The 57,514-nt window shown below is 61.5% G+C and carries 50 protein-coding genes (1 of these 50 only partly in view); 14 read left to right on the top strand and 36 right to left on the bottom strand.

Annotated features, from left to right (window positions below; genetic code table 11):
- Nucleotides 1-246 carry the 5' portion of a TfoX/Sxy family protein gene (locus ACFOFO_RS07080; protein WP_390331237.1) on the bottom strand. 216 nt of this gene lie to the left of the window's left edge, so the window shows 246 of its 462 coding nt (coding positions 1-246); it begins with the start codon at nucleotides 244-246; the stop codon falls past the left edge of the window.
- A gap of 319 nt (nucleotides 247-565) precedes the next feature.
- Between ACFOFO_RS07080 and ACFOFO_RS07075 the strand changes: the two genes are divergently transcribed.
- The gene (locus tag ACFOFO_RS07075; RefSeq protein ID WP_390321479.1) at nucleotides 566-1,321 is read left to right on the top strand and encodes a nuclease-related domain-containing protein; all 756 of its coding nucleotides are present in this window, start codon (nucleotides 566-568) and stop codon (nucleotides 1,319-1,321) included.
- A gap of 144 nt (nucleotides 1,322-1,465) precedes the next feature.
- On the opposite strand, the gene ACFOFO_RS07070 is transcribed toward ACFOFO_RS07075, so the two are convergent.
- The 7 genes from ACFOFO_RS07070 to ACFOFO_RS07040 all read right to left on the bottom strand — a co-directional run bounded on the left by ACFOFO_RS07070 (nucleotide 1,466) and on the right by ACFOFO_RS07040 (nucleotide 9,881).
- On the bottom strand, nucleotides 1,466-2,509 hold the full coding sequence (locus ACFOFO_RS07070) for an NAD(P)H-dependent flavin oxidoreductase (protein WP_390321481.1): 1,044 nt from the start codon (nucleotides 2,507-2,509) through the stop codon (nucleotides 1,466-1,468).
- 52 nt (nucleotides 2,510-2,561) lie between these two features.
- Complete coding sequence (gene gabD, locus ACFOFO_RS07065; RefSeq protein ID WP_390321484.1) at nucleotides 2,562-4,016, bottom strand: NADP-dependent succinate-semialdehyde dehydrogenase; 1,455 nt, start codon at nucleotides 4,014-4,016, stop codon at nucleotides 2,562-2,564.
- Between the two features lie 21 nt (nucleotides 4,017-4,037).
- Nucleotides 4,038-4,871, bottom strand: coding sequence for an ABC transporter permease (locus tag ACFOFO_RS07060; protein ID WP_390321486.1), 834 nt, complete (start codon nucleotides 4,869-4,871; stop codon nucleotides 4,038-4,040).
- 5 nt (nucleotides 4,872-4,876) lie between these two features.
- Nucleotides 4,877-6,169, bottom strand: coding sequence for an ABC transporter permease (locus tag ACFOFO_RS07055; protein ID WP_390321489.1), 1,293 nt, complete (start codon nucleotides 6,167-6,169; stop codon nucleotides 4,877-4,879).
- Between the two features lie 118 nt (nucleotides 6,170-6,287).
- Complete coding sequence (locus ACFOFO_RS07050) at nucleotides 6,288-7,301, bottom strand: ABC transporter substrate-binding protein (RefSeq protein WP_390327803.1); 1,014 nt, start codon at nucleotides 7,299-7,301, stop codon at nucleotides 6,288-6,290.
- Nucleotides 7,302-7,409: 108 nt separating this feature from the next.
- The gene (locus tag ACFOFO_RS07045; protein ID WP_390327805.1) at nucleotides 7,410-8,480 is read right to left on the bottom strand and encodes an ABC transporter ATP-binding protein; all 1,071 of its coding nucleotides are present in this window, start codon (nucleotides 8,478-8,480) and stop codon (nucleotides 7,410-7,412) included.
- A gap of 132 nt (nucleotides 8,481-8,612) precedes the next feature.
- Complete coding sequence (locus ACFOFO_RS07040; protein ID WP_390321491.1) at nucleotides 8,613-9,881, bottom strand: 4-aminobutyrate--2-oxoglutarate transaminase; 1,269 nt, start codon at nucleotides 9,879-9,881, stop codon at nucleotides 8,613-8,615.
- Nucleotides 9,882-9,977: 96 nt separating this feature from the next.
- Between ACFOFO_RS07040 and pdxR the strand changes: the two genes are divergently transcribed.
- Nucleotides 9,978-11,489 (top strand): MocR-like pyridoxine biosynthesis transcription factor PdxR, encoded by a 1,512-nt coding sequence (gene pdxR, locus ACFOFO_RS07035; protein ID WP_390321493.1) that lies wholly within the window; start codon nucleotides 9,978-9,980, stop codon nucleotides 11,487-11,489.
- 90 nt (nucleotides 11,490-11,579) lie between these two features.
- Here pdxR and ACFOFO_RS07030 read toward each other — a convergent pair whose 3' ends face one another.
- From ACFOFO_RS07030 to ACFOFO_RS06945, 18 genes are all read right to left on the bottom strand, one after another.
- On the bottom strand, nucleotides 11,580-12,410 hold the full coding sequence (locus ACFOFO_RS07030) for a PPK2 family polyphosphate kinase (RefSeq protein WP_390321495.1): 831 nt from the start codon (nucleotides 12,408-12,410) through the stop codon (nucleotides 11,580-11,582).
- Nucleotides 12,411-12,481: 71 nt separating this feature from the next.
- Nucleotides 12,482-12,913, bottom strand: a complete 432-nt coding sequence (locus ACFOFO_RS07025) for a CoA-binding protein (RefSeq protein WP_390321497.1) — start codon at nucleotides 12,911-12,913, stop codon at nucleotides 12,482-12,484.
- 102 nt (nucleotides 12,914-13,015) lie between these two features.
- Nucleotides 13,016-13,438 (bottom strand): F0F1 ATP synthase subunit epsilon, encoded by a 423-nt coding sequence (locus ACFOFO_RS07020; RefSeq protein WP_390321500.1) that lies wholly within the window; start codon nucleotides 13,436-13,438, stop codon nucleotides 13,016-13,018.
- 147 nt (nucleotides 13,439-13,585) lie between these two features.
- Entirely contained in the window at nucleotides 13,586-14,986 is a 1,401-nt protein-coding gene (gene atpD / locus ACFOFO_RS07015; protein WP_390321502.1) for a F0F1 ATP synthase subunit beta, read from the bottom strand.
- 154 nt (nucleotides 14,987-15,140) lie between these two features.
- A complete protein-coding gene (atpG, locus tag ACFOFO_RS07010) occupies nucleotides 15,141-16,010 on the bottom strand; it encodes a F0F1 ATP synthase subunit gamma (protein WP_390321505.1) in 870 nt (289 codons plus the stop codon).
- 43 nt (nucleotides 16,011-16,053) lie between these two features.
- The gene (gene atpA, locus ACFOFO_RS07005; RefSeq protein WP_390321507.1) at nucleotides 16,054-17,595 is read right to left on the bottom strand and encodes a F0F1 ATP synthase subunit alpha; all 1,542 of its coding nucleotides are present in this window, start codon (nucleotides 17,593-17,595) and stop codon (nucleotides 16,054-16,056) included.
- A 64-nt stretch (nucleotides 17,596-17,659) separates the two neighbouring features.
- Nucleotides 17,660-18,205: a F0F1 ATP synthase subunit delta gene (locus ACFOFO_RS07000; protein WP_390321509.1), complete on the bottom strand. Its 546-nt coding sequence runs from the start codon at nucleotides 18,203-18,205 to the stop codon at nucleotides 17,660-17,662.
- A gap of 2 nt (nucleotides 18,206-18,207) precedes the next feature.
- Entirely contained in the window at nucleotides 18,208-18,678 is a 471-nt protein-coding gene (locus ACFOFO_RS06995) for a F0F1 ATP synthase subunit B (protein WP_390321512.1), read from the bottom strand.
- Between the two features lie 80 nt (nucleotides 18,679-18,758).
- Nucleotides 18,759-19,004, bottom strand: coding sequence for a F0F1 ATP synthase subunit C (gene atpE, locus ACFOFO_RS06990; protein ID WP_390321515.1), 246 nt, complete (start codon nucleotides 19,002-19,004; stop codon nucleotides 18,759-18,761).
- 100 nt (nucleotides 19,005-19,104) lie between these two features.
- The gene (gene atpB / locus ACFOFO_RS06985) at nucleotides 19,105-19,929 is read right to left on the bottom strand and encodes a F0F1 ATP synthase subunit A (RefSeq protein WP_390321517.1); all 825 of its coding nucleotides are present in this window, start codon (nucleotides 19,927-19,929) and stop codon (nucleotides 19,105-19,107) included.
- Nucleotides 19,926-20,270 carry an ATP synthase subunit I gene (locus ACFOFO_RS06980; RefSeq protein ID WP_390331235.1) on the bottom strand — a complete coding sequence of 115 codons (345 nt, stop codon included), beginning with the start codon at nucleotides 20,268-20,270 and terminating at the stop codon, nucleotides 19,926-19,928. Before ACFOFO_RS06980 ends, atpB begins: the two co-directional genes overlap by 4 nt.
- Nucleotides 20,271-20,432: 162 nt before the next feature.
- Entirely contained in the window at nucleotides 20,433-21,005 is a 573-nt protein-coding gene (locus tag ACFOFO_RS06975; RefSeq protein ID WP_390321521.1) for an RBBP9/YdeN family alpha/beta hydrolase, read from the bottom strand.
- 24 nt (nucleotides 21,006-21,029) lie between these two features.
- Entirely contained in the window at nucleotides 21,030-21,803 is a 774-nt protein-coding gene (locus ACFOFO_RS06970; protein ID WP_390331233.1) for a GNAT family N-acetyltransferase, read from the bottom strand.
- Nucleotides 21,804-21,890: 87 nt separating this feature from the next.
- The gene (locus ACFOFO_RS06965; RefSeq protein ID WP_390321525.1) at nucleotides 21,891-22,784 is read right to left on the bottom strand and encodes a ParB/RepB/Spo0J family partition protein; all 894 of its coding nucleotides are present in this window, start codon (nucleotides 22,782-22,784) and stop codon (nucleotides 21,891-21,893) included.
- Nucleotides 22,785-22,821: 37 nt separating this feature from the next.
- A complete protein-coding gene (locus ACFOFO_RS06960; RefSeq protein ID WP_390331231.1) occupies nucleotides 22,822-23,592 on the bottom strand; it encodes a ParA family protein in 771 nt (256 codons plus the stop codon).
- A 118-nt stretch (nucleotides 23,593-23,710) separates the two neighbouring features.
- Nucleotides 23,711-24,376, bottom strand: coding sequence for a 16S rRNA (guanine(527)-N(7))-methyltransferase RsmG (gene rsmG, locus ACFOFO_RS06955; protein ID WP_390321527.1), 666 nt, complete (start codon nucleotides 24,374-24,376; stop codon nucleotides 23,711-23,713).
- Nucleotides 24,373-26,358, bottom strand: a complete 1,986-nt coding sequence (gene mnmG / locus ACFOFO_RS06950; RefSeq protein WP_390321529.1) for a tRNA uridine-5-carboxymethylaminomethyl(34) synthesis enzyme MnmG — start codon at nucleotides 26,356-26,358, stop codon at nucleotides 24,373-24,375. The genes rsmG and mnmG overlap by 4 nt, the downstream gene beginning before the upstream one ends.
- Before the next feature lie 269 nt (nucleotides 26,359-26,627).
- Nucleotides 26,628-27,389 carry a TSUP family transporter gene (locus tag ACFOFO_RS06945; protein ID WP_390321533.1) on the bottom strand — a complete coding sequence of 254 codons (762 nt, stop codon included), beginning with the start codon at nucleotides 27,387-27,389 and terminating at the stop codon, nucleotides 26,628-26,630.
- A 265-nt stretch (nucleotides 27,390-27,654) separates the two neighbouring features.
- Between ACFOFO_RS06945 and ACFOFO_RS06940 the strand changes: the two genes are divergently transcribed.
- Complete coding sequence (locus tag ACFOFO_RS06940) at nucleotides 27,655-28,824, top strand: iron-containing alcohol dehydrogenase (RefSeq protein WP_390321535.1); 1,170 nt, start codon at nucleotides 27,655-27,657, stop codon at nucleotides 28,822-28,824.
- A 266-nt stretch (nucleotides 28,825-29,090) separates the two neighbouring features.
- Here the strand turns inward: ACFOFO_RS06940 and ACFOFO_RS06935 are convergent, their stop codons facing one another.
- The 6 genes from ACFOFO_RS06935 to ACFOFO_RS06910 form a co-directional block, all read right to left on the bottom strand.
- Entirely contained in the window at nucleotides 29,091-30,062 is a 972-nt protein-coding gene (locus ACFOFO_RS06935; protein ID WP_390321538.1) for a branched-chain amino acid ABC transporter permease, read from the bottom strand.
- 167 nt (nucleotides 30,063-30,229) lie between these two features.
- Entirely contained in the window at nucleotides 30,230-31,114 is an 885-nt protein-coding gene (locus ACFOFO_RS06930) for a branched-chain amino acid ABC transporter permease (protein WP_390331229.1), read from the bottom strand.
- 111 nt (nucleotides 31,115-31,225) lie between these two features.
- Nucleotides 31,226-32,434, bottom strand: coding sequence for an ABC transporter substrate-binding protein (locus ACFOFO_RS06925; protein ID WP_390321540.1), 1,209 nt, complete (start codon nucleotides 32,432-32,434; stop codon nucleotides 31,226-31,228).
- Between the two features lie 71 nt (nucleotides 32,435-32,505).
- A complete protein-coding gene (locus ACFOFO_RS06920) occupies nucleotides 32,506-33,216 on the bottom strand; it encodes an ABC transporter ATP-binding protein (protein WP_390321542.1) in 711 nt (236 codons plus the stop codon).
- Nucleotides 33,216-33,986: an ABC transporter ATP-binding protein gene (locus tag ACFOFO_RS06915; RefSeq protein WP_390331228.1), complete on the bottom strand. Its 771-nt coding sequence runs from the start codon at nucleotides 33,984-33,986 to the stop codon at nucleotides 33,216-33,218. The genes ACFOFO_RS06920 and ACFOFO_RS06915 overlap by 1 nt, the downstream gene beginning before the upstream one ends.
- 216 nt (nucleotides 33,987-34,202) lie before the next feature.
- Complete coding sequence (locus ACFOFO_RS06910; protein WP_390331226.1) at nucleotides 34,203-35,828, bottom strand: GMC family oxidoreductase; 1,626 nt, start codon at nucleotides 35,826-35,828, stop codon at nucleotides 34,203-34,205.
- Nucleotides 35,829-36,772: 944 nt separating this feature from the next.
- Here ACFOFO_RS06910 and glpD point away from each other — a divergent pair.
- Nucleotides 36,773-38,395: a glycerol-3-phosphate dehydrogenase gene (gene glpD / locus ACFOFO_RS06905; protein WP_390321544.1), complete on the top strand. Its 1,623-nt coding sequence runs from the start codon at nucleotides 36,773-36,775 to the stop codon at nucleotides 38,393-38,395.
- Nucleotides 38,392-39,891: a glycerol kinase GlpK gene (gene glpK, locus ACFOFO_RS06900; protein WP_390321546.1), complete on the top strand. Its 1,500-nt coding sequence runs from the start codon at nucleotides 38,392-38,394 to the stop codon at nucleotides 39,889-39,891. Before glpD ends, glpK begins: the two co-directional genes overlap by 4 nt.
- A gap of 24 nt (nucleotides 39,892-39,915) precedes the next feature.
- Here glpK and ACFOFO_RS06895 read toward each other — a convergent pair whose 3' ends face one another.
- Nucleotides 39,916-41,982 (bottom strand): AsmA family protein, encoded by a 2,067-nt coding sequence (locus ACFOFO_RS06895; protein ID WP_390331223.1) that lies wholly within the window; start codon nucleotides 41,980-41,982, stop codon nucleotides 39,916-39,918.
- A 293-nt stretch (nucleotides 41,983-42,275) separates the two neighbouring features.
- Here ACFOFO_RS06895 and ACFOFO_RS06890 point away from each other — a divergent pair, with 293 nt between their 5' ends.
- From ACFOFO_RS06890 to ACFOFO_RS06880, 3 genes are all read left to right on the top strand, one after another.
- A complete protein-coding gene (locus ACFOFO_RS06890) occupies nucleotides 42,276-43,094 on the top strand; it encodes a hypothetical protein (protein ID WP_390321548.1) in 819 nt (272 codons plus the stop codon).
- Nucleotides 43,095-43,597: 503 nt separating this feature from the next.
- Nucleotides 43,598-43,867 (top strand): MoaD/ThiS family protein, encoded by a 270-nt coding sequence (locus ACFOFO_RS06885; RefSeq protein WP_390321550.1) that lies wholly within the window; start codon nucleotides 43,598-43,600, stop codon nucleotides 43,865-43,867.
- Between the two features lies 1 nt (nucleotide 43,868).
- Entirely contained in the window at nucleotides 43,869-44,990 is a 1,122-nt protein-coding gene (locus tag ACFOFO_RS06880; RefSeq protein ID WP_390321552.1) for a WD40/YVTN/BNR-like repeat-containing protein, read from the top strand.
- A gap of 279 nt (nucleotides 44,991-45,269) precedes the next feature.
- Here the strand turns inward: ACFOFO_RS06880 and putA are convergent, their stop codons facing one another.
- Nucleotides 45,270-49,013, bottom strand: a complete 3,744-nt coding sequence (putA, locus tag ACFOFO_RS06875; RefSeq protein WP_390321555.1) for a trifunctional transcriptional regulator/proline dehydrogenase/L-glutamate gamma-semialdehyde dehydrogenase — start codon at nucleotides 49,011-49,013, stop codon at nucleotides 45,270-45,272.
- Between the two features lie 365 nt (nucleotides 49,014-49,378).
- Here putA and ACFOFO_RS06870 point away from each other — a divergent pair, with 365 nt between their 5' ends.
- A complete protein-coding gene (locus ACFOFO_RS06870) occupies nucleotides 49,379-49,837 on the top strand; it encodes an Lrp/AsnC ligand binding domain-containing protein (RefSeq protein ID WP_390321557.1) in 459 nt (152 codons plus the stop codon).
- A 325-nt stretch (nucleotides 49,838-50,162) separates the two neighbouring features.
- Nucleotides 50,163-50,861: a phosphonate utilization associated transcriptional regulator gene (locus ACFOFO_RS06865; RefSeq protein ID WP_390321559.1), complete on the top strand. Its 699-nt coding sequence runs from the start codon at nucleotides 50,163-50,165 to the stop codon at nucleotides 50,859-50,861.
- A gap of 168 nt (nucleotides 50,862-51,029) precedes the next feature.
- Here ACFOFO_RS06865 and ACFOFO_RS06860 read toward each other — a convergent pair whose 3' ends face one another.
- Both ACFOFO_RS06860 and ACFOFO_RS06855 read right to left on the bottom strand, forming a co-directional pair.
- Nucleotides 51,030-52,505 carry a cytochrome P450 gene (locus ACFOFO_RS06860; RefSeq protein ID WP_390321561.1) on the bottom strand — a complete coding sequence of 492 codons (1,476 nt, stop codon included), beginning with the start codon at nucleotides 52,503-52,505 and terminating at the stop codon, nucleotides 51,030-51,032.
- A 421-nt stretch (nucleotides 52,506-52,926) separates the two neighbouring features.
- Entirely contained in the window at nucleotides 52,927-53,880 is a 954-nt protein-coding gene (locus tag ACFOFO_RS06855) for a LysR family transcriptional regulator (RefSeq protein WP_390321563.1), read from the bottom strand.
- Between the two features lie 176 nt (nucleotides 53,881-54,056).
- Between ACFOFO_RS06855 and ACFOFO_RS06850 the strand changes: the two genes are divergently transcribed.
- From ACFOFO_RS06850 to ACFOFO_RS06835, 4 genes are all read left to right on the top strand, one after another.
- Nucleotides 54,057-54,332: a hypothetical protein gene (locus ACFOFO_RS06850; RefSeq protein ID WP_390321566.1), complete on the top strand. Its 276-nt coding sequence runs from the start codon at nucleotides 54,057-54,059 to the stop codon at nucleotides 54,330-54,332.
- A 66-nt stretch (nucleotides 54,333-54,398) separates the two neighbouring features.
- Nucleotides 54,399-54,590, top strand: coding sequence for a hypothetical protein (locus tag ACFOFO_RS06845; RefSeq protein ID WP_390321568.1), 192 nt, complete (start codon nucleotides 54,399-54,401; stop codon nucleotides 54,588-54,590).
- A gap of 364 nt (nucleotides 54,591-54,954) precedes the next feature.
- Nucleotides 54,955-55,398, top strand: coding sequence for a nuclear transport factor 2 family protein (locus ACFOFO_RS06840; RefSeq protein WP_390321571.1), 444 nt, complete (start codon nucleotides 54,955-54,957; stop codon nucleotides 55,396-55,398).
- Between the two features lie 492 nt (nucleotides 55,399-55,890).
- Nucleotides 55,891-57,514, top strand: a 1,624-nt coding sequence (locus tag ACFOFO_RS06835) for a PKD domain-containing protein (RefSeq protein WP_390331221.1), incomplete at its 3' end; no start/stop codon positions are given.

Genomic DNA, 57,514 nt, shown 5'->3' with positions numbered 1-57,514 from the left:
TTTTTGATACTTGGGGCGCGTCACGTCATTGACCGCAAAATACAGCGAATTACCCATCACCATCGCAAATTGCAGGCCGCCGGCAGTCAGCGCGACGCCGCCGAAAAATCGGCTGCGCGCCAGTTCGCGGATCGGCGCCAGTTGCTCCATCACGAACGTGACGTAGTCGGACGTCCTGGCCATCATGCTGGTTGCACCGCACCGGGCCCGCGCCGGGTCAAGGCGGCCGACGCTGGCATCCTGCATTTATTTTTCAACATCCCGTGTTCCATTCATGCTGGTCGATTGGCGCGTCACGATACAACAAGAAAACTGGCAAACCCGATTGAAATCCGGTTCGGCGAATATAGCCTGTCGTCGGAGCAGCGACAACCAAAAATCGATCGCGCGGTGCCGCATCAAGCCCTGTGCGCAGCGTTGCCATGCGGCAATAAAATCCGGCAAGTGTTGTCGACCATGCTATATTTCGCAGCGCATCGATGCCGGCTATTCCGCCGCCAGATCCCGCACCCAATGCACGATTGCACGACACCCGATTCTGATCGTTCCTCGAGGAATGCCACGCATGCTGATCAAACGACTGACACCGACGCACACCTATCTGCAATACGGCGACGACCACGCGCACGACGCGGCGGGCAAGGCGCTCCGGATGGCGAACAACGACCGGACCCGGATCGCGATGCAGGCCACCTGCAATGTGGCGGCCGAGCTCGACAGCGTGTTCGCCAGCCGGCCCGACGTCGCGGTGCTGCACGATGTGCGGATCAGGACCGAGGACGGCAAGCTGCATATCGATCATTTATTCATCACGCACAACTTCCACGTCTTCATCGTCGAGTCGCGCACCGCAGGCCAGACGCTGGGGATCAGCGATCAGAAACAATTCACGCTGACCGATCCACTCGGTAGCGCCTATGCGATCCCATCGCCGCTGCGGCAACTGATGCGCAACCGGGCGCTGCTCAAGCGCCTGCTGCGCCAACTTGATTTGCCGAAGCGCTTCGGCCGCACGCTGCAGCCGAGCTTTCATCACTATCTGCTGATCGATCCGCAGGCCGAGGTGCAGAACCAGTCGGATATCGACTTCCGGTTGTTCGTCAGTCCGTCGCAGCTGATCGCGTTGATCGACCAGCAGGCCGGCAGCCGCTCGCTGTTCGGCTTTTTGCAACGGATGCCGAGCCAGCAATTGCGCCAGACCTCGCGCCGGATCGCGCAGATCCATGCGCCGAAAGGCGTACGTTTTTCCAGCAAGTTCCGGCATGTGGCGGCGGCGGAACAACCTGTGCCGCGCAGCGTGCTCGGCAATACTCCCCGCTAAATTCAAGAAATACAGCTTATCCCGCTTGGTTTTATTGGGCTGCAAATAATACGGGTGGCAGTATATTTTATATCCACGAAGGCCCGGTCGAGCTGAAGCTGGATCTGCGCCGGCAGCGCGCTGGCGCTCAGGACGATGACATCGCTAGCGCAACAGCGCAACCAGTTCGCGCGTCAATGCGGCGGCCGGTATTTCATTGCAGCCGCTGGCGTTCTGGCCCGACCATAGCGGCGAGAAATCGCCGCTGCCGGTGCTCTCGGCATGCGCGCGCAGCGGCGCGATCGCCGCGCTCGCGAGCGGAAAGGCCGGCGCGGCGGCGCTGATCGGCCCGAGTTCGCGCATGACCCGGTTGACGATGCCGCGCGCCGGGCGGCCGCTGAACAGATTGGTCAGCGCGGTATGGTGTGCCGCCGCGCTCTTCAGTGCGGCGCGATGCACGGCACTGGTGCCCGCTTCCGGACAGAGCAGATAGGCGGTGCCGATCTGCGCGCCGGCCGCGCCGAGCGCCAACGCAGCTGCGACCCCCTTGGCATCGGCGATGCCGCCGGCCGCGATCACCGGCAACCGCACCGCTTGCACTACTTGCGGCAGCAGCGCGAAGGTGCCGAGCTGGGTGCTCAGATCGGTGCTGAGGAAGATGCCGCGGTGGCCGCCGGCCTCCAGCCCTTGCGCGATGATGGCGTCGGCGCCGTGCGCCTCGAGCCAGACCGCTTCCTCGACCGTGGTGGCACTGGCCAGCACCTTTGCGCCCCAGCTTTTGACCCGCGCCAGCAATTCAGGGGCCGGCAGGCCGAAATGGAAACTGACCACCGGCGGCCGGAATTCGGCCAGCAGCTCGGCCGCCTCGGCGCTGAACGGCAGCCGCGCCGGAGCGTTGGGAGCCGCCGCCGCATCGATACCGAATTCGCGGTAGTACGGCACCAGCGCCGCGCGCCATGCGGCATCGCGCACGGCGTCGGGCAGCGGTGAGCGGTGGCAAAAGAAATTGACGTTGTACGGCTTGCTGGTCTGCGCTGCGAGCGTGCTCAACTCGGCGAGCAGCGCATCCGACCCCAACATCGCACAGGGCAGCGAGCCGAGGCCGCCGGCGTTCGACACCGCGATCGCCAGCGCGCTGCCCTGCACGCCCGCCATCGGCGCCTGGATGATCGGCAACTCTATCCCCAGCAACTGTTGCAGCGTCGTCATGCTTGCCCCCGTGGTTGGTGTGCGCGTCACTCCGCGCGGCACTGCAGCCGGATCAGATGCCGCCGATGCACATATATTTGATCACCAGGTAGTCGTCCATCCCGTACTTCGATCCTTCGCGCCCCAGCCCGGATTGCTTGACGCCGCCGAACGGCGCGATCTCGTTCGAGATCAGGCCGCTGTTGATGCCGACCATGCCCGACTCCAGCCCTTCGGCGACGCGCCAGATGCGGCCGATGTCACGCGAGTAGAAATAGCTGGCGAGGCCGAATTCGGTATCGTTGGCCAGTGCCAGCACGTCGTCTTCGGTCTTGAAGCGGAACAGCGGCGCCATCGGGCCGAAGGTTTCTTCTTTCGCGACCCGCATCTCGGCGGTGACGTCGACAATCACGGTCGGCTCGAAAAAGCTGTGGCCGAGCGCGTGGCGCTTGCCGCCGGTCAGCACGCGGCCGCCCTTGGACAGTGCATCGGCGATGTGCTGCTCGACCTTTTCGACCGCTTTCTGGTCGATCAGCGGTCCCTGCGTGACGCCGGCGTCCTGGCCATTGCCGACTTTCAGCTGGCTGACCGCCGCCACCAGTTTTTGCGCGAACGCGTCATACACGCCGTCCTGCACATAGATGCGATTGGCGCAGACGCAGGTCTGGCCGGCATTGCGGTATTTCGACGCGATCGCGCCCTCGACCGCAGCATCGAGGTCGGCGTCGTCGAACACGATGAACGGTGCATTGCCGCCCAGTTCCAGCGACAGTTTCTTGACGGTCGGCGCGGATTGCTGCATCAGCAGACGACCGACCTGGGTCGACCCGGTGAAGCTGAGTTTGCGCACGGTCGGGTTGGACGTCATCTCGCCGCCGATCGCACGGGCGTCGCCGGTGACGACGGAAAACACGCCGGGCGGCACGCCGGCGCGCTCGGCCAGCACCGCCAGCGCCAGCGCCGAATACGGCGTCGCCTCGGCCGGTTTCAGCACGATCGGGCAGCCGGCGGCGAGTGCCGGGCCAACCTTGCGCGTGATCATCGCAGCCGGGAAGTTCCACGGCGTGATCGCGGCGCAGACCCCGATCGGCTGCTTGATGACGACGATGCGGCGGTCGGCCCACGGCGACTCCATGGTGTCGCCATTGATGCGCTTGGCTTCTTCACCGAACCACTCGAGAAACGAGGCGGCGTACGCAATTTCGCCCTTGGCTTCGGCCAGCGGCTTGCCCTGCTCGGCGGTCATCAGGAGCGCGAGATCGTCGACGTTGGCCAGCAGCAGGTCGTTCCATTTACGCAGGATCGCGCTGCGTTCCTTCGCGGTCTTCTTGCGCCACGCAGGCCAGGCGTCGTTGGCGGCGGCGATCGCGCGGCTGGTCTCGGCCGCACCCATGTGCGGGATGGTGCCGAGCTGGTCGCCGGTGGCCGGGTTGGTGACCGGGAAGGTGGCGCCGTTGTCGGCGTCGCACCATTGTCCGTTGATATAGGCTTGCTGACGCAGCAGCGTGGGATCTTTCAGTGGCAACATGGGATCGCTCCGGAGGTGAATTTAGATTTTGGCGGCGGCCTTGTTACGCCCGCGCAACCATTCGAGAACCAGTAACAGGCAGGTAGAGAATACGATCAGTATAGTAGCCAGCGCGGCGATGGTCGGGCTGATGTTTTCCTTGATGCCGGTAAACATCTGGCGCGGCAAGGTGGTTTGCTGCGGGCCGGCGACGAACAGCGTGATCACCACTTCGTCGAACGAGGTGGCGAATGCAAACAGCGCGCCGGAAATCAGACCCGGCGCGATCACCGGCAGCGTGATGCGCCAGAACGTGCGCAACGGACCGGCGCCGAGACTCATGCTGGCGCGCACCAAGTTGTGGTTGAAGCCCTGCAGCGTGGCCGACACCGTGGTGACGACGAACGGCGCGCCCAATGCGGCGTGCGCCAGGATCAGGCCGGTATAGCTGTCGGCCAGGCCGATCTGCGCGAAGAACAGGTAGACGCCGACGCCGACAACCACCACCGGCACCACCATCGGCGAGATCAGGATCGCCATCAGCAGCCCCTTGCCGGTGAAATCGGCCTTGTTCAGGCCGACCGCCGCCAAGGTGCCGAGCACGGTCGCGATCACGGTCGCCAGCGGCGCGACGATGAAGCTGTTCTTGGCGGCGCGGATCCACTCTTCCGAATGGATCAGGTTGTCGTACCAGCGCAGCGACAAGCCGGGCATCGGATACGACAGGAAGCTGCTATCGGAAAACGACAGCGGAATGATCACCAGGATCGGCAACACCAGAAACACCAGCACCAGCAGGTTGAAGCCGCGCAGCAGGAAAAACCAGATGCGCTCTGGTAACGACACATACGGCGGAAATAAGGGCAAGCTCTTCATCGTGGTTATCCCATGCTCACGTCGATTTTGGCGAAGCGCCGATAGATCGCATACAGCACCAGGGTCGCCGCAAACAGCAGGGCGCCGAGCGCGCAGGCCATGCCCCAGTTGATGGTGAGGTTGGTGAAATAGGCGACGTAATAGCTGACCATCTGCTCGTTCGGGCCGCCCAGCAGCGCCGGCGTGATGTAGTAGCCGAGCGCGAGGATGAATACCAACAGGCCGCCGGCGCCGACGCCCGGGTAAGTCTGCGGCACGTACACGCGCCAGAATGCGGCGAACGGATGGCTGCCGAGCGAGATCGCGGCCCGCATGTAGGTCGGCGGAATCGATTTCATCACGCTGTACAGCGGCAGGATCATGAACGGCAGCAGGATGTGGGTCATCGAGATGTACACGCCGATGCGGTTGAACAGCAGCTCCAGCGGCGCCTGTGTTACGCCGAGCGCCATCAACGCCTTGTTGACCAGGCCTTCCGATTGCAGCAACACGATCCAGGCCGCGACCCGTACCAGGATCGAGGTCCAGAACGGGATCAGCACCAGGATCATGAACAGGTTGGCGCGCCGCTCCGACATGGTCGACAGCCAGTACGCGAGCGGATAGCCGATCACCAGGGTGCACAGCGTCACGACCAGGCTGATCAGGAAGGTGCGCCCGAAAATCTTGCGAAACGCCGACTCGCTCTCGTCGGCATTGTGCACCTGGCCGAACGCATCTTGTTTCAGGTCGAGCGCGGCCAGCACATAATACGGCGAGTAACGCGCACCGTTCTTGGCGATCACCTGCCAGGTGGCCAGCTGGCCCCACTGCTCGTCGAGTGCGATCAGCGCTGGCTGGATGGCGGCCGCCGGCAGCGGCTTGCCCTCGGCATCCTTCAATGGCAAGGCGCGCGCGGTCTTCAGGATGACCGAACGGGCGCCGGGCAGTTCGGCATTGATGCGCCGTGCCAGCGTGCCGGTGGTGTTGTCGGCCGCGGCCTTGGCCAGATCGTCGGCCAGCGCGGCGTAGGCGCGCTCCGGCGGCGCCGATTTGCGGTCCCAGCCGGCCAGTGCGGCGACCGTGTGCGGCAGGGTCGAGGCGATTTCGGGATTGGCGACCGCGCGCGTCAGCAGCACCGCGATCGGCACCACGAAGGTCACCAGCAAGAAGATCGCCAGCGGTGCGATCAGCGTGAGCGCGGTGATCCGCTTGCGGAGTAGCGCCTTGTGCAGGTCGCGCTTCAGGTGCGACAGCGGCGGCTCAGCGAGCGAGGCGCTGGTGGGGGCACTGGGAGCGCTGGGGGCCAAAACAGTCATAGTGGTTCAGGTCTGAAATGCCGCAAAAGTAAAAGAATGCTGCCCGTGGTCGGGCAGCATCAAAGCCTGTCAGGCGCCCAAGGAGGCAACCGCGCCCGACAGGCGGAGGAGACGTATGTTACTTGGCTGCCCAGGCAGTGAAACGCTGCTCCAGATCTTCGCCATGATCGGTCCAGAACTGCAGATTTTGCTGTACCGCGTCCTTGGCATTATTGGTCGAGGTCGGCAGGTCGGCCAGCGTCTTGGCGTCGAGCAGCTTCAAGGCGTTGTGGTTGACCGGACCGTAGGCGATATTGCCGGCGTAATTCTTTTGCGATTCCGGCGTGCTGGCAAACGCGATGTATTTTTCCGCCAGCGCCTTGTTCGGCGTGCCTTTTGGAATCACCCAGTAATCGAGGTCGTAGATGCTGCCGGCCCAGGTGACCTTCAGGTTCTTGCCTTCACGCTGCGCCGAATCGATGCGGCCGTTGTAGGCGGTCGACATCACGACGTCGCCTGCCACCAGGAACTGCGGCGGCTGCGCGCCGGCTTCCCACCACTGGATGTTGGCCTTCAGCTCATCGAGCTTCTTGAACGCGCGCTCGACGCCGGCCTTGGTGGCCAGTACTTTGTAGACTTCCTTGGTCGGCACGCCATCGGCCATCAGCGCAAATTCCAGGTTGTAGCGGGCGCCTTTGCGCATGCCGCGTTTGCCCGGAAATTGTTTGACGTTCCAGAAATCGGCCCAGTTCTTCGGTGCCACCTTCATCTTGTCGGCGTTGTAGGCCAGTACCGTCGACCAGACAAACGCCCCCATGCCGCATTCCTGCACCGCTTCCGGCATGAAATCGCTCTTCTTGCCGATCTTGCTGTAGTCGAGCTTTTCCAGCAGCCCTTCTTCACAGGCGCGGCCGAGCAGGCCGGACTCGAGTTCAACCACGTCCCAGCTGACTTTGCCGGTTTCGACCATGGCCTTGACCTTCGCCAGTTCGCCGTTGTATTCGACCACCACCACCTTGGTGCCGGTCGTTTTCTGGAACGGTTCGATATACGCGGCTTTCTGCGCGTTGCCGTTGGCGCCGCCGAAATTGATCACGGTCAGCTCTGCCGCTTGGGCCAAGCCAAGTGACAGTGCCGCCATGGCTGCGGACATCAGGATCGGTTTGATTGTCTGTCTCATTGCAACTCCTCTTTGTTTTATGGTGGGGCTACTGGTAAAACGGGTGGGGAAGCGGGTGGGGAAACGAGTTTTAAGCACTAATCAAATGAAGACCCGCAAGCGATCTGGGTCGATGTCGAGTGCGACCTGGGTGCCCTCGGCCAGACCGGCCAGCGCCGGGTCGCCCAGCGTCAGCTTGACGAAACAATCGTCCTGCTTGGCGGTCGTGCAGCGTACGCGCACGTGATCGCCGAAATAAATCAGGCCCGCGACACTGGCGCGCAGGCCATTCTGCAGCGGCGCGTCGAGCGGCTTGAGCCGGATGCGTTCAGGGCGAATGCAAGCGACACCAGTCTGGCCGCTGTGGGCGCCATTCGGGTTGACGCCGGTCAATAACGATCCGTCCGGCAGACGCAGCGCGCAATGAGCGCCAGTGACCGACTCCACCGTACCGTTGAAGCGGTTGTTGTCGCCGATGAAGCCGGCCACGAAGTGATTGTCGGGATACTCGTACAGGCGGTCGACCGCGGCCAGTTGCTGGATGATGCCCTGGTCGAATACGGCGACGCGGTCCGACATGGTCAGCGCTTCGCTCTGGTCGTGGGTGACGTAGACGAAGGTCACGCCGAGCCGCTTGTGCAGCGCTTTCAGCTCAAGCTGCATGTGCTCGCGCAACTGTTTATCCAGCGCACCGAGCGGCTCGTCCATCAATACCAGCTTCGGATCGAATACCAGCGCGCGCGCCAGTGCGATGCGCTGCTGCTGGCCGCCGGACAGCTGGGCCGGATAGCGTTCCGAAAATTTGCCCATCTGCACCATGTCGAGCGCCTTCTTCACCTTCGCCGCGCGCTCGCCGCCATTCAGGCCGCGCACCTGCAGCGGGTAGGCGATGTTCTGGCCGACCGTCATGTGCGGGAACAGCGCGTAGTTTTGAAACACCATGCCGATGTTGCGCTTGTGCGGCGGCACCTTGTTCAGCAATTGCCCATCGAGGCGGATCTCGCCACCGGTCGGGAATTCGAACCCGGCCAGCATCATCAGGCAGGTGGTCTTGCCGGAGCCGGACGGCCCCAGCAGGGTCAGGAATTCACCGCGGTGGATGTCGAGATCGAGGTGCTTGACCACCAGGATTTCACCATCATAAGTTTTCTTGACGCCGCGAAATTCGACCAGGGTGTCATGTCCCTGCTGATCCTGATGCTCGTGGTCAAATGCCTGTGCTGCTGTACTTGCCTGCTTCACTGGTGGGTCTCCTGCTGGTTATCGATGCGTAGGGTGACGGGGCAGCGACTTTTTTAATCCATCTTACTCCGCGCGCAGTGCCGCCTCAAGGATCGTCAGCGCCTCGCTCATCACCGCGTCCGGGATGGTGAGCGGGAACAGGAAGCGGATCACGTTGCCGTACACGCCGCAGCTCAGCAGCAGCAGGCCTTTTTCGAGCGCGCGCGCCTGCACCGTCCTGGTGAAATCCGGATCCGGCGTGTGCGTGCCCGGCTGCATGAATTCGACCGCGACCATCGCGCCCAGACCGCGCACCTCGGCGATCTGCGGCACGAATTCACGCAGCGTCGTCAATCTGTCCTTCAACTGTTGGCCCAGCACGGCGGCGCGCGCGACCAGCTGTTCCTCTTCGATCACGTCCAGCACCGCATGCGCGGCAGCCACCGCCAGCGCGTTGCCGGCATAGGTGCCGCCGAGGCCGCCGGGGGCCGGCGCATCCATGATCTCGGCGCGGCCGCAGACCGCCGACAGCGGCATGCCGCCGGCCAGGCTCTTGGCCATCGTCATCAGATCGGGGATCACGCCATAGTGCTCCATGGCAAACAATTTGCCGGTGCGGGCAAAACCGGTCTGCACTTCATCGACAATCAGCAGCATGCCGTGTTCGTCGCACAGGTTGCGCAGCGCCTGCATGAATTCGACCGGCGCCGCATAGAACCCGCCCTCGCCCTGCACCGGTTCGAGGATGATGGCGGCGACCCGCTTCGGGTCAACGTCGGACTTGAACAGCGCCTGCAAGGCCGCCAGCGAGTCCTGCGTGCTCACCCCATGCAATGCGATCGGGAATGGGGCGTGATACACCTCGCCCGGGAACGGGCCGAAACCGACCTTGTACGGCACCACCTTGCCGGTCAGCGCCATGCCCATCATGGTGCGGCCATGGAACGCGCCCGAGAACGCGATCACGGCGGAACGGCCAGTCGCGGCGCGGGCGATCTTGACCGCATTTTCGACCGCCTCAGCGCCGGTCGAGAACAGTGCGGTTTTCTTGGCGTGAGCGCCGGGCGTGATCGCATTGATGCGCTCGGCCAGCGCGATATAACTCTCGTAGGGGACGATCTGGTAGGCGGTGTGGGTGAACTTGCCGAGCTGCTGCTGCATTGCGGCCACCAGCTTCGGGTGACGATGGCCGGTATTGAGCACCGCAATGCCGGCCGCGAAATCGATGTAGCGCCGGTTTTCCACGTCCCACAGTTCGGCATTCAGCGCGCGCTCGGCATAGAAATTGCACATCACGCCGACACCGCGGGGTGTCGCCGCATCTTTGCGCTGCTGCAGGTCTGCATTTTTCATGGTCGCTCCGGTTTGCCGTGATTGATTCGTGGCTCATACTAAAACGACCATGGCACTATAATACAGGGCCACTTTTGTTTTTCTAATGGAGCCACTTTGCGGATCGCGTCGTTGCCGGAATTTCTGTTGTTGCGGATCGAGCGCGCCGCGCCGGACGCGCGCACGCGCAAGCCGCTGAATCGCCAGCTGTATCAGATCATTCGCGATGCGATCCTGGCCCAGCAACTGCCGGCCGGCCTGCAGCTGCCGTCGTCGCGCGACCTGGCGCGCGAACTGGCGCTATCGCGCAACACCGTCACTTACGCCTACGAGCAACTGATCGCGGAGGGCTATCTGGAGACGCGCGCCGGCGCCGGCACCTTCATCGCCGACACCACGCCCGACCAGATCCCGGCGGCGACCGGCGGCAAGGCGGCGTTGACCGACCCGTCCGGCGCCTCGGAGCTGTCGGCGCGCGGCGCGCAACTGCTGCGCCACGCCGGCGTCAGCAATCTGCAATGGGGCGCCTTCATGCCCGGCGTGCCGGACGTGACACTGTTTCCGAACAAGATCTGGAGCCGGCTGCAAAACAAGCACTGGCGCCGTTCGCGCGCCGAGCTGCTGACCTACGGCGAGGGCGGCGGTTACCCGCCGCTGCGCGCGGCGGTGGCCGAATATTTGCGCATGGCGCGCTCGGTCAATTGCGATGCCAGCCAGGTGCTGATCACGACCGGCATCCACCAGTCGATCGACCTCGCCGCCAAGCTGCTGGGCGAAGCGGGTGACCGCGCCTGGGTCGAGGACCCGTGCTACTGGGGCACCCGCAGCGTGCTGAACTCGCTGGGCATCAAACCGGTGCCGATCGCGGTCGATGCCGAGGGCTTGCAGCTGCGCCCGAAGGACTTGCGCCATCCGCCGCGCTTCATCCACGTCACGCCCTCGCACCAGTATCCGCTCGGCATGGTGATGAGCCTGTCGCGGCGCCGCCTGCTGCTCGAATACGCGGCCGCGCACAAGGTGTGGATCATGGAGGACGATTACGACAGCGAATTTCGCTATGGCAGCCGGCCGCTGGCATCGCTGCAGGGCATGGATAGCCAGGATCGGGTGCTGTACATGGGCACCTTCAGCAAGACGCTGTTTCCGGGCTTGCGCATCGGCTTCATGGTGGTGCCGCAGTCGCTGGCCGAGTCGTTTGCGACCGGCCTGTCCGAGCTGTACCGTGGCGGCCAGGGTTTCGCGCAGGCCGTGGTAGCCGATTTCATGACGGAAGGTCATTTTGCCTCGCACATCCGGCGCATGCGGCTGCTGTACGCGGAGCGGCTGCGCCTGTTGCAGGAAGCGATCAACCGCCATTTCGGCGACAGCGTGCGGATCACCGGCGGCGAGGCCGGTCTGCATCTGGCGCTGGGTTTGCCGGACGGTTGCGACGACCTGGCCATCAGCCGCGAAGCGGCGGCGCAGGGCATCATCGCGCGTCCGTTATTCCGCTACTACATGAATCCGGCCACCGCGCAGCGCGGCCTGTTGCTGGGCTATGCCTGCGTACCGGAGCAACAGATCGGGCCGATTTTCGAGCGGCTGGCAGGCATCATCAAACGCCATTGGCCGGCCCGCAAAGTCGGTTAAATGCCGGGAGTATTCGCCAAAATCGGCCTGGCTCCCAAGATTTCGGAGCGGAAAATATATTACTCCATCCAGTATATTTTGAACCGAACATCAGGTAATTCTGAGTTTGGCGTATTCCGGATGCGGCGCCGGATACGCCAGCTTCATGCGCTCCAGGGTTTCGACCATCACCGATCCGATCGCCAGATTGCGCTGGGTCTTGGAGTCGGCCGGGATCACGTACCACGGTGCGTGGTCGGCATCGGTGGCGCGGATCGCCTGCTCGTAGGCGCGCTGGTAATCGTCCCAGGATTTGCGCTCGACCAGATCCTGCGGGTCGAATTTCCAGTGCTTGTCGGGATCGTCGAGCCGGTCCTGCAGGCGCTCCTTTTGCTCGTCCCTCGAGATGTGCAGGAAGAACTTGAGGATCACGCTGCCGGTCTCGGCCTGCATCCGTTCGAAGTCGGCGATCTGCGCGTAGCGGCGCTTGCATTCCGCTTCATCGATCAGCTGGTGCACCCGCGTGATCAGCACGTCTTCGTAATGGCTGCGATTGAACAGCACGATCTCGCCCTTGACCGGCAGTTGCTGATGGATCCGCCACAGGTAATCGTGGTCGCGCTCGACCAGGCTGGGCGCCTTGAACGACACCGTACGCAGTCCCAGCGGGTTGATGCGGCCGAATACATCGCTGACGGTGCCGTCCTTGCCGGCGGTATCCATGCCCTGCAATACCACCAGCAACTTGCGGCTGCGCTCGGCGTAGAACACGGTCTGGTAGGCCGCGATCTGGGCGGCCAGCTCGACCACGCGCTGCTTGTCGTGCTCCTTGTCCTGTCCTTTGCTCTGGTCCTTGTCATCGCTGGCGAGCGGCGCCTGCGCCGCATCCTGATCCTGCAACTTCAGTTTGTTGCTGGCGCGGAATTGCTTGCGAAAATTCATGGTCCGGTCTCCTTGCTGTCGTGCTCGGTGTTCGGTGTTCGGTGTTCGGTGACGCTGCCAGTCTGGCGCGACTAGCGCCGACGTGCATGCTCGATTTTCAAACAGCGGTCCATCACTACCGTCAGGCCGGCCGCTTCGGCTTTGGCCGCCGCAGCCTGATTGCTGATGCCGAGCTGCATCCATAGCACGGCGGCCCCGATCTGGATCGCGGCGTCGGCAATCGGCAAAATCGCTTCGGCCCGGCGGAAGCAGTCGACCAGGTCGATCCGGATATTTTCTTGCGCCAGACTGGCCGCGGCCTCAGCGAGCGTGGAAAAACATGGCTCACCGAGGATGTGAGTGCCCGCATACGTCGGATTGACCGGGATGATGCGGTAACCGTGGCTCTGCAGGTAGTACGCCACCTGATGGCTGGCCCGGTCGGTCTTGGCGGACAGCCCGACCACCGCGATGGTGTGGGTATCGGCCAGGATTTGCGCAATGCTGCGGGCGTCGGTCGTCATCGGTGCGTTCGGTGCGTGCGGTCTGTTGAAAACGCGGCGGCCAACAAAAAAGGCAGCCGAAGCTGCCTTTCATTGTACTGCTTGCCTCAGAGTCGGCTTGAATTACTGCTTCCGACGCAATCTCTGGATCGCAGCCAACTGCGCGATGGCGACCGCAAATTCCGCTTGCGCCTTGGCGTAGTCGATCTTCGATTCCTTGTTGACCAGCGATTCTTCCGCCAGTCGCTTTGCTTCGGTGGCCTTGGCTTCGTCCAGATCCTTGCCGCGGATCGCGGTGTCGGCCAGAACGGTGACCAAATTCGGCTGCACTTCGAGGATACCGCCGGCGACGAAGACGAATTCCTCTTCGGCCTGACCGGCCACCTTGATGCGCACCGCACCCGGCCTGATACGGGTGATCAGCGGCGTGTGCTGCGGATAGATCCCGAGCTCGCCCACTTCACCCGGCAACGCGACGAATTCGGCCTCACCGGAAAAGATCTGCTCTTCGGCGGAGACCACGTCAACGTGAATAGTGTGTGCCATGTTTGAACCTTCTTTGTTCGTCAGATCCAGAACCGCTTGCCGCCCTCCCTTTCAAGCGGAGGGTTGGGATGGGGAGGGGTCACTCGCTTGCTGCTGCAACCCGTCCGCCACCTGACCTCCCCCTTGAAGGGAGAGGAACCGCGACGATCAGTTCAGCTTCTTCGCTTTTTCGATCGCTTCTTCGATCGTGCCCACCATGTAGAACGCCTGTTCCGGCAGGTGATCGAGTTCGCCCGATGCGATCATCTTGAAGCCCTTGATCGTATCTTTCAGCGACACGTATTTACCTGGCGCGCCGGTAAACACTTCAGCGACGTGGAACGGCTGCGACAGGAAACGCTGCATCTTACGGGCGCGTGCCACCAGCAGCTTGTCTTCCGGTGCCAGTTCGTCCATCCCCAGAATCGCGATAATGTCGCGCAATTCCTTGTAGCGCTGCAGCGTACCCTGCACCGCACGGGCGGTCTCGTAGTGTTCCTGGCCCACCACCAGCGGATCGAGCTGACGCGAGGTCGAATCGAGCGGATCAACCGCAGGATAGATACCGAGCGAGGCGATGTCACGCGACAGCACGACGGTCGAATCCAAGTGCGCAAAGGTGGTTGCCGGCGACGGATCGGTCAAGTCATCGGCTGGCACATACACTGCCTGGATCGAGGTGATCGAACCGGTCTTGGTCGAGGTGATGCGCTCTTGCAGACGGCCCATCTCTTCGGCCAGCGTCGGCTGGTAACCCACCGCCGATGGCATACGACCCAGCAGCGCCGACACTTCGGTACCGGCCAGCGTGAAGCGGTAGATGTTGTCGACGAAGAACAGCACGTCCTTGCCTTCGTCACGGAAGCTTTCCGCGATCGTCAGGCCGGTCAGCGCGACGCGCAGACGGTTGCCTGGCGGCTCGTTCATCTGACCGTAGACCATCGCCACCTTGGAGTTCTCCGGGTGTTCCAGATCGACCACCTTGGCATCGGCCATCTCGTGGTAGAAGTCGTTACCCTCACGAGTACGCTCACCCACGCCGGCGAACACGGACAGGCCGCTGTGGGCCTTGGCGATGTTGTTGATCAGTTCCATCATGTTGACGGTCTTGCCGACCCCGGCGCCGCCGAACAGGCCGACCTTACCGCCCTTGGCGAACGGGCAAACCAGGTCGATCACCTTGATGCCGGTTTCCAGCAGGTCCTGCGATGGCGACAGATCGTCATACACAGGCGCCTTGCGGTGGATCGAAGCGGTCTGCTCGTGACTGACCGGACCGCATTCGTCGATCGGATTACCCAGCACGTCCATGATGCGACCCAGGGTCGCCTTGCCGACCGGCACCCGGATCGGGTTGCCGGTGTTCTGGATCACCATGCCGCGACGCAGACCGTCGGAGGTGCCCAGCGCAATGGTACGGACAATCCCGTCGCCCAGCTGCTGCTGTACTTCCAGCGTCAGTTCGGAGCCTGCCATCTTCAACGCATCGTATATCTTTGGCATCGCATTGCGTGGGAACTCTACGTCCACCACGGCGCCGATACACTGAACGATTTTGCCATCAGCCATTTTCGTTCCTTCAATAGTTAATTTAGATTCTCTATTCAGCTCCCTCCCTTTCAAGGGGAGGGTTGGGGTGGGGATGGATCGGAAGCTAACGCTGGCAACCCATCCCCACCTAACCTCCCCCTTTGAAGGGGGAGGAACCGACTATTTGGTTCAATTAAACCGCAGCCGCACCGGCGACGATCTCGGACAGTTCTTTGGTAATCGCGGCCTGGCGGGTCTTGTTATAGATCAGCTTCAGTTCACCAATCACGTTCCCGGCATTGTCGGAAGCTGACTTCATCGCCACCATCCGCGCCGATTGCTCGGATGCCAGATTTTCGGCCACGGACTGGTAGATCAGCGCCTCGACATAACGCACCAGCAACTCGTCGATCACCACCTGCGCTTCCGGCTCGTAGATGTAGTCCCACGCATGGGTGCCGGCATCAGCCTGCATGCGCTCGGACGACAGCGGCAGCAGTTGCTCGATGGTCGGTTCCTGTTTCATCGTGTTGATGAACTTGGTGTACACCAGGTAGACCGCGTCGAGCTTGGCTTCCTGGTAAGCGTCGAGCAGGACCTTGACCGGTCCGATCAACTTTTCCAGGTGCGGCGCGTCGCCCAGATGGGTCGCATGCGACACCACCTTGGCGCCGATCCGGTTCAGGAAACCGAAGCCCTTGTTGCCAAAAGCGACTGCTTCGACCTTGATGCCCTGGCCTTCCAGTTCCTTCAGCTTGCCGGTCATCAGGCGCAACGCGTTGGTGTTGAGACCACCGCACAGGCCCTTGTCAGTCGTGACCACGATAATGCCGACCGTCTTGGCCAGATCCTGCTTCACCAGGAACGGATGCGAGTATTCCGAGTTGGCTTGCGCCAGGTGCGAGGTGATGTTGCGAATCTTGTCACTGTAGGGACGGGCGGCCCGCATCCGCTCCTGCGCCTTGCGCATTTTGGATGCGGCGACCATTTCCATCGCCTTGGTGATCTTCTTCGTATTTTCTACGCTCTTGATCTTGCCACGTATCTCTTTGCCTACTGCCATGAGTCCTTACTCCTTCTGCTCTGTTCAAGCTTGATAGCCAAGCTTAAAATGCGCCGGATTTCTTGAATTCAGCAACTGCGGCAGCCAGCGCAACTTCGCCGTCCTTGTCGAGTTGTTTGCTTTCTTCGATCTTTTGCAACAGGGCAGCCTGCTTGGTCTTCATGAAACTGTGCAGAGCGGCTTCGAACGGCAATACCTTCTTGACTTCGATATCGTCCAGATAGCCCTTGTTGACGGCGAACAGCGAGACCGCCATCAGCGAAATCGGCAACGGCGCGTATTGCGCCTGCTTCAGCAATTCGGTCACGCGAGCACCGCGGTCGAGCTGCTTGCGGGTCGATTCATCGAGGTCGGAAGCGAACTGTGCGAACGCAGCCAATTCACGATACTGCGCCAGATCGGTACGGATACCGCCGGACAGGTTCTTGATGACCTTGGTCTGGGCCGCACCACCGACGCGCGAGACCGAGATACCGGCGTTGATCGCAGGACGGATACCGGCGTTGAACAGCGAAGTTTCCAGGAAGATCTGACCGTCGGTAATCGAAATCACGTTGGTCGGAACGAAGGCGGAGACGTCACCGGCTTGGGTTTCGATGATCGGCAATGCGGTCAGCGAACCGGTCTTGCCCTTGACTTCACCCTTGGTGAAGGCTTCGACGTAATCCGGGTTGACGCGTGCGGCGCGCTCCAGCAGACGCGAGTGCAGGTAGAACACGTCGCCGGGATAAGCTTCACGGCCTGGTGGACGGCGCAACAGCAGCGACACCTGACGGTAGGCCACCGCTTGCTTGGACAGATCGTCGTACACGATCAGCGCGTCTTCGCCGCGATCGCGGAAGTATTCGCCCATCGCGCAGCCGGAGTAAGGCGACACGTATTGCATCGCGGCCGATTCGGACGCCGACGCTGCCACCACGATGGTGTATTCCATCGCGCCGTGGGCTTCCAGCGAACGCACGATATTCTTGATCGACGACGCCTTCTGACCGATAGCGACGTAGATACAGACCACGTCCTGGCCTTTTTGATTGATGATCGCATCGATCGCGACCGCGGTCTTGCCGGTCTGGCGGTCGCCGATGATCAGTTCGCGTTGACCGCGGCCGATTGGCACCATGGCATCGATCGACTTGATACCGGTCTGCATCGGCTGCGATACCGATTGACGCGCGATCACGCCTGGCGCGATCTTTTCGATCGGGGCCGACAGCTTGGCGTTGACCGGGCCCTTGCCGTCGATCGGCTGACCGAGCGCATTGACCACGCGCCCTTTCAGTTCGGGACCGATTGGCACTTCCAGGATGCGGCCGGTGCATTTGACCGTGTCGCCTTCCGAGATGTGCTCGTAGTCACCCAGAATCACGGAACCGACCGAGTCACGCTCGAGGTTCAGCGCGAGGCCGAAGGTGTTGCCTGGAAATTCCAGCATCTCGCCCTGCATGACGTCGGACAGACCGTGAATGCGGCAGATACCGTCGGACACGGAGATGACCGTGCCTTGATTGCGGACCTCAGCGGTGTCGCCAAGGCCTTGGATCCGGCTCTTGATCAGTTCGCTGATTTCAGATGCGTTGAGTTGCATAGTAACTCCTAAAAATATTCTCTCTACTTGCGCCGGCGGCTCGGGCCACCGGCGCAGGACCAGGTTACGCCGCTAACGCAACATGCATCTGTTGCAGCCTGGCGCGCACCGAAGTGTCGAGCACTTCGTCACCGACGACCACGCGCACGCCACCGATCAGCGAACCGTCGACGGTCACCGTTGGATGCAGCTTGCGGCCAAATTTCTTTTCCAGCGTCGCGACCAATTCCTGCAGCTGCGCGTCGGTCAGCGGGAATGCGCTGACGATCGCGACGTCGGCTGCGCCTTCCAGGGCATTTTTCAATACCTCGAATTGCGCGGCGATTTCCGGCAACAGGGCCAGGCGGCCGTTTTCGACCAGCATGCGGACGAAGTTTTTGGCTTCGTCGTTGACTGGCGATTTCAGCGCGGACAGGACGGTATCGACCACCAATTGATCCGGCACTTTCGGATTGTCGGCCAGCGCCTTGAGGTCAGGGTTGACCGCAACTTGCGCCATTTCCGACACCAGGTCGGACCAGGCCGCGAGGTGCGCCGGTGCGTTACCGGACTGCGCCACACGGAACAAAGCTTCTGCGTAAGGGCGAGCAATCGTTGCGAGTTCAGCCATGATTACAGCTCTGTTTTCAGTTGGTTCAGCAAACCGGCGTGAGCCGCAGCGTCGACTTCGCGCTTCAGGATCTGCTCGGCACCCTTGACTGCGAGCGTCGCAACCTGGCCGCGCAGTTCTTCACGCGCTTTGTTAACTTGCTGCTCGGCATCCGCCTTGGCAGCGGCGATGATGCGCGCTGCTTCGTCGGAAGCGGTTTTCTTGGCATCGTCGATGATGCCGGCGGCGCGCTTGTCGGCTTCGCCGATACGGCGCTGGCCTTCATCGCGGGCACCGGCCAGTTCAGCCTGCACGCGCTTTTCAGCGGCAGCCATCTCTGCCCTGCCACGATCGGCTGCGGCCAATCCGTCCGCGATCTTCTTGGCGCGCTCGTCGAGCGCGTTCATCAGTGGTGGCCAGATGAATTTCATCGTAAAGAGCGCCAGCACGAAGAAGACCACAAACTGCGCACCTAATGTTGCGTTTAAGTTCACGGTAATTCCTTTTCAGAATGAGCTGCCTGGTATCGCTGACTCAAGCGTCAGCGATCGTTGCAGCAGAGACACAAGGCTAATTACTTGGCAATGAACGGATTCGCGAATGCAAACAACATGGCAATACCAACACCGATCAGGAACGCAGCGTCAATCAGACCCGCCAGCAGGAACATTTTGGTTTGCAGCGTGTTCATCAGTTCCGGTTGACGTGCAGAGGCTTCCAGATATTTGCCGCCCATCAGTGCGATTCCGATACATGCGCCGATCGCGCCCAGACCAATAATCAAACCACACGCCAAAGCTACAAATGAGAGGTCAGTCATGACAATTCCTTAAGGTTAAATATCAAAAAAATAAATAAAAAAACACGCTACTACCATTACTGCAATTTCAAAACTTGTACTGTTGGTGCGCCTAGTGCAATTAGTGAGATTCGTGCGCCTGACCGATGTAGACCAGGGTCAGCATCATGAAAATGAAGGCTTGCAACAACACGATCAGGATGTGGAAGATTGCCCACATCGAACCGGCCACCACGTGACCGACGAAACCGAAAGCGGTGGCGGCCGAACCGAGCAGCGCGATCAGCAGGAACAGCAATTCACCTGCGTACATGTTGCCCCACAGTCGCATACCCAGCGATACGGTACGAGCGATGTATTCAATGACGTTCAACAAAACATTAAATGGCAGCAGATAGATGCCGAAAGGCGCTGCGCATAACTCATGTAACCAGCCGCCCAAACCCTTGATTTTGACGTTGTAGTAGAGCACCAGAGCCAACATGCCTAACGCAATACCCATGGTGCCGTTCAGGTCGGCCGTCGGCACCACGCGATGGTGCGAAATCACGCCGTCCAGACCTACCGCGCGGAACAGCGCCGCGAACATGTCGACCGGCAGGAAGTCGAGCGAGTTCATCAGGGCGACCCAGATGAACACGGTCAGTGCCAGCGGCGCGATGAAGCTGCGGTCGCCGTGCGCGATGATCGCCTTGGACTGGTCTTCGACCATTTCCACGATCATTTCGACAAACGACTGGAAGCGGCCCGGCACGCCGGCGGTGGCCTTGCGCGCCGCGATATACATCAGCAGGCAGCCGAGCACGCCGGCAAACACGGACCAGAAAATGGTATCCATGTTCCAGACCGAGAAATCGACGATCTTGTCCTGGTGATGGGTCGAGAAATGGCCCAGATGATGGACGATATATTCTGACGGGGTCGGGGCTAACGTTTCTGCGCTCATGGTCGATGTCTAAACAATAAGATGATGTAACTTTTGAGTACCACGATGAACGCGACGATAAACGCCGGCCAGTTCAACTCGCGATACAACCACACGACCGCTCCCATCAGCGCAATCGTTAGTGCAATCTTGAAAAACTCACCGAAGAAAAAGGTCATCGGTGTGGCGCCGCCCGGTTTGCGTGTTCCAGCAAACAGGCGCAGCGCGAAAAAGGCATTCGGAACCGCACAACACGCACCACCGAGTAGCGCGGAACAAAATCCTGGGATACCGGCGATCAGGCCGGCGATGCATGCAACGACGACGGTAGTCGCGAGTTGCAAGAGGACGATGCGCAGCATACCACCCCAATGTCGTGCAAACCGCGCGATCTGACGACGAACGCGGCGCAATTTCGGAAACCACGGGATTATAAGGGTTAGCCGCAGTCGGCGTCAAACGCTTGCTGGACTGCAAACAACAGTGCCCCGGTCTGGTGCGACCGGTTGGGCGGGGGAACGGGCTTAGTCGGCAGCCAGGCTCGCCAGCCAGGCCTTGCCCTGCGGCCAGTCGCCGAGGCCGCTTGCGGCGTTGATATGGCCGTGCGGTCCGATGTCGTGGAATTCTGCGCCCCAGCCGGCGGCCCGGGCTTGCGCCGTTGATAATTCGCACCATGGATCGTCGCTGGACGCGACCACGATGGTTCGAAACGGCAGCCGGCCGCGCGGCATCGGTGCAAAACCATGCACAAAGTCGGGGAAGTCGGCGCGCTCGACGTCGGCCGGCGCCACCAGCAGCGCGCCCTTGAGCCTGGCTGCGGCCGCGGGGTGCTGGCTGGCCCAGTGCACCACCAGCGCGCAACCGAGGCTGTGCGCGGCCAGCACCACCGCTCCTTCGGCGCTGGCGTCATTGATTGCGGCGTCGAGTGTCGCCAGCCAATCGGCGCGGCGCGGCTCCATCCAGTCCCGCTGCACCACCCGGCGCGCATGCGGCAAACTGGTATCCCACAGCGATTGCCAATGGTCGTCGTCGGAGTCGAACAAGCCGGGCAGGATCAGGATAGCGGGCGCGGTGGCCGTGGGATTGGCGGGCGGCATAATGAATGAGGCAGGATGATGAGTTCAGGTTGGCTTGCGCATCGGATAAGTATTACATACATGGACGAAACCGCGCCGCTCCAGAATCGGCCGGCTCATCGGCGACGCATCGACGGCAAAGAACGGAATCCCGCGCTGCGCTGCGTGCGCCAATCGGGCGTCGAACAGTCGGGCGTAAATGCCCTGCTGCCGCATCTCCGGCAGCACCGCGCCGCCGTGCAGTTCGGCATAGCGCGAACCGGGCGGCAGGTCGAGCCAGCCGCTGCCGACCGGGCGCGCGCCGTGATAGGCGCAGTACAGTGCGAACTGGTCCGACTGCTGCGCGAGCGTGTCGGTCAATTGATCCAGCAACCACGGAAACGGCTGCTGCCAGACTTGTTCCTGGATTGCCACGATGTCGCGCAGGCCGGCGATATCGACGACCCGGCGCACGCTCACGGCGGCGGCACTGATGGTTGGCGCGACGAATTGCGGATCGATCGGAAACACCATGAACCCTTCGTCTGGCCCGGCGCAAAAGCCTTCGGCCTCCAGCAAGCCGCGCAATCCGGCCGGTTGATCCAGCGCGTAAACCTTCCATTCGAAGCGCTGCGCCAGTGCAGCGAAATGGCTGGGCTGCGCGCGGATCTGCGCCAACTCTTCACCGCCCGGCAGGCTGGCAAACGTGACGAAGCCTTCCATGTCAGGCCGCAGCGCGGTGTAGCGGGTCAGGTGCGGCCCGCTCTCGAGCGTGAATCCGTCGAGCGGACGGCGGCATCGATCGGCCGCGAAATCGGCGTAAATCTCGAACGGCGTCATTTGCCGCGCTTGCAACAGACCGATCTGTTCGTCGCCTTCATCGACTGCTTCGCAATGATGTCAATAGGTTTATTAATATACTGAACATTAATCGCGCAGACGCGCGATCAGACCGTCCAGCGCGTCGAGATCGGCGAAATCGATCAGCATCTGACCGCGACCCTTGCTGCCGATCTTGAACTGCACCTGGGTCGCCAGCAGGTCCGACAGTTCTTCTTCGAGCCGCGCGATGTCGCGCGATTTTTCCTTGGCGCGCGGCTGGCTGGCCGCGCCCTGCTCGCTGCCGGCGCGGATCACCAGCTTCTCGGCCTCGCGCACCGACATCCGTTTCGCGACCACCTGGTTGGCCAGCACGATCTGTTGCGCGGCGTCGACGCCGAGCAAGGCGCGCGCGTGGCCCATGTCGATGTCGCCGGCCATCAGCATGGTCTGCACCGGTTTCGTCAGATTCAGCAGGCGCAGCAGGTTCGACACCGCGCTGCGCGAGCGCCCGACCGCGCCCGCCGCCTGCTCGTGCGTGAAGCTGAAATCGGTGATCAGGCGATGGATGCCCTGCGCCTCTTCCAGCGGATTGAGGTCTTCGCGCTGCATGTTTTCGATCAGCGCCATCGCGGCGGCGGACTGGTCGTCGACGTCCTTGACCAGCACCGGCACCTGGTCCAGCCCGGCGATCTGGGCCGCGCGGAAACGACGTTCGCCGGCGATGATTTCGTACTGGATGCCGGAGCCATTGTGGTGGCCGACCGGGCGCACCAGGATCGGCTGCATCACGCCCTGGGCCTTGATCGACGCCGCCAGCTCGTTTAGCGCGCCCTCGTCCATCCGGGTGCGCGGCTGGTATTTGCCGGCCTGCAGCTGCAGCACCGACAGGCTCGACGGCGCGCCCGCCAACGCCGGTGCGTTGTCGAGAAAGTCGGTCGAGGAGCCGCCCAGCAAGGCGTCGAGGCCGCGGCCGAGGCCCTTGGATTTTTTGGTCACCATGTCTTTTCCTTGTTCGAAGAAGCCGTTCCGGCCTCCCTTAAATTGTCTTGATCCGCTCGACCATTTCAGCGCCGAAATTGATATACGCCTGCGCGCCTTTCGACGCAGCGTCGAAGCAGACGCCCGGCACACCGTAGGACGGCGCTTCGGCCAGACGCACATTGCGCGGGATGATGGTCTTGAATACCTTGTCGCCGAAATGCTGCTCCAGCTGCGCCGAGACTTGCTGCGACAGCGTCATGCGCGGGTCGAACATGACCCGCAGCAGGCCGATGATCTTCAGGTCCGGGTTCAGGTTGGCGTGCACCTTCTTGATCGTGTTGACCAGGTCGGACAGGCCTTCCAGCGCATAGTATTCGCACTGCATCGGGATGATCACGCCGTTCGCCGCGCACAGTCCGTTCAGGGTCAGCATCGACAGCGCCGGCGGACAATCGATCAGCACGAAATCGTAGTCGTCGGCGACTGTCGCCAGCGCGTCCTTGAGGCGCGTCTCGCGCCGTTCCAGCTCGACCATCTCGACCTCGGCGCCGGCCAGTTCGCGATTGGCCGGCAGCACGTCAAACTTGCCGGTGTCCGAGGTCAGGCGCGCCGTCTTCACGTCCGACATGCCGAGCAGTACCTCGTAAATCGATGCCGTCAGCGTCGCCTTGTTGATGCCGGCGCCCATCGTCGCATTGCCCTGCGGGTCGAGATCGACCAGCAGCACGCGCTGCTTGAGCATGGCCAGTCCGGCCGCGAGATTGACGGTGGTGGTGGTCTTGCCGACACCGCCCTTTTGATTCGCAACGCAGAAAATTTTGGCCATGTTTTTATTGTTCAGTTGGTGATGATCATGATGACACTGATGCTCCGAAACGAAGCGCGCGACTACAATACTCCCTAACTAACTGCCAGATTCCGCATGAATACCGTTGCTATTGCCTTTATACTGCCTGGTCCATCGTTCTGGCGACGAACACCAGGTGGCGTTCAGCCTGCAAGCCCGGCACCTGCAAGGCCTGCAGTTCACGCACCGCCCAGCCGGCCGGCAGCCGCGCGATCTCGTCCGCTGGCGCGACCCCCTTGAGCGCGACGAAATGACCGCCGTCGGCCAACAGATGGCCCGACCAGTTGACGAAATCGGCCAGCTCGGCAAACGCGCGCGAGGTGATCACGTCGAACTTTTCGGCGACCTGCAACTGCTCGACGCGCGCCGTGTAGACGGTGACGTTGGACAAGCCGAGCTCGGCCTTGACCTGGGTCAGGAACGCGGTTTTCTTGTGCACGGTGTCGATCAGCGCGACCCGCATATCAGGGCAAGCGATCGCCAGCACGATGCCGGGCAGGCCGCCGCCGGCGCCGACATCGAGCACGTTGCGGGCGCCGGCGAAGGCCGGCACCACGGCCAAGGTGTCGAGCAGATGCTGCACCACCATCTGCGCCGGGTCGCGCACCGCGGTCAGGTTGTAGACCGCGTTCCACTTGACCAGTAGCGCCAGGTAGTCCAGCAACCGGGCCAACTGCGCATCGTTCAGGTCAAGGCCGAGCACATCGGCGCCCTGCCTCAGGGTCGCGGCCAGCGCCTGACGGTCAAGCTCGAATGGCCTCATTGCGGCGCTGCCATGTCTCTCAGGTCCGCGGTCACGTCCACGCCCATGTCCGCATTCACGTCCGCACTCTGGAGTGCAGCAAAACTGGTGATACCGCGCTTTTTCAGATGCACCAGCAATAGCGAGATCGCGGCCGGCGTGACGCCCGAGATGCGCGAGGCCTGGCCCAGCGTTTCGGGACGTTGCTTGTGCAACTTCTGCCGCACTTCCATCGACAGCGCGCCGACCTCGAGGTAATCGAAATCGGCCGGCAGCTTCAGGTTTTCATAATGCTCGTGACGCTCGACTTCCTTGGCCTGACGCTCGATGTAGCCGGCGTACTTGAGCTGGATCTCGACCTGCTCCCTGACCTCGGGCGCTGCCACACCGGGGCCGCCCAGGTTCGCGCCATCGCTGCCGGTCAGGCCGATCAGGTTGTCGTACCGGATATTCGGCCGACGCAGCAGATCGGCCAGCGAATATTCGCGCTCGATCGCCTGGCCCAGCACGCGCTCCGATTCGGCGGCGGACAGCATGCGCGGATTGACCCAGGTCGATTTCAAGCGCTCCAGCTCGCGCGCGACCGCCTCGCGTTTTTGTTCGAAGGCCGCCCATTGTGCATCGCCGACACAGCCGAGGCGGCGTCCGATTTCGGTCAGTCGCATGTCGGCATTGTCTTCGCGCAGGCTCAGCCGGTATTCGGCGCGACTGGTAAACATCCGGTACGGCTCCTGCACCCCCTGCGTGACCAGATCGTCGACCAGCACCCCGAGATAAGCCTCGTCGCGGCGCGGGGTCCAGGCATCCCTGCCCTGGGTCTGCAGCGCCGCGCTCAGGCCGGCCAACATGCCCTGTGCCGCGGCTTCTTCGTAGCCGGTGGTGCCGTTGATCTGGCCGGCGAAGAACAGGCCCTGCACCGCCTTGGTTTCCAGCGATGCTTTTAATTCGCGCGGATCGAAGTAATCGTATTCGATCGCATAGCCGGGGCGCAGGATGTGCGCATTTTCCATGCCGCGCATCGAGCGCACCAGCGCCAGCTGCACGTCGAACGGCAGACTGGTCGAGATCCCGTTCGGATAGAACTCGTTGGTGGTCAGGCCTTCCGGCTCCATGAAGATCTGGTGCGAATTCTTGCTGGCGAAGCGGTGGATCTTGTCTTCGATCGACGGGCAGTAGCGCGGGCCGACGCCTTCGATCACGCCGGTATACATCGGACTGCGATCGAGTCCGGCGCGGATGATGTCGTGGGTACGCTCGTTGGTGTGGGTGACCCAGCACGGCAACTGCCGTGGATGCAGCGCGCTTGACCCCATCACCGAAAACACCGGGATCGGATCGAGATCGCCGGGCTGCTCTTCCATCACCGAAAAATCGACGCTGCGACCATCGATGCGCGGCGGGGTGCCGGTCTTCAGCCGGCCTTGCGGCAACTTCAGCTCCTTCAGCCGGGCCGACAGCGATATCGCGGGGGGATCGCCGGCGCGTCCTGCCGAATAGTTATTCAGGCCAACATGGATCTTGCCATCAAGAAAAGTACCCGCAGTCAACACCACCGCGCGCGCGCGGAAGCGGATGCCGACCTGGGTCACCGCGCCGACCACCCGCTCGCCCTCCAGCATCAGGTCATCGACCGCCTGCTGGAACAGCCACAGATTGGGCTGGCTTTCGAGGCGCGAACGGATCGCCTGTTTATACAGGATGCGGTCGGCCTGGACGCGGGTGGCACGGACTGCCGGCCCCTTGGAAGAATTCAGTATGCGGAACTGGATGCCGGCTTCGTCGGTCGCGATCGCCATCGCGCCGCCCATCGCGTCGACCTCTTTCACCAGGTGGCCCTTGCCGATGCCGCCGATCGAGGGATTGCAAGACATCTGGCCCAGGGTCTCGATATTATGCGTCAGCAACAGTGTCTTCTGGCCCATGCGGGCGGCCGCGAGCGCGGCCTCGGTGCCGGCATGGCCGCCACCAATCACAATGACATCAAATTCGGTAGGAAATAACATGATTCGCCCTGGCGATTACTCAACAACAACGCAGCAATGATCCTGCAAGAACGCAGCAATAACGCTCAGCAAGGCGAGATTATAAAGTCTTTTCGACCCGATCCGGACCTGATCTGGACCCGCATCCGAAATTCCGGTCGAAATTGCCGCAGATGTGTTTCACGTGAAACACATTGCGCGCGGCCAAACAAGATCGCCCAGCATTGTTTCACGTGGAACATATTAAGCGCCGCCAACTGAGTCCGTACTGCATTGTTTCACATGGAACATTATTTAACGAAACCGTCATAGCCGGTCTTCAGGATCAACGCCGACACCACTACCAGGAACAGCACCCGCACAAAACCGGTGCCATGCTTGATCGCCAATCGGCTGCCGATCAGCGAGCCAGCCACATTACTGACTGCCATCATCAGTCCGATCTGCCAGATCACGTGGCCGCTATAGCCGAACCACAGCAAGGCCGCGACATTGGTCGCGATATTGACGACTTTCGATGCCGCCGATGCGCTCATGAAGTCGAAGCCGGATACCCGCACGAACAGGAATACCAGGAAGCTGCCGGTGCCCGGGCCGAAGAAGCCGTCATAGAATCCGATGCTGGCGCCGATTAGCATCGCAACCAGCCGCTGTCGCCAACCATCATGCACCGGCGCGTGGGTGCTGCCGAAGTCCTTCTTCTTTAAGGTGTAGAGTGCCACCGCGCACAGCACAAAGGGCAATAACTTGCGCAGGAAATCGGACGATACCTGCGTCACGGTGTAAGCGCCGAGGAAGGATAGCGCGAACGCGGCCGCCGCCGCCGGCAGCGCGGTGCCCCACTCCATCCGGACCCGGCGCGCATAACTGACCGCCGCCACGCTGGTACCCCAGACGCTGGCCAGCTTGTTGGTACCAAACAGGGTCGCCGGCACCACGTTCGGCAGGATCGAAAACAGCGCCGGAACCTGGACCAGGCCACCACCGCCGACCACCGCATCGATCAGACCGGCCAGCAAGGCGGCCACACCAAGTATCAAATAATCGGCCATACTAGTTGCACCACGCGATCAGGCAGACCGCCTGGGCCATGCGGAAGTCGGGCAAGGAATCGGACAAGAATTTTGGCATTTCGCGGTCGGGATAGGCGGTTGGCCAGCTGGCGGCTCGGATGATCGCCGGCAGAAGCTAGGCAAGCCGGTATTCTACCCTTGCCCGCCATCAAGCATTGCCCTCACGCATTGCCCTCACGCATTGCCCTCACGCATTACCCTCAGCATGACCCATTCGCAGCGACAAACCACGAGGAAAAATATCATGACCGAGCCAGCCGGATTCAGCTTCAGCACCGTTCCCAACATCATCTGCGCACCGGGCGCGAGTCGCCAGCTCGGCCGCCAGTTGCGCCAGCAATTCGGTACCGTGGCGAAGCGCGTGCTGCTGGTGACCGATGCCGGTTTCCTGGGCACCGGTTTGGTCCAGCCGGTGATCGACAGCCTGGAAGCCGAACAATTCACGGTCACGATCTTTTCCGACGTGTTGGCCGACCCGCCCGAAGCGGTGGTGTTGCAGGCGGTGGCCGATGCCCGCGCGACCGGGATCGACCTGGTGATCGGGCTCGGCGGCGGCAGCTCGATGGATGTCGCCAAGCTGATCGCGGTGCTGACGCCGGGCACGCAAGCGCTGGCGGCGATCTACGGCATCGGCAACGTGAGTGGCAGCCGGCTGCCGCTGGTGCAGATCCCGACCACCGCCGGTACCGGCTCCGAAGTCACGCCGATCGCGATTGTCACCACCGGCGCCACCGCCAAGATGGGGGTGGTGGCGCCGCAGCTGAATGCCGATCTGGCGGTGCTCGATGCCGAACTGACACTCGGGCTGCCGCCGAAAACCACGGCCGCCACCGGCATCGACGCGATGGTGCATGCGATCGAGGCGTATACCAGCAAGCTGAAGAAAAATCCGCTGTCGGATATGCTGGCGCGCCAGGCTTTGAGCCTGCTGTCGGCCAACCTGATCACCGCCTGCGAGGACGGCCGCAATCTGGCCGCGCGCCAGGCGATGTTGCTGGGCGCGATGCTGGCCGGCCAGGCCTTCGCCAATGCGCCGGTGGCCGCAGTGCATGCGCTGGCCTATCCGATCGGCGGGCACTTCCATGTGCCGCACGGACTGAGCAACTCGCTGGTGCTGCCGCATGTGCTGCGCTTCAATGCGCCGGTTGCGGCCGGCCATTATGCGGAGCTGGCCGCGATCGTCGCACCGTCGGCGTCAGGTAGCACCGAAGCCCGCAGCGAAGCCTTGATTGCCGCGATGGAACGGATTGCGCAACGGGTCGGGATCGCCACCCGGCTGCGCGAGGTCGGCATCGGCGCGGCCGACCTGGAGCGGCTGGCTGATGATGCGATGCTGCAGACCCGCCTGCTCGGCAATAATCCGCGCGAGCTGACCCGGGCCGATGCGCATGCGATTTATGCGGCGGCGCTGTAGCTATCTTTCGGTGGAAAATATACTAGGACCAGTATTTTTAAAGCGGCAATGAAACTGAGGGGAAGAATGGTGTTTTAGGCCAATACTCCCCATAGACATCTGGCTTGATGGATGCTCGGAGAATAGTTAGAACGAATGGCTAGCGTTGACGGAGCCTAACGCGAGCCCTACATCACGGCCAGCTGCGACACCGTCCGGTGCCTGCTGCTGCCCGCTCAGCCATGCAGGCGCCGAGCCGGGGCAACTATCGAGGCGCGCGGCCAGCCTTAGCGCCGGCTCAGCCGCTGTTGCAAAGCCACGATCTCGCCAACGATGCCGCGCCGGAACAGCAGCACGCACACGATGAAGATGAAGCCAGTGACGATCGTGACCGATTCGCCGATGGTGTTGAACCATTCGACCCCGGTACTGCTGGCCAGCCAGCTACCCAGGTCACCGAGCTTGTTCTCCAGCGCGATGATCAGCACTGCACCGACGATCGGGCCCACCAACGTGCCCAGACCGCCCGCCAGCGTCATCAGCACCACCAGCCCGGACATGGTCCAGTGCACGTCGGTCAGCGTCTCGAAGCCCAGCACCAGGGTCTTGGTCGAGCCGGCCAGACCGGCCAGCGCGGCCGACAGCACGAACGCCAGCAGCTTGTACTTATCGACGTCATAGCCGAGCGAGATCGCGCGCGGCTCGTTTTCCTTGATGGCTTTCAGTACCTGGCCAAAAGGCGAGTGCACCACGCGCACGATCAGCGCGAATCCCGCCACTGCGATCGCCAGTACCAGGTAGTACAGGATCAGATCGTTGTCCAGGCTCACCATGCCCAGCAGCTTGCCGCGCGGCACGCTTTGCAGGCCATCCTCGCCGCCGGTAAACCGCAGCTGCAGACACAGGAAATAAATCATCTGGGCCAGCGCCAGCGTGATCATCGTGAAATAAATGCCCTGGCGCCGGATCGCCAGCATCCCCATCACCAACCCGATCAGCGCGCCGGTCGCGGTCCCGAGCAACAGGCCCAGTTCCATCGGCAGCCCGAGCGAGCGCAGCGCATAGCCGGCGATATAGCCGGCGCCGCCGAAAAACGCGGCGTGGCCGAACGACAGCAGGCCGGTAAAACCGATCAGCAAATTGAACGCGCAGGCAAACAGCGCGAAGCACAGCAGCTTCATCAGGAACACCGGATACAGGCCAAAAGGCGCAAGCAACAGCAAGATGAGGGCGATGCCGTAACCGATTTTTTTATTCATTTTCTGGTGCTCCGTTTGATACTCGCTCAATGCCTTGTTTGCTTAATATGCCTGCTCGGCCGCTTCGGTTGACCAGATACGCCGCTGGGTCCCAGCGTGCGCTGGGACGACCGTTTTGCGTTGTTACCTTGATCAACCGATATCACTCCGGTGCGACCGGCAGAGTCCTATTTTTCCTTGCCGAACAGCCCGGCCGGCCGGATCATCAGCACGATCGCCATGATGATGAACACCACCGTGGCCGACAACTCCGGGTAGAACACGCGGGTCAGGCCTTCGATCACGCCGAGCCCGAGACCGGTCAGGATCGAGCCCATGATCGAGCCCATGCCGCCGATCACCACCACCGCGAACACCGTGATGATCAGGTTCGAGCCCATCAGCGGTGAGACCTGGATCACCGGCGCCGCCAGCACCCCGGCAAAGGCCGCCAGCGCAACGCCGAAGCCGTAGGTCAGCGTTACCATGCGCGGCACGTTGATGCCGAAGGCTTCCACCAGTTTCGGGTTTTCGGTGCCGGCGCGCAGGTAGGCGCCGAGTTTGGTCTTCTCGATCACGAACCAGGTCGCGAAACAGACCAGCAGCGACGCCAGAACGACCCAGGCGCGATAATTGGGCAGGATCATGAACCCGAGGTCGGTCGCGCCGGCGAGCGCGTCAGGGACCGAATACGGCTGGCCCGACACGCCGTAAAAGGAGCGGAACAAGCCTTCCAGCATCAGCGTGATGCCGAAGGTCAGCAGCAGACCATACAGATGATCGAGCTTGTACAGCCAGCGCAGCATGGTCTTTTCAATCACGATGCCGAACCCACCGACCAGCAGCGGCGCCGCCACCAGCATCACCCAGTAATTGAGGCCGAAATAATTCAGCCCCATCCACGCCAGGAACGCGCCCATCATGTATAACGCGCCATGCGAAAAATTGATCACGTTGAGCAGGCCGAAGATGACCGCCAGGCCGAGCGACAGCATCGCATAGAACGAGCCGTTGACCAAACCCAGCAACAGCTGGCTGAGCATCGCTTGCAGGGGAACGCCGAATATTTCCATGGCTGTATCAGATAATGAGCAGAGTGTGAGCGCTACAAATAGGACCAGCAAACAGGCGGCGCACCGAGTATGGCACGCCGCCGATACGGCCTGGTGCCGGTTAGCTCAGGCTTACTTCCACAGCGAACACTTCGATTCGGCCTTCGAGGTAAACGCCTGGTCGCCTGGAATCGTCTGCGCCACCTTGTAGTAATCCCAAGGGTATTTCGATTCCGACTGTTTCTTCACTTCCATCAAATACATGTCGTGCACCATGCGACCGTCCGGACGGATCACGCCATTCTTGGCGAACATGTCATTGACCTTGGTCTTCTTCATCTGCGCTATCACCTTGTCGGCGTCGTCGGTGCCGGCCGTCTTGACCGCGTTCAGATAGAACATCGCCGCCGAGTAGTCGCCCGCCTGCAACATCGACGGTTCCTTCTTCATCTTGGCGAAATATTTCTTCGACCAGGCGCGGGTTTCGGCGTTTTGATCCCAGTACCAGCCATCGGTCAGGTACATGCCCTGAGTCAGGTTCAGGCCGAGCGAATGGATATCGTTAATGAACATCAGCAAGCCGGCCATCTTCATGGTCTTGGTAACGCCAAACTCGTTGGCGGCCTTGATCGCATTGATGGTGTCGCCGCCGGCGTTGGCCAGTCCGAGGATCTGCGCCTTCGAAGACTGTGCCTGCAGCAGGAAGGACGAGAAGTCGGAGGCCGACAGCGGATGCTTGACCGCGCCCAGCACCTTGCCGCCGTTCGCCTTGACGACGTCGGCCGTATCTTTTTCCAGCGACGCGCCGAATGCGTAGTCGGCGGTCAGGAAGAACCACGATTTGCCGCCCTGCTTTACGATTGCCGAGCCGGTGCCCTTGGCCAGCGCCACCGTGTCGTACGCATAATGAATGGTGTACGGCGTGCAGTCTTCATTGGTCAGGCGGGCCGAGCCGGCGCCGATCGAGATGAAGGGCTTCTTCTTTTCGGCGGCGATCTTCGCCATCGCCAGGTTGGTGCCGGAATTGGTGCCGCCCAGCAGCATGTCGACGCCCTGCTGGTCGAACCATTCGCGCGCCTTGCTGGCGGCGATGTCGGCCTTGTTCTGATGGTCGGCCACCACGAATTCGATCTTCTTACCGTTGATCATGCCGCCCATGTCGGCGATCGCCATCTTGATCGCTTCCGCGCCGCCCGGGCCGTCGATGTCGGCATACACGCCGGACATGTCGGTGATGAAGCCGATCTTGATCACATCGCCGGAAATCTGCGCCGACGCGGCGCCGGCAAACCCGAAGGCAGTAATGGCGGAAACCGCGAGCGCGATTTTTTTCAGTGTCATGGTGTCTTCCTTAGGCAGGTTAAGCTAGCGTTACAGCCAGCCAGGCAGGTGTGCAAAATTCAACAGCAAAGTCATACGCCCAGCAAGGTATGCAATACCGGCATCTTGGCGTTCAATTCGGATGCAGCAAAGGTCTCGACGATCTGACCATGCTCCATCACGTAAAACCGGTCCGCCAGCGGTGCCGCGAATCGGAAATTCTGTTCCACCATCACGATCGTGTAGCCCTTGGCCTTGAGCGTCGTGATCATGCGCGCCAGCGTCTGCACGATGACCGGCGCCAGCCCTTCCGAGATCTCATCCAGCAGCAGCAGGCGGGCGCCGGTGCGCAGGATCCGGGCCACCGCCAGCATCTGCTGCTCGCCGCCGGACAGCCGCGTGCCCTGGCTGTTCCTGCGCTCTTTCAGGTTCGGGAACATGTCGTAGATTTCCTCGACCGACATGCCCTTGTCGGTGTTCGAGACCACTGGCGGCAGCAGCAGGTTTTCTTCGGTCGACAGCGAGGAAAAGATGCCGCGTTCTTCCGGACAGTAGCCGATGCCGTGATGCGCAATCTTGTGGGTCGGCAGGTCGATGATCTCCTTGCCGTTCAGCTTGATCGAACCCTTGCGGGCGCCGGTCAGGCCCATGATCGCGCGCAGCGTGGTGGTGCGGCCGGCGCCATTGCGGCCGAGCAGGGTCACGACCTCGCCCTGGTCGACTGCCAGGTTGACGTCGTGCAGGATGTGCGACTCGCCGTACCAGGCGTGCAGCTGGCTGATTTCGAGGGCTTTGGCGCTCATCAATGCGCCCCTTCCAGCGCGCCTGTGGTGGTGCCCATATACGCCTCCATCACCAACGGGTTGTTTGACACTTCTGCGTAGCTGCCTTCAGCCAGCATCGCGCCACGCTGCAGCACCGAGATCTTGTCGCAGATGCCGGACACCACGTTCATGTTGTGTTCGACCATCAGGATGGTGCGACCCACGGATACCTTCTTGATCAGTTCGGTGACCCGGTGCACATCTTCATGCCCCATGCCCTGGGTCGGTTCGTCCAGCAGCATCAGCTCCGGTTCCATCGCCAGCGTAGTGGCGATCTCGAGCGCGCGTTTGCGTCCATACGGCAGATCGGCGGTGATGGTAGCGGCGAACTCGGTCAGGTCGACCTGGGCCAGCAAGTCCATCGCGCGCGCGTTGAGCTGGTTCAGGCTGGCTTCGCTCTTCCAGAAATGAAACGAGGTGCCGAGCGTGCGCTGCAAGCCGATGCGCACGTTTTCCAGCACCGTCAGGTGCGGAAATACGGCGGAAATCTGGAACGAGCGGATGATGCCCTGGCGCGCAATTTGGGCCGGGCGGGCCGCGGTAATGTCGCGTCCATTGAACAGGATCTGGCCCGCAGTCGGCACCAGGAATTTGGTCAGCAGATTGAAGCAGGTGGTCTTGCCGGCGCCGTTCGGGCCAATCAGTGCATGGATATGGCCGCGCTGCACGCGCAGGTTTACCTCACTGACGGCAGTAAACCCCTTGAACTCCTTGGTCAGCTGTCGCGTCTCCAGGATGACATCGGTCATCGGGTCTCCCTCTCGCTGTTCTTATTACCGGTAGGTTACTGGTGGTAATTACCCGTTTTTTTATTGCATTTTTTGTTGCATGTTTTTCTGATAATACACAGACTGAAAGCGCGCTTGCAATACGTAGAATCCCCTGCGCCGCCGATCAAGGCGAATTCGGCATGAATATTAATATGTAATCAAGCTTTTACCCGAGATCCGCGCGCGGATCAAGACTCAAGCGCGGGCGGCCCGTATTGCCAGCGCCCCCTTCTCGGCAATCATGATGGTCGGCGCATTGGTATTGCCCGAGGTAATGGTCGGCATCACCGACGCATCGACCACGCGCAGACCGGCCACTCCCCTGACCCGCAACTGGCTATCGACCACCGCCATCGGATCGTCGGCGCGGCCCATCTTGCAGGTCCCGACCGGATGAAAGATCGTGGTGCCGATATCGCCGGCGGCACGCGCCAGTTCTTCGTCGGTCTGGAATTGCGCGCCTGGTTTCATTTCCTGCGGTGCATATTTTTTCAGCGCCGGCGCCGCCACGATGCGACGCGTCTGCGTCAGCGATACCGCAGCGATCTGCCGGTCGGCGGCGGTGCTCAGGTAGTTCGGCGCGATCTTCGGCGCCGCCATCGGATCACCGGAGGCGATCCGCACCTGGCCGCGCGAGGTCGGGCGCAAATTGCAGACGCTGGCGGTGAAGGCCGGGAAATCATGCAGCGGGTCGCCGAATTTATCGAGCGACAGCGGCTGCACATGGTATTCCAGATTGGCGCTGGTCTGAGCCGGATCGGATTTGGTAAAGGCGCCCAGTTGCGACGGCGCCATCGACAGCGGGCCGCTTTGGAACAGCGCATATTCAAGACCGATGCTGGCCTTGCCGAACCAGCTGTTGGTGATCATGTTCAGGGTCTTGGCGCCGCTGATCTTGAACGATGAACGAATCTGCAAGTGGTCCTGCAAGTTAGCGCCCACACCCGGCATCTCCATCACCACGTCGATGCCATGCTGCTGCAATAGCGCGGCGGGCCCGATGCCGGACAGCTGCAGGATCTGCGGACTGCCGATGGCGCCGGCCGCCAGCAAGGTTTCGCGCGTGGCTTCGGCCTGCCATTCCTTGCCGCCGCCGACAAATTCGACGCCCCGGCACACCGCGCCCTGTTCGCCCTGTGCAATGATCAGCCGCCGCACCTGGCAACCGGTCATGATTTCCAGATTGGCGCGGTGCGCGGCCGGCTTCAGAAATGCCTTTGACGCGTTCCAGCGGATGCCGCGCTTTTGATTGACATCGAAATAACCGCAGCCTTCGTTATCGCCGCGATTGAAATCATCGCTGTTCGGGATGCCAGTTTCGGCCGCAGCGATCCGGAACGCATCGAGAATTTCCCATGACAACCGCTGTTTTTCGACCCGCAATTCACCGCCGCTGCCGTGCGAGGCGTCGGCACCGTGGTAATAATCTTCACTCTTCTTGAATAACGGCAACACATTGTCCCAGCGCCAGGACGCATCGCCGGTCAACTCGGCCCAGCCATCATAATCGCGCGCCTGCCCGCGCATATAGATCATGCCGTTGATCGATGAACAACCGCCCAATACCTTGCCGCGCGGATACAACAGGCTGCGCCCGTTCAGGCCGGCCTCGGGCTCGGTGCGAAAGCGCCAGTCGGTGCGCGGGTTGTCAATGCAGTACAGGTAACCGACCGGGATATGAATCCACAGGTAGTCGTCCTTGCCACCGGCCTCGATCAGCAGCACGCTGACCTCGCTGTCCTGCGTCAGCCGATTCGCCAATACACAGCCGGCAGTGCCGCCGCCGATGACGATGTAATCATATTTGCCTGCAGATTCCATGGCTCCTCTATTGATGGCTGGTTGACGCAGCGTTGCTGACGGAAGCTCATCATACTGCCCTGCCGCGCTGTGGATAAACCTGTGGATATCCGCAGACCAATATGTGGGCAAGGAAGGATATGTTCACCTCCCAAATATTTGTGCAGAACTCATGCAGCACAGATACGCCGATTATTCAGGCCTTATCCATCTTGCAAGTGCCTGATTTCAATAAGCTTTATCCGATTATCCACGGAAACTGCCCTGCCTTATCTATTACTACTAAACATATATATATAAACTAAATAAAGAACTGAACCACCGGAAAACCCGCCGCTGCACCCGGTATCGGCGCCCATCGACATCATTGATCGCTGCAATCAGATCGTCATGACTACCCATCGTTTAGCCTATCAGCATCATTCCAGCCGCAGCATCAAGTTCAAGGCCAGGTCAATTTTTCTGCCGTACAACCTGTTTGATCCCTATAAAACATTATTGAGCTGTGGATAAGTCTCTTGATATCCACAGGATGTATTGTGGGCAAACCGTGAATAGCTTTCCCTGTTTATTTTTGTCCAGAACCTATTCGGGAACCATACAACCGTCACTCAGGACTTGTACACCCTGCAAGCAATTGATATCAAACAAGAATAGAGACTTATCCACCGAAAACGACGACGTTTACTACTATTACTAAACTTATATATCTACAAAACGTTAACATCACAAGCGCAGCAGTTTCAAAGCTTAATTGTCTAAAAATCAACAAAGTTTGAACCGCATCAATCAAAATCATGAGCTCAAGCGGCTTTGGTAGTGACACAACGCGCTACTCTTAGCTGTGTCACGCACGATTCACCGAATTGTGCGAGCGACATGTGCTAAGCAAATGCGCGCACGACAGGTTCCCCCCTGTCTGGCGTGGTGTCAGGTTTCCTGAACAACAAGAGTGACGGCCAAAGATGACAACACTGCTTGAACCCGTGCTGCAACGTGATTGCGATCTGCTGATCATCGGTGGCGGCATCAATGGCGTCGGCATAGCACGCGACGCTGCCGGACGCGGCCTGAGCGTGATCCTGTGCGAACAGCATGACTTGGCGCAGCACACCTCGTCCGCCAGCACCAAACTGATACACGGCGGTTTGCGCTACCTGGAGCAGTATGAATTCGGACTGGTGCGCAAGGCCTTGCAGGAACGGGAACGGTTGTTGCGAATCGCACCACATATCGTCGCGCCATTGCGCTTCGTGATGCCGCACGATAGCGGCCAGCGGCCGGCCTGGCTGATACGCGCCGGCCTGTTCCTGTATGACCATCTGGCGCGGCGCGACTTGTTGCCGCCATCGCATGCAATCGCATTACACTCGCATATCGCGGGTCAGGATCTGCAAACCGCCTATCGCAAGGGCTTTGTCTATTCCGACGGCTGGGTCGATGATGCGCGGTTGGTGGTGTTAAATGCACTCGATGCCAGCGAACGCGGCGCCACCATCATGACCGCTACCCGTTGCGTTGGCGCGCAACGAGTTGGGCTGCGCTGGCAGGCCAGCCTGGAGAGCGGACAAAGCGGTCGGATCGAAGTCAGCGCGCGCGCGATCGTGAATGCCGCCGGACCCTGGGTCGCGCAGACTGCCGCCGGCTTGTCCGGACGCAAAAGCAATCATGGCATGCGCCTGGTCAAGGGCAGCCATATCGTGCTGCCGCGACTGTTCGAACATGACTATGCCTACCTATTCCAGAATCCAGACCGTCGCATCATCTTTGCGATTCCATTCCAGCGCGATTTCACCTTGATCGGCACCACCGATCTCGAATATCAGGGCGATCCGTCGCAGGTGACGATCGATGCGGCAGAAGTGAGTTATCTGTGCGCCATGGTGAACCGTTATTTCAAGCGTCAGATCGGGCCGCAGGATGTGGTCTGGAGTTATTCCGGGGTGCGGCCGCTGCTGGACGATAGCGCACAGAAGGCTGCGGAAATTACCCGTGGCTATCAGCTGGAATGTGACGCTGCCGATGGCGCGGCGCCGTTGCTGAATATCTGGGGCGGCAAGATCACCACCTATCGCAAGCTGGCCGAAGAAGCACTGGCCTTGTTGCTGCCGCGCCTGGGATTGCCGGCCACGCTCAAGACCGAGTGCTGGACTGCCGGTACGCCCCTGCCCGGCGGTGATCTGCAACAGCCCGGTGCGCTGATTACGCGCTATGACTTCGACGCATTTCAGCAGCAGCTGGCAAGTCGCTATCCCTGGTTACCGGACGAGCTGACGCGGCGTTATGCGCACAGCTATGGCAGCCGGACCGGGCGCATGCTGGCCGGGGCGCAGCAGATGGCGGATCTGGGTGAACAGCTGGTGCCCGGTTTGTTCGAACGGGAGGCCGCCTATCTGTGCGAGTTTGAATGGGCGCGCAGCGTCGACGACCTGCTGTGGCGGCGCACCAAGCTCGGGTTGACTAGCCAGCCGCAACATCGGGCCAGGCTGCAACAATGGCTGGATCAAAGGCGGGATCAAAGGCAGGATCAACCACTGGCCGGCAGCGCCGGCCACCCAATTGCGCAATTTGTGGAAAAGTGCGGATGAGCTATTTGCTGGCACTGGATCAGGGCACCTCGAGTTCCCGCAGCATCGTGTTCAATCACGACGGCGAAATCGTGGCCACGGCGCAGCAGGAATTCCCGCAAGTTTTCCCGCAACCGGGTTGGGTCGAACATGATCCGCGCGAGATCTGGAACAGCCAGTTGCAAACTTGCAGACAGGCACTAGCGCAGGCCGGTCTCGGCAGCGCGCAGATCAGCGCGCTCGGGATCGCGAACCAGCGCGAAACCACCGTAGTGTGGAACCGGCGCAGCGGCCAGCCGATCTACAATGCGATCGTGTGGCAGGACCGGCGCACCGACGCGATTTGCGCCGAGCTGCGCGCGCAAGGTCTGGCCGATCCGATCCGGCGCAAGACCGGATTGATCCTGGACCCGTATTTTTCCGCCACCAAGTTGCGCTGGATACTCGATAGCGTTCCCGGCGCGCGGGTACAGGCGGAACGCGGCGAACTGGCCTTTGGCACGATCGACAGCTGGCTGGCCTGGAACCTGAGCGGTGGTCGCCTGCATGTGACCGATGTGACCAATGCATCGCGCACCATGCTGTTCAATATTCATGACGGCTGCTGGGACCCGGAGTTACTGCACTGGCTGCACATTCCGCCCCAACTGCTGCCTGAGGTGCGGCCATCGAGTCATCTATACGGCGAAACCGAGCCGCAGTTATTGGGGCAATCGGTGCTGATCGGTGGCATCGGCGGTGATCAGCAGGCCGCGCTGTTCGGCCAGGCCTGCTTTGACAAGGGCATGGCAAAAAATACTTACGGCACCGGCTGCTTCATGCTGCTGCATACCGGCGATGAGTGCGTCGCATCGCAAAATGGCCTGATCAGCACCGCGGTCTGTCAGGCCGACGCCGGCGAAGCGCGCCAGTACGCGCTGGAAGGCAGCGTCTTCGTCGGCGGCGCGGTGGTGCAATGGCTGCGTGACGGCCTGAAGGCGATCCGCCATTCAGCCGATATCGAAGCCTTGGCGGCGTCGGTGCCGGATGCCGGTGGCGTGCTGTTCGTGCCGGCCTTCACCGGCCTCGGCGCGCCCTATTGGGAGCCGGCGGCGCAGGGCGCGATCGTCGGCCTGACGCGCGGCAGCACGGTGGCGCATATCGCGCGCGCAGCCCTGGAATCAATCGCGTTCCAGAGCAGTGCCTTGCTGATGGCGATGGCAAAGGATGCGACGGCGGATAGTGTGGCGCCGATCACCGAGTTGCGCGTCGACGGTGGTGCAGCGGCCAATAATCTGCTGCTGCAGTTTCAGGCCGACCTGCTCGGCATCGCGGTAATCCGGCCGCAGATCACCGAGACCACGGCGCTCGGCGCTGCCTATCTGGCCGGACTGGCGGTCGGTGTATATCGCGACTGCCAGCAACTGACCGATCAGTGGCGGGTCGAGCGCGTCTTCGAGCCCAGCATCAGTCGCGATCGGGCATCGGCCTTGATGTACAACTGGGAAACGGCGATCGATCGGGTCAGGCCGCGCTGACGCTGACGCTGGACGGTACCGCAACTATTTGGCGGCTGCAGATTTGTCGGTCTTGGCGCGGTATTTCTTGCCCGGTGGCGGCGCCTGCGGCTTGCTGCTGACCTCGCTCAACAGTTTGGCGCACGGGCTGTCCTTGCCGGGGCCGAGATCGATCAGCGGCAGCAACGCGGCTGCGACCGGCGCCACCACGCCGAGCGCGACCACACCGCCGGCGCGCAGCGCCAGCACACCCTTGTCGACGCTAACATCCGGTTGTTTGAAACTGCCGCGCACGTAGAGCGGCGAGCGCAGCGTGATCACGCGCAGTCGCTTGTTCTCGGGATTGATGGTGAGGTCCAGCCGTTCCTGTTTCAGATTGACCTGGCCACTGACCGTGATGCTCGATTCTGCGGTATCGACGATGAAGGTGCGGGCCTGCATCAGGCCGTCGGTGACGGCGAAATCGGACGCCATGCAATTGATCTCGACCTGCTTGTCGCCGAACAACTTGGTCAGCACCACATTGCCGATGTTCAGACCCATCTCTTCCAGCAGGAATTTGCTGATCGTGCCCTGGTCCATCAGCGCCTTGACTTCACCGTTCGACGATCCGAGTATGGTCGCAACCGAATTGCCGGTGCCGGACAGCGACGCATCGCCATTGAGCTCGCCGAAACTGGTTTTCATCTGCGGCAAAGTCGGCAGCAATTGCTTCAGCTTCAGATGGCGCGCCGACATCTTGATCTGCGCCTTCAGCGGATGGCCGCGGCCGTCGAGCCGGATCTGCGAAGTCAGGTGGCCGCCGGCAATGCCGAAATTAAGCGGTTCCAGCGCCAGCACGCCATCGCGCAAATGCAGCGTGGTGCTCAAAGTGTCGATCGGCAAATTTTTGCCGCGCAAGATTTTGTTGCCGCTGAACTGAACGTCGGCATCGATGCTGTCCCAGCGCTCGGTCTTGAATGGTTCGACCGGCAAGACCTTGTCGGCCGGTTGCAGCGGCGGCGCATCGCGCCTGGCCTTGCTGGCGTTCGAGTCGGCACCGATCAGCGGCGCCAGGTCGGCGAACTGCAGCAGCTTCGATGTCACCGTGCCTTTTAGCAACGGACGCGGCTGGTCGGGTGGATTCTTCGACCGATATTCCAGCGTCCCGGCCAGATCGCTGCTACCCATCTTGCCGCTGAATTTTTCATAGATCCAGTCGCCGCCCCGGCTGTTCAGGGTGCCGTGCAAGCGGCCTTCGGTCGCGAACGGCGGCGTCTCCGGCAACACGATGCCGGTCAGCGGATACAGCTGTGCCATGCTGGCACCGGCCAGCTTCAAGCGCAGATCGAGCGCGGCCAACTGGCTCGGTTTGGTCAGCGTGCCCTGCAGCGCGATATGGGTCTTGCCGACCTGGACCTCGGCTTGCAACGGGTACGGTAGCGTCTGGTTTTGCAGCGACAACACCGCGCCGGCCTTGCCCGCGCCCTTGACTGGCGCACCGTTGAAGCTGCCCGAGGCCTGCCAGCCGATGCCATACGAATCAACAGACTGCTCGAGCGTGCTGATGTCGGCCTTCAGGTCAAGCTTGCGGACCGCATCGGTCAGCTGTACGGCACCCTTGCGCAACACTAGCTGCTGCAATTCGAGCTGCCATGCGGACGCCTGATTCTGCTGGAAGGTCCAGTTGTTCTTGCCGTCCTTGTCGCGCACCAGCACCAGCGTCGGCCCGTCGAGCGTCAGGGTCGGGATCACGATTTTTTTCTGCAGCAGAGCCCAAGGGTTTAATGAGAACGTCAGTTCTTTCAGCTCGGCCATGTTGGTGCGCGGCTGGCCCGGCGCCGCTGCTTGCATCCAGTCCGGATTACCCAGCTGCAGCTCGTGTGCCACCAGATAAGGCCACGGAATCCAGTCGCGCCAGCCGCCATATTGGCCCTGCCGCTGCCAGCTCAGGGCGAGGTCACCGTTGATCGCGAATGGTCGCCCGGTGGCATCGCTGACGCGCGCATTGAGCCAGGGCTTGGCGCGATTCCAGTCGAAAGTGAGCAAAATCGCGACGCAGATCAGCACCATCGCGATCAATACGCCGATGCCCGAGAGCGCTATTTTGCTGCTTTTATTGATGTGCGGCATATTAAATGGATAAGGTTTCCTGAGAGAAGTTCATTGCAATCCAAGATGGCTGCGGATGCATTGATCTGCCGCCAACAAAATGCGTTTGTTGGTCGAACATTGCTATCAAGCCAATGTGGATCGCGCCGAGCACGAAGAAATTATTTACGCCCGTGAATAGTTATTTCGAACAAGCCTTTGTTCTGTAGCAAAGGATTATATTTTTACTAATGTTTTAATAGCGTCATTGTTGCTAGATGAACAATGCGATCCACCACGGTTAAAGCGCATAAACCATTTTTAGGGAGACGGCCATGAACAATCGAAACATCAGACACCTGGCAATTGCTACCATCAGCAGCTTATTGCTTGCCGCCTGCGGTGGTGGCGGTTCGTCCAGTCCCACGCCACAGACTGTACAGTCATCGCCGACCACTGTTACCACACCGACACCGCCGGCGCCAGCCAGCAGCATTTCCGGTGTGTTTGATGGGACCACCAACTCAGGCCAACCCATCACTGCGTTGCTGCAGGAGGACGGTTCTTATTTCATCGTGTATTCGGATCCAGCGGCGCCGCAAACCGTGCGAGGGGCCGTCACCGGAACCGGCACCTTGACCAGCGGCAGTTTTTCGTCAAGCAACGGACTCGATCTCAATCTGGTTGGCACTGCGGCACAAACACCGCAGCCGGTGACGCTGTCGGCGAGTTACACCCAGCAGCAATCATTCAACGGCAGTTTAAGTTACACATCGAGCGGCAAGACTGCGACCTTCACGACCGTGTACAACAATCCTTACGCCACCCTGCCCAGCGTGGCTGCATTGGCCGGGGTCTACACCGGAACTATTGCCACCAAAGACCTGAGCGAAGACCTTATCCTGACGATCGCGCAGGACGGTACCTTGAGCGGTCAATTGACTTGTGGCTGCAAGGTCAATGCGACACTGGCGCCACGCAGCGATGGATTGGCCTATGTCGCGACACTTTCGATGGTGGGTGGCAGTCATGTGTTGAGCAACAAAACCGTCGCCGGCAATGTGTATCTGGATGCGGTACACAAGCGTCTGTATATCGTCGGCAACATCGTCGGCACCACCGACGCGGCGATATTTGTCGGTACCAAGCCCTGACGCCGCTGCCATCCGGTTGAATGATGTCTTGCATCCCCCGCACAGGCATGTGCGGGGGATGTTTTCATTTCTCGCTGCGAGATTGCGCCGCCGGTCGACCCATCGGTTTGCTTATGTTGTGGGAACAAGCGGACGGGTGTGCTGTGGGTAAATCTGTGGATAAGCTGAGGACAAGCCTGTGGATGGCGGCTGGATAGCCGTGTATAAGTTGCACGGCATGTCTTTCATCCGCTTGACGTCCTGCACGGCGGCGGTCGCTGGTCGCGACTGGCATCGACCAGAGCCGATGGCATGCAACAGGGCTTGGCGCGGAGCTGCCGATTGCCGATAATGGAAGCTGGGATCGGCGCCAGAATCAACCGTTGGGTGGCGCAGTCAAGGCCGTAACTCGGCGCTCCGATAATGCGATCACACACCATTCATTGGCGGACTTGTTTCATCGTTGACGACCACGGGATCCGCGACTTCTAGCGACTTTCAATTACCTGATGGCGAGGCATGGCATGGCGAAACTGGTGTTTACCCAGCAATTGCGACGCTTCACCGACACCCCGCAAGTCGACACCCCGGCCGCGACGCTGCGCCCCGCGTTGGAAGCGGCATTTGCGGTTAATCCGCGGCTGCGCGGCTACGTGCTGGACGAGCAGGGTCATCTGCGCCCGCATGTCGCCATCTTCATCGACGGCCTGCGCGTGCGTGACCGTGTGACACTGGACGATGCGCTGCGGCCCGACAGCAGCGTGCATGTATTGCAAGCACTTTCAGGAGGTTGAGATGCAAGATCGCGCTTTGCTCGGTACCCGCAAGGGCTTGTTTGAGTTGCAGCGCTGCAAGGGCAATACCAAGGGCAGCGGTAATCACAGCTGGCAGATTGCGGCCAGCAGTTTCGTCGGCGATCCGGTCACGATGATGCTGTCCGACCCGCGCGATGGCAGCTTGTATGTGGCGCTCAATCTCGGCCATTTCGGCGTCAAGCTGCACCGCCGCGATGCCGGCGCGAGCGACTGGACCGAGATCGCGGTGCCGGCCTATCCGCCGCAGCCGCCAGGCGATCCGGCCAAGCCGGATGTGGCCTGGAAGCTGAGCCTGATCTGGGCGCTGGCGGCCGGCGGCTTTGATGAAGCGGGCGTGCTGTGGGCCGGCACGCTGCCGGGCGGGTTGTTTCGGTCAAACGATCGCGGTGACTCGTGGCAACTGGTGGAGGCCTTGTGGAATGTGCCGGGCCGCAGCGAATGGTTCGGTGGCGGCTATGATACGCCGGGCATCCATTCGATCTGCGTCGATCCGCGCGACAGCCGCCATGTACTGGTCGGGATTTCTTGCGGCGGCGCCTGGGTCACGCGCGATGGCGGTGCCAGCTGGGCCCCGAGTGCGGCCGGGATGCGGGCCAGCTACATGCCGCCGGAACGCGAAGACGATCAAAACATTCAGGATCCACACCGGATCGTGCAATGCGGCGTCGCGCCGGACGTGTTGTGGTGTCAGCATCACAACGGCATCTGGCGCTCGACCGATGGCGGCGCCAACTGGTTGCGCCAAGGGCAAAACAACACGGTTTCCGATTTTGGCTTCGCGGTCGCGGTCCATCCGCACGACCCGGAGTGCGCCTGGTTCGTGCCGGCCCAGGCCGACCAGAAGCGGATCCCGATCGATGCCGCGCTCTCGGTCAGCCGCACCCGCGACGGCGGCCAGAGCTTCGAGTCGCTGCGCAGCGGCCTGCCGCAGACCCACTGCTACGACCTGATCTACCGCCATGGGCTGGCGGTCGATGACGATGGCCAGCACCTGATGATGGGCTCGACCAGCGGCGGACTGTGGAGCTCCGACGATGGCGGCGATAGCTGGCATACGGTGTCGACTACGCTGCCGCCGATTTATGCGGTGCAGTTCGGCTGAGCGTTCAAGCACCGCGTCATGCTTTCGCCAATTGCGAATAGGCCTGACGCATTACAAGCCCAGCGTCATCAGCAAGTAGGATGGGTGCAACCCATCATTGCGGACGTGGATGATGGGTTGCACCCATCCTACGACGCTGCGAGCGACCCAGATTCAGAAGAATTTATTGCCAGTATATTAATAATGTCCGCAGAATGTTTGCGGGATAGCTAGCTAGTTACTGGAGTATATGGGCGGCAGCGCAGCTACGCCGCACTGCCGCCACATGCTGATTACGCATTACGATCCCAGCGTCATCAGGCTCGCATTGCCGCCGGCCGCCGTGGTGTTGACGCATAGCGCACGCTCGGCCACCAGCCGCCACAACGCGATCGGCCGGTCCTCGGCGGTTTCGATCAACGGTATCAGCGCGCCGTCGTGCGCCGCCAGCAGCGGCCGCACCGCTTGCACCTGTGCCATGTCGACCAGCGCCAGTTGCAGGGGTTTGGGGCCGTTGCAGATATCCTTGATCTCCGCGACCCGGATCAGCTTGCGCACTGCTGGCGGCAGGCTGTCCGGGATCAGGTTCGACGCGGTCACCGGCAGTACCGCGCTATTGCCGGTCGCGATCACCGCCGCTAGCTGATTGAGCAGCATGTTGACGCTGGTGGCGGCGCACAGGATCGCGCCGCGCGGCGCGAACGACAGCGTGTTGCGCTCGCCGGTCGGTCCCGGCAGCACCAGCGTGGTGGCCAGCGGCGTGCTGTGCGCGTATTGCTCGGCGATCATCGCGACCCGTTCGTGACCATGGGTCTTGGCCCACGCCAGCAACTGGTCGAGCACCGGTGTCGCTGCGCCGCCATTGCCATGCAGGCGTGGCGGCTCGTGGATCGTGTGCGCGCCGAGCGCCGGCGTCGCATTGCGTTGCAGCCGTTTCAAGTACAGCGGGCCGCCCGCCTTGGGGCCGGTGCCGGACTTGCCTTCGCCGCCGAAAGGCTGCACTCCGACCACTGCACCGACGATGTTGCGGTTCACATAAATATTGCCGACATGCGCGCGCGCGGCGATGAAATCGATGGTTTCGTCGATCCGCGAATGCACGCCCAGCGTCAGGCCGTAGCCGGTGGCGTTGATGTCATCGATCAGTTGCGGCAACTGGTCGCGCCGGTAGCGCAGCACGTGCAGCACCGGACCGAACACTTCGCGTTTCAGCTCCGACAGCGCGCCGATCTCGATCACGGTCGGCGCCACGAAGGTGCCGTGACGGCAGGCGTCCGGCAGCGCCAGCTGATAAAAATTCTTGGCGCCGGCGCGCATCTTGTCGATGTGGGCCAGCAGGTTCTGCTGTGCTTCGGCATCGATCACCGGCCCGATATCGGTCGCCAGCCGGTCCGGGTTGCCGATCCGCAGCTCTTGCATCGCGCCCTTCAGCATGTTCAGGGTCTTGTCGGCGATGTCGGTCTGCAGGCACAGCACGCGTAGGGCCGAGCAGCGCTGGCCGGCGCTGTCGAAGGCCGACGACATGACATCGATCACGACTTGTTCCGGCAGCGCCGACGAGTCGACGATCAGCGCGTTCTGGCCGCCGGTCTCGGCGATCAAAGGGATGTCGCAGGCCTCGGCCGCTGCGCGCTTGGCCAGCGTGCGGTTGATGATCTGCGCCACTTCGGTCGAGCCGGTGAAGATCACGCCCTTCACGCGGCTATCCGCGGTCAGCCGCGCCCCGACTACCTCGCCGCGACCCGGCAGCAGTTGCAGCGCGCCGCGCGGGATGCCGGCTTCGTGCAGCAGTTGCACCGCGCGATGGGCGATCAACGGGGTTTGTTCGGCCGGCTTGGCCAGCACCACATTGCCGGCCGCCAACGCCGCACTGAGCTGACCGATGAAGATCGCCAGCGGGAAATTCCACGGGCTGATGCAGAGCACCGGACCGAGCGCCAGTTCATTCGTGCTGTGCTGCACCTGGACCGCGTAATAGCGCATGAAGTCGATCGCCTCGCGCACTTCGGCCAACGCGTTCGGCAGCGATTTGCCGGCTTCGCGGATCGCCAGTGCCATCAGTTCCAGCTGGTGCGATTCGAGCAGGTCGGCGCCGCGCAGCAACAGCTTGGCGCGGGTCGCCGGCGGCAGTGTCTGCCAGTCCAGCGCGTAGGCTGACGCGCCGGCCAGCGCGGTCTCGACATCGGCCGCATTGGCCTCGATCACCTGCCCCACCGTGTCGCGCAGGTCGGCCGGATTCAGCACCGGATGGGACTGCTGTTGGGCATTGGTGGCGCCGTCACCGACCGCAGCGGCGAGCAAGGGTGCGGCCTGCCACTGCTGTGCGCCGAACACGGTAAAGGCCTGGCCGATCGCCTGCAACTGCGCTTCGTTGGCCAGATCGAGACCGGCCGAATTCTTGCGTTCGTCGCCGAACAGCGCCACTGGCAGCGCGATATTCGGATGCGGCGCGCCGCCCAGTTGCTGGGCCGCGACGAACGGATCGGCGATCAAGCTATCGATCGACACGCTTTCATCGACGATCTGGTTCACGAACGACGAGTTGGCGCCATTCTCCAGCAGGCGCCGCACCAGATACGCGAGCAGCGTTTCGTGCGAGCCAACTGGCGCGTAGATGCGGCAGGGCTTGTCCAGATTGTCCTTGCCGACCACCTGGTCGTACAGGGTTTCGCCCATCCCGTGCAGGCACTGAAATTCGTAATCGGTGATCCCGTCCTGCTGCGCCCAGGTGTAGATGCTGGCCAGCGTCTGCGCGTTGTGGGTGGCAAATTGCGGGTAGATCACATCGGTCGCGCCGAGCAGTTTTTTTGCGCACAACAGATACGACAGATCGGTGTAGACCTTGCGCGTGTAGACCGGGAACCCGGGCAGGCCGTCGACCTGGGCGCGCTTGATTTCGGCATCCCAGTACGCGCCCTTGACCAGCCGCACCATGAACTTGCTGACGCCGCCGCTGGCGCCGGACCGGCGCGCCAGATCGATCAGGAAATCGATCGCGTACGGACAGCGTTTCTGATAGCCCTGCACCACATAGCCGATGCCGTCGAAGCCGGCCAGCGCCGGATCGAACGCCAGCGCCTCCATCAGGTCCAGCGACAGCTCCAGGCGATCGGTTTCTTCGGCGTCGATGTTCAAGCCGATGTTGTATTGCTTGGCCAGCAGGACCAGCGCGCGCAGCCGCGGCAGCAGTTCGGCCATCACGCGTTCCTGCTGGGCGCGTGAATAACGCGGATGCAGCGCCGACAGCTTGACCGAGATGCCGGGGCCGTTCTTGATGCCGCGTCCGTTCGAGGCGCGACCGATCGCGTGAATCGCGTTTTCATACGATGCGTAATACTTGGCCGCGTCCTCTGCGGTCAGCGCCGCCTCGCCCAGCATGTCGTACGAATAGCGGTAGCCGCGCGCCTCGTTGTCGCGGCCGTTCTTGAGCGCCTCGTCGATGGTCTGGCCGGTCACGAACTGGTTGCCCAGCATCCGCATCGCCAGATCGACACCCTTGCGGATCAGCGGTTCGCCGCCCTTCGCGATCAGCTTGGTCATTGCCGAGCCCAGTCCCTGCTCGCTGCTGGTGCCGACCAGCTTGCCGGTGACCAGCAAGCCCCAAGTCGCGGCATTGACGAACAGCGACGGCGACTCGCCCAGATGCTTGCGCCAGTCGCCCTTGCTGATCTTGTCGGCGATCAGGCGGTCGGCCGTGGCGCTGTCGGGAATCCGCAGCAGCGCCTCGGCCAGACACATCAGTGCCACGCCCTCTTCCGACGACAGCGAAAATTCATGCATCAGCGCATCGACGCCGGACGCGCGGGTGCGCTTTTCGCGGACCGCCTTGACCAGCTTGTAAGCCAATTCCTGCGCCTTCTGCTGCGTCGTGCCCTGTGCCGCGCTGCCTTGCAACTGCGCCAGCAGCCACTGCACCGCCTCGCCCTCGTCGCGCCGGTAAGCGTCGGTGATGGCGGCGCGCAACGCAGTCGGCGTCGGCAGCAGTTCGGCTTGCAATGCGGAAAATGGGACAACTTCAGAAATCAGGGCGTCGGCAGTGGTCATGGCGGATATCAAGGGGTGGCGGTAAGGGGTGGCGGTAAGGCGGCTAAGGGGCGGTCAAAGCAGGCGAAACAAACGCAACAGACACGGAACGGATACGGCGTCGCTCGCACTCGCAAACCGGTGCCAGCATGCGCTGACCGATCGTTCGATTGTACGAGGGAATGCTGGATATTAATTTTGGTATTGCTGACGACTATCAAAATTTTGTTATAAATGCGAAAATTAGACCGAATAAAATTCATTCCGGCCGCTTCGCCGTTACTTGGCAACCCATGTCCCGGCCGATGCGGCGGCCACTATCGCTAGAATCGAGTCGGTCGCGCGACCCGGCCCGGCCCACGCCCCCAGAACAATTCGAGGTCATCATGCTCGACAAAATAAGCAAAAAAATCCTGTCCGAACTGCAGAACGACGGCCGCATCAGCAACGTGGAACTGGCAACCCGCGTCAACCTGTCACCGGCCGCCTGCCTGGAGCGGGTCCGCAAGCTGCACGAGACCGGCTACATCCTCGGCTACACCGCCCAGCTCGACCCGAGGCTGCTGGACGTGGCGCTGCTGGTGTTCATCGAAGTCGTATTGGACCGCACCACACCGGAAGTGTTCGAGGAATTCAAGCGCAGCGTGCAAACCATCCCCGAGGTGCAGGAATGCCATATGGTGGCCGGCGGTTTCGACTATCTGGTCAAGGCGCGGGTGAAGGACATGAACGAGTACCGCGAATTTCTCGGCAAGACCCTGCTGCAGCTGAAAGGCGTGCGCGAGACGCATACCTATGCGGTGATGGAAGAGGTCAAGCACACGACCAAGTTGCCGATCAAGTAGGCCGCTGACCGGCCTGCGAGGCTGCACGCGGGGCGCACACACGATAGATATACTGAGGGGTGTATTTTTATTTGTGCAATGAATTCGGGCGGGATAAGCGCTGTTTGCGCATATACTCCCTGGATACGAGCCATCATTGCATCTGGCGGCGACTTTTTTAAATCTGCCTGGGGCGCGGACTGGGCGCGGGCAGCCGTGATGGAACTCGGCAACTGCTGCTGCGGGCGCGCTGCTCTCTAGCGCCACGCCCGCTCAGTTCGCGCCGGCTTGGTCCCGGCTGCGGTGCCGGATGCCCACTTCGCCCAGCGCAATCGGAATTTTTGACATGATCAATCAACGCGGCACCAGCACGATCGCCCTGGTACAACAAACCTCCCTGCCCACGCTGGTGCAGAAGGAATTGGAGCGCATGATCCTGGCCGGCGATCTGCCTTCCGGTGCCAAACTGAATGAAGCCGCGCTGGCGGCGATGCTCGGCGTCTCGCGCGGCCCCGTGCGCGAGGCGTTTCGCGCACTGGAAGAGTCCGGCCTGGTGCGCCAGGAAAAAAATTGCGGCGTGTTTGTACGCCAGATCTCGGTCGCAGAAGCCGATGAGATCTATGAAGTGCGCGCCGCGCTGGATGAGCTGGTCGGACGCAAGCTGGCGGCCTCGATTACGCCGCAGCAAGTCAAGGAATTGCGCACCCTGCTGGATAAGATGGACAAGATGGTCGAGAAGAAAAACGTCGACGCCTATGCCGCACTGAACCTGGAGTTTCACGATCTGCTGGTACGTCAGACCGGCAACCGGAAATTGCTGGACACCTACCGCCGTCTGGTCAACGAGCTGAATCTGTTTCGCCGCAGCGCGCTGGCGCAGAAAGGCACGCTGCCAGTGTCGACCCGCGAACACCGCGCAATTTTCGACAAGATCGCCGCTGGCAGCGTTGATGCCGCCGGTGAAATCATGCGTCAACACGTGATTGATAGTCGTGACCGCATGCACCGCGCACATGCCGCCGGTGCAGGTGCCAACCCAGCCTAAGTACTCTTCGGAAGGTTTGACCATGTCTTACAGCAAGGTAGGCCTGCCTTCCACAACAGAAGAAAAATCGACCTGACGGGTTGTCGTCTTCTCCTTCTATGAGTCGACCAAACGTACATTTAAATGTCAGCGCCTTGAGCACAGGACAAGCCGACTAATTAAAGCCGATTAATTAAATTGGCGTTGTCTCAGGAGAACCGGCACAGCGCTCGGTTTCATGGTGAAGGCAAAAATTTCCTCGACCGGCGGCGCGTCGGCATCCAGCTCCAGCGCAAAATTGCGCACCACCATCGACATGACCATCTTCATCTCGGTCATGGCCAAATAGCGCCCAGGGCATAAGCGAGTGCCGCCGCCAAAGGCGAATAGCTGACGTGTGATATCGCCACTGGTTGTGGCGTGCGGATCGGACAGCCAGCGCTCTGGACGAAAATCGTCGGGTTGAGTAAATTGTGCGTCCTCCTGGGCGGCGCGGCGCAGCATGGCCATAATCTCAGTACCTTTGGGTATCAGGAGATCCTCTTCAATTACCAGGTCGCTGTTCACCTCGAGAGCCAAGGCTGGTGCCACTGGCTTGAGCCGCATCGCTTCATGGATCGCAGCCTCACTGTAGACCAGGTGCTCAAGTGCATGAAATTCTTGAAGTACCCCAACTTCTCCGCATGCGGCGTCCGCCTCGGCGGCAATGTGTGCCGTCGCTTGCGGGTCGCTAGCCAGTAAATTCATCAGCCACGCCAAGGTATTGGCTGTCGTGTCTTCTCCGGCGAACACCATGGTAACGGCATTGCCGATGACGTCGGCGTCGGTGAACTCGGAGTCCGGCTCGTCGCGCGCGGCGACGAGCGCTTCCAACATGTTAGTTGGCTTCGCGCGCAGGCTTGGATTCTGATCCAGACGATTGCGGGTCTGCGTGATAAAGCTGCTTACCGCCTCGATGATGCGAGCCATGCAGGCGTCAGCCGCGCGATCAATAGGCAGTTTCACATAACGCCAATATGGAAACGGCATGGTCACTCGGCGGCCAATTCTATTGAAAACCGCTTCGATGTCTTGTTGTAACGGGTTGTCGTCATGTTCCAGCGTATTAATGTCCTGTCCCATGGCCATCGCGACCGTGACATCCAATGTAAAGGCTTTCAAATCGCGCAGCATATCGATTGGATCAGCATCTGCAACTGCAGCCTGCCAGCGGCGCAGAAGTCGCTCGATCATGCTGATCAGGGTCGGGAAGAAATTTCGAATCACGTCAGCGGTCAGTGCGCGCATGACCAGCTTGCGCTGTTTGCGCCATTCGCTCATTTCCGCCGTGAACAGACCTGAAATACCGGTTTCGGTCAAAACCTGCGTGACGTATGACGTGCGCCGCACTGCGTCTGGACGATCGCGCAGCAAATTCCCGATGACCGCATGATCGGAGAGGACAAGTAATTGTCTGCTGCCAATACGTATTTTGTAGAGCGCACCAAACTCGCGAGCCCAGTTTTCCAGCGTCAGGTGAAATTTAACGGATTTGATCTGATGTGCGTTCCCCAGCAGGGGAATACCCTTTGGGCCCGGAAGATCGGCAAGTCTGCGACTGAACGCCAAATTTGAGCTGCTCAATTTTGCAGCATTCTGGCTTTTCTCTGCGCTTGGAGTGTCCAAAATTGAAACTCTTATTATTGCTGGGACAATGCTGTTCAGAATGGTTGTGCCAGTCCTAAATGAACGACTGCAGCCTTTTCATTTAAATATCACCCAACAGCTTAGAACAGCAGGCAAGGAGGGGCTTGATAAATTGCAAGATCCCTTCTACATCGGGCGTCATTGGAAATCTGCTCTATGAGATGGCGGGGCGCGGGGAAGAAGACCAGGCGTAGGGTTGCGCAGGACGATGCGCGGCAGTCATAGCAGCTTCTGGAGATTCCCTCCCTTTCAAGGGGAGGGTTAGGGTGGGGATGGGTTTCTTCAGCAAGGGTGAAGCTCGTCGCCAATTGCGACAGAAACCCATCCCCATCCCAGCCTTCCCCTTGAAGGGGAAGGAGCTTATCCGCAGCACCAATGTTGATGCCGCGTGGCCAGCCGCCTAGACCTGACCAATCCCGAAAGTATCCGAGGTCATCGTCATCAGATGCGCGCGCAGCCACTTGTGGGTCGGGCTGCGGGCGTCGCGTTCATGCCACAGCATGTCCACGTGCACCGACGGCGTCGGGAATGGCAGTTCCTTCGATATCAGCGCGTCGCTCATGCCGGTGGCGGCGATCAGGTGATGTGGCAGCACGGTGATCAGGTGCGAATCAGCGACGATCTTGCCGGCGGTAAAGAACTGGTTCACGGTCAGCGCGATGTGCCGTTCCCGGTTTATGTGCGCCAGCGCCTCGTCGATCAGGCCGTGCGCCCGGCCCGAGAAACTGACCAGCAGATGCCGTGCCGCACAATACGCGTCCAGCGTCAGCTCGTCTGCGGCCAGCGGATGATCCTTGCGCATCACGCATACGTACTGGCCGGTATATAGCCGTTCGTGCCGGATCGGGCTGCCGGTGCCGCTCTGGCTGCCGGACAATTGCGCCGCGACGCCGGGAAAGAAGCCGACCGCCAGGTCGATGTCGCCGCGCATCAGCATCGGCCGCGGCTCGCGCGTGGTCAGCGGCACCATTCGGATATCGAGTCCTGGCGCATCGCTCTCGATCGAGCGCATCAGCGCCGGCAGCCACAGCGCGGCGGTGGCATCGGCCATCGCCATCCGGAACGTGGCCTGCGCGTGCGACACGTCGAAGGTATCGGGCGTGACCGCCGCTTCCAGCTCCGACAGCGCGCGCCGCACCGCCGGCCACAGCGCTTCCGCGCGCGGCGTCGGCTTGACGCCGAACGCGGTACGGATCAGCAGTTCGTCGCCGAGCGCGTCGCGCAGCCGTTTCAGTGCATTCGATACCGCCGGCTGTGTCATCGCCAGATGGCCGGCCGCGCGCGTCAGATTTTGTTCGGTCATTACCGCGTCGAACACGCGCAACAAATTCAGGTCGAGGGTCAGGAAGCTCATGGCAGTCGGCGTAGTAAGGATGGTTAAAAAAATGTGCTGCTGCGTGGCGCAATCTTCCGCTGGAAGACATTCACAGATTATATAACAAATATCATAAACTGAAAGTATGTTTATATGATGCAATGCACTATAGTTACCGCACTGAATAAATTTTTGCGAGCACCAAGGAGCACACCATGTCGACATTATCCATTTTCCATCACCTGCCATCGCTGACCGAGTTGTTCATCGGCAGCGGCGCCATCGTCGCGCTGTTGCTGGTATTCAAACCGATGCTGAGCGGCCTGCTGCGGGCTGTCAAGCTGGTCTTCAATCCGCGCCTGAGCAAGGAAGAACGCACGGCGCGCCGCCATCAGCGCGATGCGATGACGATCCACCGCGTCGCCAGCGCCTACGACAAGCTGCAGCCGAATCTGGCGGCCGAACTGCGCGCCCTGGCTTCGCGCGGGTAATTGCGCCAACCAGCGTCGCAGCACCACGCCCGGGAGAAAACTGGCGAATTTGGAGAGGAGTGAAGCATGTTGTCCATGAATATTTCGATGCTGCAGTGTCGATCCAAGGCGCGCCAGCCAGCCAGCCCATCGTCCGAGCCGGACCATGCGCAAGATTATGAAACGCCGCCAGGCCTGTCATGGGAAGACGCGATTTCGCTGCTGGTGATTGCCGTTGTTTGCGTGATCCTGCTCGGCACCAGCCTGGCGTCGAACTAGGGGTAGCGTCGTTTCAGTAGCTTCGGCAGCGCAGGATGGGTGCAACCCATCATCCACGCCCGCAATGATGGGTTGCACCCATCCTACTGGTTGGCGTCGGACCAGGCGCAGCATTGTTTTTTATCCGTTTCAGTAGTTGCGGTCCCAGTTTGTAGTTGTACCGTGTCTCCTCTTCCCTCCCCGGGAAGATTTAAGCCCCGCCGGCGCACGCCGAGCGGGGCTTTTTTTCGTCGGTTGCAATCACCTCCCCGCCATGCGCGGGGCGTTTGATCCAGCACAAACAACATCTCCAAAAACCACTTATGTTGAAAGGTGGGAGGCCGGCAGCGGAACCGGGCGTATCCGCGAATTGTAGGAGATCATCATGAACGCGCAGGAAAACAAGCAACTGGTGATGCAGGGTTACCAGATGTTCCAGAGCGGAGACATCAAAGGCTTGCTCACCCTATTGTCGGACGACATCGAATGGATGGGGCCCGATTCCGAGACCATCCCGTTTGCCGGCGACTATCACGGCCGGGACCAGGTGGCCCAGTATTTTGCGAAGCTGGAGCAGGCGCAGGACGTCATCCAGTTTACCCCGCTGGACTTCATCGCCGAAGATGACAAGGTCGTGGTATGCGGCACGTCGTCCTGGACCGTGAAGGCGAACGGCCAGCGGTATGACAACCCGTGGGTACATTTCTTTACGATCCGCGACGGCAAGGTGGCCTCGTTCCGGCAGTACAACGATACCGCCGCGGCCGAGAGAGCTTACACCGCATTGAAATCGGCCTCGCTGCAGCCCGGGTCCACGCTGCACCATTAAGCTCGTCAGCGTGCCGGCGTAGCTCGCCGGCACGCTGAATTCGGCTAGGCGCCCCCGGCGCCTAGCCTAGCACCCTAGAGCGCCTGCGCGTCACGCGCGAACATCTCTTCCAGCTCTGCTTGATCTGCGCACTATGGTCGCCGCGATCTTGCTCGGCACCAGTCTGGCGTCGAACCAGGCGCAGGTTGTTTAGTATCCATTTCAGTCCAGTTTGTTGCTGTAAAGCTGACTCCTCCTCCCTGCCAAGGAAGCTTAAGCCCGCCGGCGCATGCCGAGCGCGGGCTTTTGATACCTGCCCGCAAGTCCGTGGTTTTCCAGCCGTACCAATATTGAGCGAAGTCAAGCCTAGTCATTGCCACCGGTCTGGCGCAAGTGACGCCGACGACGCCAAGGATAAGTTGATGATCTTGGCAGATCCGCAATCTTGTTGTGATGCATGCTCACGCAATCATCGCAAGCGGTGCGGCGCCGACCTCAACCCGGGAGTGGACAATGAAACACGGCAGAACAATCACAGCAGGGCAGCAGGGATCGGCGTGGTCGCAAATTAGCCGGATTGGCATCTTGGGCATGCTGAATCTGGGCCTCGCCGCCTGCGGCGGCAGCGGCGAAGCCACGATCGACGCGGCGCCCGCCGTCAGCAGCGAAACCGCGGTGCAGACCAATGCGGTCATCGCGGTGCAATCGAGCGCAATCAGCGCCAGCAACTACCGCGTGATCAATCTGGCGCCGGACGGCTCGAGCGGCCCGCACGGCATCAACGTCCGCGGCCAGGTCGCGTTCACCGACGGCACGCGCGCGCTGTTCTACGACGGCCATGCGGTCCGCGATCTCGGCAACCTCGGCGGCGGTTTCGCGTCGGCGATTGCGCTCAATAGCACTGGCCAGGTCGCCGGCGTGGCCACCACGGCCAGTGGCAACCCGCACGCATTCCGCTGGAGCAGGGCCGGCGGACTGCTTGATCTCGGCACGCTGGGCGGCGCAGAGTCCTACGCGGCCGCGATCAACGAGGCTGGCCAGATCGCCGGCCGCGCGACCGATGCCGACAACCAGACGCGCGCGTTCTTCTGGTCGCCGCGCGGCGGCACGCAGAATCTCGGTTCACTCGGCGGCTATTCCTCGCGCGCGGTCGCGATCAATGCCGCGGGCCGGGTGGCCGGTAATTCGATCATCGCCGACAATAATCATCAACACGCATTCAACTGGTCGCGTACCAAGGGCATGCAAGATCTCGGTCCGCTCGGCACATTCAACAACCTGTATGCGACCGGCATCAATGATCTGGGCCAGGTGATCGGCGCCGCCACCGACGGACCGGGGCCGGGCGCAACCCGGCAGCATCCGTATGTCTGGAGCGCGGGCGCAGGCATGGTCGATCTGGGCACCTTCGGCGGCGACTGGGGCAACCCGTACGCGATCAACGACGCCGGCCAGATCGCCGGCTATGCCACTACCGCCGGCGGCGACGGCCACGCGTTTGTCTGGCGACCGGGGCGCGGCCTGCGCGATCTGGGCACGCTCGGCGGCACATTTTCGCTGGCCGGCGCGCTCAACAATCTCGGACAGGCGGTCGGCTATGCCAGCACGGCCAGCGGCACGACGCATGCGTTTGTGTGGAGCGCGGCAACTGGCATGGTCGACCTGAACAGCCGCATCCCCGGCGCCCCGGCCGGACTGGAATTGCAAGCGGCGCGCGCAATCTCGGATAGCGGTGCGATCGTCGCCGATTCGAATGCCGGGCTGGTGCTGCTCCTGCCAGGCGCGTCAGATTCCGGCTCGGGTGAAACCGAAGCCGCCAGCCCGGCGGCGCCGGCGGTCGGGCCGATCATTGCACCGGAGATGATCGCGCTCGGCGCGCCGCTGACACTGGCTGCCGGATTCACCGACGCGACCGCAGCCGGCGCCCATCGCGCCAGCTGGTCGTGGGACGACGGCAGCCCGGCCGAAGCGGCGCCGCTGACCGAGCGCCGGGGCGCAGGCAATCTCATTGGCCAAATCAATGGCCAGATCGCCGGCACCCATCGCTACCAGGCGCCCGGCGTCTACGCGGTGACGCTGACGGTCAGCGGTAGCGGCGGCGCCAGCACCGTGGTGCGGCGCGATGTGGTGGTGGTCG

It is taken from the genome of Pseudundibacterium arcticum (genome assembly GCF_042646465.1).
GTDB classification, from domain to species: Bacteria; Pseudomonadota; Gammaproteobacteria; order Burkholderiales; family Burkholderiaceae_D; genus Undibacterium_A; species Undibacterium_A arcticum.
This window is presented reverse-complemented; position numbering and strand designations above follow the sequence as displayed.

What these genes read in the sequence shown, in the direction of transcription:
- ACFOFO_RS07075 (WP_390321479.1), top strand. Translation starts at nt 566, where the DNA reads ATGCTGATCAAACGACTGACACCGACGCACACCTATCTGCAATACGGC.
- ACFOFO_RS07070 (WP_390321481.1), bottom strand. Translation starts at nt 2,509, where the DNA reads ATGACGACGCTGCAACAGTTGCTGGGGATAGAGTTGCCGATCATCCAG.
- gabD (WP_390321484.1), bottom strand. Translation starts at nt 4,016, where the DNA reads ATGTTGCCACTGAAAGATCCCACGCTGCTGCGTCAGCAAGCCTATATC.
- ACFOFO_RS07060 (WP_390321486.1), bottom strand. Translation starts at nt 4,871, where the DNA reads ATGAAGAGCTTGCCCTTATTTCCGCCGTATGTGTCGTTACCAGAGCGC.
- ACFOFO_RS07055 (WP_390321489.1), bottom strand. Translation starts at nt 6,169, where the DNA reads ATGACTGTTTTGGCCCCCAGCGCTCCCAGTGCCCCCACCAGCGCCTCG.
- ACFOFO_RS07050 (WP_390327803.1), bottom strand. Translation starts at nt 7,301, where the DNA reads ATGTCCGCAGCCATGGCGGCACTGTCACTTGGCTTGGCCCAAGCGGCA.
- ACFOFO_RS07040 (WP_390321491.1), bottom strand. Translation starts at nt 9,881, where the DNA reads ATGAAAAATGCAGACCTGCAGCAGCGCAAAGATGCGGCGACACCCCGC.
- ACFOFO_RS07030 (WP_390321495.1), bottom strand. Translation starts at nt 12,410, where the DNA reads ATGAATTTTCGCAAGCAATTCCGCGCCAGCAACAAACTGAAGTTGCAG.
- ACFOFO_RS07025 (WP_390321497.1), bottom strand. Translation starts at nt 12,913, where the DNA reads ATGACGACCGACGCCCGCAGCATTGCGCAAATCCTGGCCGATACCCAC.
- ACFOFO_RS07020 (WP_390321500.1), bottom strand. Translation starts at nt 13,438, where the DNA reads ATGGCACACACTATTCACGTTGACGTGGTCTCCGCCGAAGAGCAGATC.
- atpD (WP_390321502.1), bottom strand. Translation starts at nt 14,986, where the DNA reads ATGGCTGATGGCAAAATCGTTCAGTGTATCGGCGCCGTGGTGGACGTA.
- atpG (WP_390321505.1), bottom strand. Translation starts at nt 16,010, where the DNA reads ATGGCAGTAGGCAAAGAGATACGTGGCAAGATCAAGAGCGTAGAAAAT.
- atpA (WP_390321507.1), bottom strand. Translation starts at nt 17,595, where the DNA reads ATGCAACTCAACGCATCTGAAATCAGCGAACTGATCAAGAGCCGGATC.
- ACFOFO_RS07000 (WP_390321509.1), bottom strand. Translation starts at nt 18,205, where the DNA reads ATGGCTGAACTCGCAACGATTGCTCGCCCTTACGCAGAAGCTTTGTTC.
- atpE (WP_390321515.1), bottom strand. Translation starts at nt 19,004, where the DNA reads ATGACTGACCTCTCATTTGTAGCTTTGGCGTGTGGTTTGATTATTGGT.
- atpB (WP_390321517.1), bottom strand. Translation starts at nt 19,929, where the DNA reads ATGAGCGCAGAAACGTTAGCCCCGACCCCGTCAGAATATATCGTCCAT.
- ACFOFO_RS06980 (WP_390331235.1), bottom strand. Translation starts at nt 20,270, where the DNA reads ATGCTGCGCATCGTCCTCTTGCAACTCGCGACTACCGTCGTCGTTGCA.
- ACFOFO_RS06975 (WP_390321521.1), bottom strand. Translation starts at nt 21,005, where the DNA reads ATGCCGCCCGCCAATCCCACGGCCACCGCGCCCGCTATCCTGATCCTG.
- ACFOFO_RS06970 (WP_390331233.1), bottom strand. Translation starts at nt 21,803, where the DNA reads ATGACGCCGTTCGAGATTTACGCCGATTTCGCGGCCGATCGATGCCGC.
- ACFOFO_RS06965 (WP_390321525.1), bottom strand. Translation starts at nt 22,784, where the DNA reads ATGGTGACCAAAAAATCCAAGGGCCTCGGCCGCGGCCTCGACGCCTTG.
- ACFOFO_RS06960 (WP_390331231.1), bottom strand. Translation starts at nt 23,592, where the DNA reads ATGGCCAAAATTTTCTGCGTTGCGAATCAAAAGGGCGGTGTCGGCAAG.
- rsmG (WP_390321527.1), bottom strand. Translation starts at nt 24,376, where the DNA reads ATGAGGCCATTCGAGCTTGACCGTCAGGCGCTGGCCGCGACCCTGAGG.
- mnmG (WP_390321529.1), bottom strand. Translation starts at nt 26,358, where the DNA reads ATGTTATTTCCTACCGAATTTGATGTCATTGTGATTGGTGGCGGCCAT.
- ACFOFO_RS06945 (WP_390321533.1), bottom strand. Translation starts at nt 27,389, where the DNA reads ATGGCCGATTATTTGATACTTGGTGTGGCCGCCTTGCTGGCCGGTCTG.
- ACFOFO_RS06940 (WP_390321535.1), top strand. Translation starts at nt 27,655, where the DNA reads ATGACCGAGCCAGCCGGATTCAGCTTCAGCACCGTTCCCAACATCATC.
- ACFOFO_RS06935 (WP_390321538.1), bottom strand. Translation starts at nt 30,062, where the DNA reads ATGAATAAAAAAATCGGTTACGGCATCGCCCTCATCTTGCTGTTGCTT.
- ACFOFO_RS06930 (WP_390331229.1), bottom strand. Translation starts at nt 31,114, where the DNA reads ATGGAAATATTCGGCGTTCCCCTGCAAGCGATGCTCAGCCAGCTGTTG.
- ACFOFO_RS06925 (WP_390321540.1), bottom strand. Translation starts at nt 32,434, where the DNA reads ATGACACTGAAAAAAATCGCGCTCGCGGTTTCCGCCATTACTGCCTTC.
- ACFOFO_RS06920 (WP_390321542.1), bottom strand. Translation starts at nt 33,216, where the DNA reads ATGAGCGCCAAAGCCCTCGAAATCAGCCAGCTGCACGCCTGGTACGGC.
- ACFOFO_RS06915 (WP_390331228.1), bottom strand. Translation starts at nt 33,986, where the DNA reads ATGACCGATGTCATCCTGGAGACGCGACAGCTGACCAAGGAGTTCAAG.
- ACFOFO_RS06910 (WP_390331226.1), bottom strand. Translation starts at nt 35,828, where the DNA reads ATGGAATCTGCAGGCAAATATGATTACATCGTCATCGGCGGCGGCACT.
- glpD (WP_390321544.1), top strand. Translation starts at nt 36,773, where the DNA reads ATGACAACACTGCTTGAACCCGTGCTGCAACGTGATTGCGATCTGCTG.
- glpK (WP_390321546.1), top strand. Translation starts at nt 38,392, where the DNA reads ATGAGCTATTTGCTGGCACTGGATCAGGGCACCTCGAGTTCCCGCAGC.
- ACFOFO_RS06895 (WP_390331223.1), bottom strand. Translation starts at nt 41,982, where the DNA reads ATGCCGCACATCAATAAAAGCAGCAAAATAGCGCTCTCGGGCATCGGC.
- ACFOFO_RS06890 (WP_390321548.1), top strand. Translation starts at nt 42,276, where the DNA reads ATGAACAATCGAAACATCAGACACCTGGCAATTGCTACCATCAGCAGC.
- ACFOFO_RS06885 (WP_390321550.1), top strand. Translation starts at nt 43,598, where the DNA reads ATGGCGAAACTGGTGTTTACCCAGCAATTGCGACGCTTCACCGACACC.
- ACFOFO_RS06880 (WP_390321552.1), top strand. Translation starts at nt 43,869, where the DNA reads ATGCAAGATCGCGCTTTGCTCGGTACCCGCAAGGGCTTGTTTGAGTTG.
- putA (WP_390321555.1), bottom strand. Translation starts at nt 49,013, where the DNA reads ATGACCACTGCCGACGCCCTGATTTCTGAAGTTGTCCCATTTTCCGCA.
- ACFOFO_RS06870 (WP_390321557.1), top strand. Translation starts at nt 49,379, where the DNA reads ATGCTCGACAAAATAAGCAAAAAAATCCTGTCCGAACTGCAGAACGAC.
- ACFOFO_RS06865 (WP_390321559.1), top strand. Translation starts at nt 50,163, where the DNA reads ATGATCAATCAACGCGGCACCAGCACGATCGCCCTGGTACAACAAACC.
- ACFOFO_RS06855 (WP_390321563.1), bottom strand. Translation starts at nt 53,880, where the DNA reads ATGAGCTTCCTGACCCTCGACCTGAATTTGTTGCGCGTGTTCGACGCG.
- ACFOFO_RS06850 (WP_390321566.1), top strand. Translation starts at nt 54,057, where the DNA reads ATGTCGACATTATCCATTTTCCATCACCTGCCATCGCTGACCGAGTTG.
- ACFOFO_RS06845 (WP_390321568.1), top strand. Translation starts at nt 54,399, where the DNA reads ATGTTGTCCATGAATATTTCGATGCTGCAGTGTCGATCCAAGGCGCGC.
- ACFOFO_RS06840 (WP_390321571.1), top strand. Translation starts at nt 54,955, where the DNA reads ATGAACGCGCAGGAAAACAAGCAACTGGTGATGCAGGGTTACCAGATG.